This window comes from Nesterenkonia sp. YGD6 (genome assembly GCF_022565895.1).
GTDB lineage: Bacteria > Actinomycetota > Actinomycetes > Actinomycetales > Micrococcaceae > Nesterenkonia.
This window is the reverse complement of record NZ_JAJOYY010000002.1, coordinates 115344-172165: the sequence shown is the minus strand read 5'-3', so window position 1 is coordinate 172165 and position 56822 is coordinate 115344. Positions and strand designations below refer to the sequence as shown.

Below are 56822 nucleotides of genomic sequence, written 5' to 3'. Positions count from 1 at the left end.
AGGCCGAGACGGCGGTGCGGGCGCCGCCCTGGGCGCCGAGATCGAGGCTGATCGCCCCGGCGGCGCCATTGGGCATCAGCATCGGCACGGTCATCGGCATGACCCGGCGCGGTCCACGTTCACGCAGCGTGTCCCAGCTGTCGAGCAGCGTCCAGACTCCACCGATGCCGGTGGCGAAGGACACCGCGACCCGCTCGGGATCCAGGTCATAGCCCTCATCACCGGGGCGGCTGAGTCCGGCGTCGTCCCAGGCCTGCCGGGCGGCGACCATGCCCAGCTGGGTGGAGCGGTCCATTCGGCGGGTCTCCGGGCGGGCCAGCACCTCTGCAGGCTCGACCGAGACCTCGGCGGCGAAGGTCACCGGAAGCTCGTACTTCTCGACCCAGTCGTGCTCCAGGGTCTTGGCTCCCGGCGTGCCGGCCAGCGCGTTGGTCCAGAGCGTGTCCACGTCGCCGCCGATGGGGGTGGTGGCGCCGAGACCGGTGATGACAAGACGACGTGTCATGGATCTACCTCAATGAGAGTGGGACTGCAGGTGGGGGAGAGGAGGGGAGGGCCCGGCGCTGCGCCGCAGCCCTCCCGTCCGATGCGAGGCTGGATCAGCCCTGGGCGTTGGCGATGAAGTCCACGGCGTCACCGACGGTGGCCAGGTTCTTCACCTCTTCATCGGGGATCTTCACGTCGAACTTCTCTTCGGCGTTGACCACGATGGTCATCATCGAGATCGAGTCGATGTCCAGGTCTTCGGTGAAGGACTTGTCCGACTTGACCTCTTCGACCTCCAGGCCGGTCTCCTCGTTCACGATCTCTGCCAGGCCTGCGAGGATCTCGTTCTTGTCAGCCATATCGGCGACTCCTTTTCTTTGGGTGGTTCTTTCGGGTTCGTGGTGAATCTGTCCCGGGCCTGCGTGGCAGCCCCGGGCCCGGGGCTACGGCAGTCGGATGACCTGCGTGCCGTAGACCAGTCCGGCTCCGAATCCGATCTGCAGAGCGAGACCGCCGGAGAGTTCTGGGTTCTCCTTGAGCAGGCGATGCATGGCCAGCGGGATCGAGGCTGCGGAGGTGTTTCCCGCGTCCACGATGTCCCGTCCGACCATCACGTGCTCAGGAAGCTTCAACTGTTTGACCATCTCGTCGATGATGCGCATGTTCGCCTGATGCGGGACGAAGGCCACGAGGTCATCGGCGGTGATCCCGGCGGCGTCCAGCGCCTGCTGGGCCACCTTCGCCATCTCCCAGACGGCCCAGCGGAACACGGTGGGACCGTCCTGGCGCAGCGTGGGCCAGTACCGGTTCTCCGCATCGAGGAGCTCGGCGGCGTCCTGGGTCTCGCGAGCTCGGGCGAGGGCGTCGCGGAAGTTCAGCATCGTGCTGTCCATGGCCACTGCCTCCCACTTCTCGCCGTTGGAGCCGAGGATCGAAGGCGAGATGCCGGGCACCTCGGAGGGGCCGATGATCGCGGCTCCGGCACCGTCGCCGAGGAGGAAGGAGATGGTGCGCTCGTGGTTGTCGATGAAGTCGGAGAGCTTCTCGACCCCGACCACCAGGACGTAGGGCGAGAGCCCGGAGCGGACCATGGCGTCGGCCTGACCGATCCCATAGCAGTAGCCGGCACAGGCCGCCGAGATGTCGAAGGCCGCCGCCGGAGTCGCGCCGAGGCGGTGCGCCAGGTCCGCCGCGGCGGAGGGTGTGGCGAAGGGATGCGTGACGGTGGCGACGATGACCCCGCCGAGCTGGTCGCCTGAGATCCCGGCATGCTCCAGCGCCTCGCGGGCGGCGCCTTCGGCCATGTCGACCACAGAGACGTCGCGCGGGGCGCGGTGGCGGGTCTTGATGCCGGTGCGCTGCTGGATCCACTCATCGGAGGAGTCGATCCACTGGCAGATCTGCTCGTTGTCGATCACGAGCTCAGGACGGTAGGCACCCAGGCCCATGACACGGGTGCCCGCCAGGGCGGTGGGCTGGTTCAATGCGACAGTCACGTCAGGAACGTCCTTCGTGGATCATTGTGGGGTAGCTGTGCGGCAGTGCTGCCGGCACAGAAGATGTCTGAGGCCATCAACATCGGGCCTCTCGGCTCAACCCGCATGCTCGGCGATGAATTCCTGGGCGGCGTCGATGTCCGCGGGGGTCTTGATGGCCAGCGACTTCACGCCCTTGAGTCCGCGCTTGGCCAACCCGGTCAGCGTGCCGCCGGGCAGCAGCTCCAGCACGCCGGTGACCTCGGCCTGCGCCATGGTCTCCATGCAGAGGTCCCAGCGGACCGGACGGGTCACCTGGTCCACGAGGCGCGCCAGGACGTCAGCGCCGGTGGAGACGTAGGCGCCGTCGCGATTGGAGATCAGCCGGTGTCGCGGGTCGGCCACCTCGAAGCTGGCGGCGGCGGCGGCCAGGGCCTGCTTGGCCGAGTCCATGAACTCCGTGTGGAATGCTCCGGCGACCGTCAGCGGGATGACCCGGGCCCGGGTGGGAGGGCTGGCCTCCAGCGCGGCGAGCTTGTCCAGCTCCCCGGCCGCCACGATCTGGCCCGGCCCGTTGGCGTTTGCGGGGGTCAGTCCGGCGTCGGCGATCACCTGGCGGACCTCGTCCTCGACACCGCCGACGACGGCGGCCATCGAGGTGGGCACCGCTGCGGCTGCGGCGGCCATCGAGGTGGCCCGCACGCGGATGAACGCCAACGCCTGCTGCGGCGTGAGCACCCCGGCCAGGACGGCGGCGGGGATCTCGCCCACGGAGTGCCCGGCGTAGAGGACCCGCTCGGGATTCGCCCCGGTGAGATCCAGCGCTGAGGCGCTGAGCAGGGAGGCGGCCACGATGAGCGGCTGGGCGACCGCGGTGTCCCGGATCGTCTCGGCATCGGAGACCGTCCCGTGGGTGAGCAGGTCGGTGCCTGAGTGCTGGGAGTAGGCGTCGAGCGTGGCGCGGGAGGCGTCGTCGCTGATCCACTCCGAGAGGAAGCCTTGGGTCTGGGAGCCCTGTCCGGGGCAAACTATGGCAAGCACAAGTCCAACTTCCCATATCGCGGATGGTTTTCAGGGGTCATGCGCTCACCAAGCTCCACCGTGGCCTTTGTAGGTACCCTACAACGCAGTTTCGATGACGGTGCGAGGTCAGCCACGGGGCCCGGTCAGAGACGGCCGACTGCCAGCGCGGTCTGCAGAACGTACGCGTCGCGCGGGGAGACGGGGTCCCAGCCGGTGATGTCCGTGACGCGGCGCAGCCGATAGCGCACAGTGTTGGTGTGTACGAAGAGCTCGCGGGCCGTGGCCTCGAGCGAGTGACCGGCCTCGAGGTAGGCGGTGACGGTCTCGAGCAGCCCGTTGCCGGCGGCCCTGAGCACCTCGAAGATGCTGCTCCTGAGCACGGTCTTCGCGGTCTCGTCTCCACATAGTGCACGTTCCGGGAGCAGGTCCTCGGCGGCCACCGGGCGCGGCGCGGAGGTCCAGGCCCCGACCGCGGTGAATCCGGTGAAGGCCGACTGCGCGCTGCGGTGCGCCTGGCTGATCGAACCATCGAAGCTGGAGAAGACCACCTGGCCCGGACCGAAGCGGGGGAGGATCCGCTCGAGTCCTTCGGCGAGGCCGGTGACCCGGCCCAGCAGCAGGATCAGCCGGTCGCCATGGACCCCCACCACCGCATCGGAGGAGAAGCGGATGCATTGCCGTCGCAGCTGGGACATGAAGACCGCATCGGCCTGCTCCGGGGCCTCACCGACGACGACCACCACTCCCTCGTGGCTGCGCCACCCGACGGCCGCGGCGCGGGAGGCGATCTGTTCGGCGGGCTCTCCGCGCAGCACCGCATCCACGAGCAGAGCCTCCAGGCGTGAGTCCCACGCGCCGCGGGACTCCGCCGCGCGGGCGTAGACGTCAGCGATCGCGAAGGCGACCTCGCGGGAGTAGCGCAGCACTGCTTCAAGCATCAGCTGCTGGTCCTGCTGCGGCACCAGACCGGGCAGGCGCTGTTCCACCGCTTCGACGATGCTGCGGATCAGCTGCAGCGCGCGCTGCAGCGAGATCGTTCGCATCAGGTCGGTGGGGGCGTTGCCGAGCAGCTCGTTGACCAGCGGGAGTGAACGCGAGGTGGGGTTCTCCAGCCAGGTGATCAGGCCCCCGATGCCGCGCTGAGCGATCAGGCGCAGCGAGGCCCGCTCATCGGTGCTCAGGTGTCGGTACCAGGTGAGGGTCTCCTCCAGGTAGCAGTTGACCTCGTTGGTGAGGTTGCCCGCGTCGGAGCGGAGCACCTCCAGGGCCTCCCAGGAGACCGGTACGGGCCCAGGCGTCGTCGGAGCAGATGCAGTCATGCTCAGGAGCCTAGGCCGTGTGAGGTTCCCCCGCCAGTTGTGTGATCCCTACAAACCCCTCTGCCGCGGTCAACCCCGCCGCGTGCCAGCCGCTCCGCGGGCAATCCGATCGTTCCGCGGGCACCCCAGCTGTTCTGTCGCACAGCGATGCGACAGATGCGCAGGTGGGGACGCAGCGGGGCCCGGAGCTGATGCTCCGGGCCCCGCTGGGCGCTCTTCGTGCTGGCCCCTCAGGAGGGGCCAGCCGAGGAATCAGGCGTCGCCGCCCGCCTCGCCGGACGTGCCGGCCTTGACGTTGCCGAGATCGTATTTCTTCATCGCCTCGACCGGAGCCGAGGCGTCGACCGCGCCGTCGTCGGCGAGCATCTGCAGAGCGCGCACCACCATCGAGTGGGCGTCGATCTTGAAGTGCCGGCGAGCCGCCGCGCGGGTGTCCGAGAAGCCGAAGTTGTCAGCGCCCAGGGTCGCGAAGCGGTTCGGCAGGAACTGGCGGATCTGATCCGGAACCTGCGTGGCGAAGTCGGTGGTCGCGATGATCGGACCCTCGGCTCCTTCCATCTGCTGGGTCACGAAGGGAACCTCGGGCTCGCGCTCGGGGTCCAGCATCGCCGACTGCTCCACGTGCAGAGCCTGGCGGCGCAGCTCGTTCCAAGAGGTCACCGACCAGACATCGGCGGAGACGCCCCACTCGTCGGCGAGTATCTCCGCGGCCTCCTTGGCCCACGGCACACCGACGCCGGAGGCCAGGAGCTGGGCCTTGGGGCCGTCCTGCTCGGAGCTGGAGAGCTTGTAGATGCCACGCTTGACGCCTTCGATGTCCAGGCCCTCGGGCTCGGGAAGGTGCTGGACGGGCTCGTTGTACACCGTGAGGTAATACATCACGTTGTGGTCGCCGTCGTGATCGCCGTACATCTCGAAGAGGCCGTTCTCCATGATGTGGGCGATCTCGTAGCCGAAGGCCGGATCGAAGTGCTTCACCGCGGGGTTCGTCGCCGCGAGCAGCGGGGAGTGACCGTCGAGGTGCTGCAGGCCCTCACCGGCCAGCGTGGTGCGCCCGGCCGTGGCGCCGATGATGAAGCCGCGGGCCAGCTGGTCGGCGGCGGCCCAGAAGGAGTCGCCGGTGCGCTGGAAACCGAACATCGAATAGAAGATGTAGAACGGGATCATCGTCTCGCCGTGGGTGGCGTAGGAGGTGCCGGCGGCGGTGAAGGCCGCGGTCGCACCTGCCTCGTTGATGCCGGGGTGGATCATCTGGCCCTGTGGGGACTCCTTGTACGCGAGCATCAGCTCGCGGTCCACGGAGATGTAGTTCTGCCCCTTGGGGTTGTAGATCTTAGCGGTGGGGAAGAACGAGTCCATCCCGAAGGTGCGCGCCTCATCCGGGATGATCGGCACGATCCGGTGACCTATGTTCTTGTCCCGCATCAGGTCCTTGAGCAGCCGGACCAGCGCCATGGTCGTGGCGGCCTTCTGCTTGCCCGAGCCCTTCTTGGCCTGCGCGTAGGTCTTGGCCTCGGGCAGGATCAGCCCCTCACCGGCGACCCGACGCTCGGGCACGGACCCGCCGAGACGGGTACGGCGCTCAAGCGTGTACTTGACCTCCTCGGAGTCCTTGCCGGGGTGGTAGTACGGCACGTTGTACGGATCTTCTTCGATCTGCTCATCGCTGACCGGGATCCGCAGGGTGTCGCGGAAGCGTTTGAGGTCATCGACGGTGAGCTTCTTCATCTGGTGGGTCGCGTTGCGCCCCTCGAAGCTCGGCCCCAGGCCGTAGCCCTTGACCGTCTGGGCCAGGACCACCGTGGGCTTGCCGGTGGATTCAGCGGCGGCCTTGTACGCGGAGTAGACCTTCTTGTAGTCGTGTCCGCCGCGCTTGAGGTTCCAGATGTCGTCGTCGGACATGTCCGCGACGAGCTCCTTGGTCTTGGCGGAGCGGCCGAAGAAGTGCTCGCGGACGAAGGACCCGGACTCGGCCTTGTAGGTCTGGTAGTCACCGTCGAGGGTCTCGTTCATGACCCGGACGAGCTCGCCGTCGTCGTCCTTGTCCAGCAGCTCGTCCCATTCGCGGCCCCAGAGGACCTTGATGACGTTCCAGCCGGCGCCGCGGAAGAAGGCCTCCAGCTCCTGGACGATCTTGCCGTTGCCGCGCACCGGGCCGTCGAGGCGCTGCAGGTTGCAGTTGACCACGAAGTTCAGGTTGTCGAGCTTCTCGTTCGCCGCGAGCTGGAGCAGACCGCGGGACTCAGGCTCATCCATCTCGCCGTCGCCGAGGAAGGCCCAGACCTGCTGCTCCGAGGTGTCCTTGATGCCGCGGTTGTGCAGGTAGCGGTTGAACTGCGCCTGGTAGATGGCGTTCATCGGACCGATGCCCATGGACACGGTCGGGAACTGCCAGAACTCGGGCATCAGCCGCGGGTGCGGGTAGGAGCTCAGGCCGTCTGGGGCCTTGGAGTGCTCCTGGCGGAAACCGTCGAGCTGCGCCTCGGTGAGGCGACCCTCGAGGTAGGCGCGGGCGTAGTTGCCGGGGGAGGAGTGGCCCTGGAAGAAGATCTGGTCGCCGCCGCCCGGGTGGTCGGCACCGCGGAAGAAGTGGTTCAGGCCCACCTCGTAGAGGGTGGCCACGCCGGCGTAGGAAGAGATGTGCCCGCCCACGGAGATGTCGCCGCGCTGGGCGCGGTGCACCATGACCGCGGCGTTCCAGCGCAGGATGCGGCGCACGCGGCGCTCCATCTCCTCGTCGCCGGGAAAGTCAGGTTCCTGGTCCACCGGGATCGTGTTCACGTAGTCGGTGGTGGTGACCATCGGGACTTCGATGGACTTCGCGCCGGCTCGCTGCAGCAGGGAGCGGATGATGTATTCCGCGCGCTCGGTGCCGTGGAACTCCACGAGCTGGTCGAAAGACTCCAGCCATTCCTGGGTCTCTTCCGGATCGAGGTCCGGGAGTTGGTTCGTCAGTCCGCTGCGGATATGGGAGTTCTCTTCACCAGCGCTCACGGGTCACCTCTCAAGGGGTAAGGGTCTGGGTACGCGGTCCATGGACGGGGATGTTCCACGGGCGGGACCCACGAGGTCATCTGCCACCGGTTGTTCGGCGGCCGAATTTCAGCTCAACTCTACCCGCTCGGGTGGTGTCGCACTTCCCGAACCGACAGGGGTCCGCGTAACGTTGCTGGTGGCAGCCCCGTCCTCGGGTGGGAGCTGCGTTTCAGACGTTAATGAATGGGAAGGGAACCTCAGGTGAGTCAGGCTTCTGCAGCCGAGGGTCCGTCGAGCATCTCGACGGACCACAAGAACGACGCCGGAACCAATGTTGTCTCGCTCGGCGACCTGCTCCAGGAGCTCGGGCTCAAGCCCGATTCCCTGGTCCAGGAGATCGGTGTGGATGAGGACGTCGATGACGACTTCCGTGACCGTCTGGAGGCCCTTCTCGACGAGGAGCTGCTCGACGAGGACGTCCAGGAGGTCGTCGACGCCGTGCTGGTCTGGTTCAGAGACGGCGATGACGATCTCACGGATGCGCTCGTGGATGCCCTTGGCACTCTCGATGAGGGCGGCGTGCTGTGGCTGCTGACCCCGCGCTCCGGCCGTGACGGCTACGTCGCGCCGGTTGAGATCCAGGACGCGGCGCCCAACGCGGGTCTTCATGTGACCTCATCCGCCGGGGTGAGCACCCACTGGGCCGCGACCCGACTGATGGGGCGCAAGAAGCAGTGACCTCCTCGCCGCTCCCCGAGATCGGGGAGCAGGCACCCGGCTTCTCAGGTCGCAGCCACCATGGCGAAGTGATCGAGCTTCAGCGGCTTGCCGGTTCACCGGTGCTGCTGATGTTCTACCCCTTTGCATTCAGCCGGGTCTGCGACTCGGAGCTGCAGGCCCTGGTGGCGCGGAGGTGCCGGGTCCGCGAGCTGCGAGCCAGAGTCTTGGCGATCAGCTGCGACCCGATGCACAGCCTGCGCGCCTACGCGCAGATGCTCACCTCCGACGTCGCCGACGCCGAGTCCTCTGACGCCGAGTCTGCAAGTGCCGCGCCCGGGGAGCTGCCCTTCGATCTGGTCAGCGACTTCTGGCCGCACGGGGAGATTGCGCAGCGTTACGGGGCGTTCGATCTCGAAAAGGGTGCAGCTCGGCGCAGCAGCTTCCTGCTGGACTCGACCCTTCGGGTGGCGCATGTCCAATCCGTCCCAGCCTCACAGGCGCGTGACCTCGATGAGGCGCTCAGCCTGCTGGGGCGTCTGCGCTGAGCAGCTCGCTCAGGACTTCTGCGCCGGCTCCGTCTGTGGCCCAGCTGCAACAGCTACCGGGGTCAGGGAGCGGGTGAGTCCGCGGGTCACATACCGGGCGCGGTAGCTGTCGAACACGGCGGTCGCGGTGACCACCAGCAGCGCCGAGCCGAGCATGTGCAGCCCGACCAGGATGATCGGCAGGCCGGTGAAGTGCTGGACGTAGCCGATGATCCCCTGGGCGATGATCACGGCCATGAGCCACCAGGCCGAGCGCCGCTGGTTCGGAGCGGTGCTGATCCGGTACTGGCGCACCAGCAGCGCGATCGCCGCGAAGCACAGGACATAGACCGGGGCCACGTGCATCCTGGTCACCAGATCGGGATCGAAGAGGTGCCGAGGCGATCCGGGGTCACCGGCATGTGGGCCCGTTCCCGTGACCACGGTGCCCAGGAACACCGAGACCCAGGTCGCGGCAAGGATCACCGGGGCCATCGCGGAGGTGACCGCGTCGGAGGCGCCGTGGCTCATCCGGATTCCGGCCACACCGTCGCGCGGCCCCGACTCCTTGGCCGGATCCGCTGCTGGGTCCGCGGCTGAATCCTGCGCAGCGGCGACCTGCGCGCCGCGCAGCTCCAGACGGATCCGGTTCAGCAGCATGGTCGCGACCATCACGAGGCCTGCGGAGAGCAGGAAATGCAGCGCCACGATCCACGGGTTGAGGTTCGTCCACACGGTGATACCGCCGATGACCGCCTGCAGCGGGATCCCGGCGAGGATCACCAGGCTCATCCGGAACAGCGGACGGTGGCTGCGTCGCATCCGCAGCAGCGCGAAGAACATCAGCGCACAGATCAGCACCAGCACGTAGGTGAGCAGGCGGTTGCCGAATTCGATCGCCCCGTGCAGGCCCATCTCCTGGGTCGCGACCCAGGACTCGGGCGTGCAGCGCGGCCACTCCGGGCAGCCGAGCCCCGAGGCGGTCAGCCGGACCGCGCCACCGGTCAGGATGATGCCGATATTGCTGATCAGCGTCGCCCAGGCCAGCACCTTGGTGACCCGGGTGATCCGAGTGGGGAGGTTGGTGCGAAAGACTTCGATCGCATTCATCGGGAACTTCATCGCCAGTTGAACCACCTTCGTGCGGCCAGGACGGCCAGCGCGGCCCACCCGGCGAGAATCAGAGCTTCCAGGACAGGGAACGATCCATCGAGTGAGGCGGTGCGCAGTCCTTCACCCAGTGCCGCGGAGGGAAGCAGCAGCAGCAGCGCCCCGGCCCCGTCGTGGTTGAGCGGGAAGACCGAGCCGCCGGCGGCCCCGAGCAGCACCCAGATGACATTGGTCAGCGCCAGCGTCGCCTCGGCGCGCACGGTGCCCGCGAGCAGCAGTCCCAGCGCCGTGAACGCGGTGGCCCCCAGGACGACGACGACGCCCAGCCACAGCAGACCCACCGGGTCGGGGTTCCAGCCCAGGACCAGACCGGCGGTGCCGATCACCACCACCTGGACGGCGACCACCGCCAGCACGGCGATGGCCTTGCCCAGGATCAGGCCCGTGGCCCCCAGTGGTGTCGTCGCCAGGTATGCCAGCACCCCATACTGCCGTTCGAACCCGGTCGCGATGCCTTGACCGGTGAAGGCCGAGGCCATCACGGCCAGCGCCAGCACGCCCGGGGTGATGACGTCGATGCTCGGTGTGGCGGCGGAGGTGATGAGCTCCAGCCGGTGCGCGCCGACGAGGACCAGCAGCGGAAGGATCAGCGAGACGAGCAGCTGCTCGCCGTTGCGCAGCACGTTGCGGGTCTCATAGAGCCCGTGCGAGATGATCCGGCGCATCGCCGGGCGCGGTGCCGGGGCCAGAGGGGCGTGGCTCGTGGTCATGAGACGGAGACCTCCCAGAAGACGTCTTCCAGCGTGCGGGCTTCCATGCGGACCTCCACGGGCATCATGCCGATCAGTTCCCACCAGGCGGCCAGCTCGCGGAGCTGGGTCGGGCCGGTGAGGCTCGGGGTCATCCACGCGGCACCCGGTGCGTTGTCGATGCCGCCGTCGAGCTCGATGCTCACCGGGGCGCTGCCGATCTCAGCACGGGTCAGGGTTCGAGAGGCGGTGAACACCATCCGCCGTGCGGCACCGGTGGCGGTCTCCGAACCGGTCGCACCGGAACCGGTCAGCTCGGCGACGGATCCATGGCGGACCACTTCACCGTCCTTGAGGATGAAGACCGAGTCCGCGAGCTTCTGTGCCTCTTCGAGGAGATGGGTGGTCAGGATGATCCCCATCCCCATCTCGCGGAGCTCCCCGATGAGCTCGAAGACGGTCTGCCGGGACTGCGGATCCAGCCCGGCGGTGGGCTCGTCGAGGAACACCACCTCGGGACGGCCGAGCAGGCTCGCCGCCAGCGCCACCCGCTGCTTCTGTCCGCCGGAGAGGCGTCGGATCGAGGTGCGCAGAAAGTCGCCCATGTCCAGGCGGGAGACCAGGTCTTCCACCGGCCAGGGGTTCTGGTGCAGCGAGGCGACATGCTTCAGCAGCGCGCGGGGCTGAACCGATTGCGGCATGCCGCCGTCCTGGAGCATCACCCCGACCCGGGCGCGGAGCTCGGCGCCCGCGCGGAAGGGATCCTGGCCCAGCAGAGCGACGGTTCCCTGCGACGGATGCAGCAGCCCCTGGGCGCAGCTGAGCGTGGTCGTCTTTCCGGCACCGTTGGGTCCCAACAGGACCGTGACCTCTCCGGATCGCGCGGTGAGGTCCACGCCCCGCAGGATCTCCTTGAGTCCCTGGGGGCTGCGAGCGGAGCCGACGGCATAGCGCACATGGCGCAGGGTCAGACAGGGTGGATGCTGGGGCACTGCACCAGTCTACATTTCTACACCCCGTAGAAGAGCCCAGGGTCAGCAGAGGCGCGATCGGGCAGCTGAAGCGGGCAGCTGCAGCCGTGCAGTGGGGAAGGTCTCCGCCGACTTAGGTCCACCTTGCTGGCGGCTTTGTTCTGAATAGGTCAGAATAGGGTCATGTATTCCACCGCTTCCGAGTCTGCAGCCGCAGATGCTCAGTCACGCGATGTGGATGCGCCTGTCTCCGACGCTCCGGTGCCCGACGCTCCGGGTGAGACGATCCGCGACGCGGAGAGCACGACCCGCCAGCGGGTCTTGCAGCTGGTGGTCGAAGAAGGCCCGATCAGCGCCGCCGCGCTGGGCAGCGAGCTGCAGCTGACCGCTGCCGCGGTGCGTCGCCATCTCGATGCGATGACCGAACAGGGAATCCTCGAGGTCAAGAACATCACCACCCGTCGCCGCGGCGCGGGCCGCCCCTCTCGACGCTATGTCGTCTCTCAGCGCGGCCAGCGCACCATGGGTGACGACTACCTGGGCCTGGTCAAGACCGCGCTGTCGCTGCTGCAGGACACCAGCGCCGGATCCCTCGAGGCAGGCGCCGCCGCCGAGGACGCGTCGACCCAGGAGGCCGCCGCGGGCCTGGCGCGGGAGTACTTCGCCGGCTTCGAGCAGCGCTGGGAGCAGGAGCTCGCTGAGATCGTGGACCTCGACCAGCGCACCGACCGGCTCTCCCAACTCTTCAACGACGAAGGGTTCGCCGGGTTCACTCGCCTGGTGGGTCGGGACAATCCCCTTCTGGCCATGCAGTCCACGCAGCTGTGCCAGGGTCACTGCCCGATCCGGGAAATAGCCGCGGCCCATCCGGTGTTCTGTGAGGAGGAGACCGATATGATCTCCCGCCTGCTCGACGTCGATGTCAGGCGGCTCTCCACCCAGGCGGCCGGAGCCCACGTCTGCACCACTCATGTGCCGGTAGGTCGCGAGAAGCTCGCCGCTGAGCAGCGGGAACGCGCCGCAGCAAGCGCAGAGGCAGAACTACAGATCAGCGCCGCAGCCGGTGCGACACATCAGTCGCGCAAGGTCAGCGGCGGACGAAGACGAATCGTCATCTCCCCCCGTCAACAAGAGAGGTTGTCATGACCGAGCAGATCCAGCGCGAAAAGGACCAGGGGGTCACCTCCGACATCCTGGAGCGCAACCCCGAGCTCCACGGCATCGGTTCCTACGAATACGGCTGGTCGGACTCCGACACCGCCGGAGCCAACGCCAAGCGTGGCATCGATGAGTCGGTCGTGGAGGACATCTCCTCCAAGAAGAGCGAACCCGAGTGGATGCTCAAGCTGCGCAAGAAGGGCCTGAAGTACTTCGAGCGCAAGCCCATGCCGATGTGGGGCGCAGACCTCTCCGGCATCCACTTCGACAACATCAAGTACTTCGTGCGCTCCACCGAGAAGCAGGCGAAGACCTGGGAAGACCTCCCCGAGGACATCCGCAACACCTATGAGCGGCTCGGAATCCCCGAGGCCGAGCGTGAGCGTCTGGTCTCCGGCGTCGCAGCCCAGTACGAGTCGGAGGTCGTCTACCACCAGATCCGTGAGGATCTGGAGGAGCAGGGCGTCATCTTCATGGACACCGACACCGCGCTGAAGGAGCACCCCGAGTTCTTCGAGGAGTACTTCGGCTCGGTCATCCCGGTCGGCGACAACAAGTTCGCCGCACTGAACACCTCGGTCTGGTCCGGCGGATCATTCGTCTACGTCCCCAAGGGCGTGCACGTGGAGATCCCGCTCCAGGCCTACTTCCGGATCAACACCGAGAACATGGGTCAGTTCGAGCGCACGCTGATCATCGCCGACGAGGACTCCTACGTCCACTACATCGAAGGCTGCACCGCGCCGATCTATGACTCCGACTCCCTGCACTCAGCAGTGGTGGAGATCGTGGTGAAGAAGAACGCCCGGGTGCGTTACACCACCATCCAGAACTGGTCCACCAACGTCTACAACCTGGTGACCAAGCGCGCCGTGGTCGACGCCGGCGGCACCATGGAGTGGATCGATGGCAACATCGGCTCCAAGGTCACCATGAAGTACCCGGCCGTCTACCTCACCGGTGAGCACGCCAAGGGCGAGACGCTCTCGGTGGCCTTCGCCGGCGAGGGTCAGCACCAGGACACCGGTTCCAAGATGGTCCACATGGCGCCGAACACCTCCTCGACCATCGTGTCGAAGTCGGTGGCCCGCAACGGCGGCCGCGCCGCCTACCGCGGTCTGGTCCAGATCAACGCGGGAGCGAAGAACTCCGCGAACTCGGTGGTCTGTGACGCCCTGCTGGTGGACACGATCTCCCGGTCGGACACCTACCCCTACATCGATATCCGCGAGGACGATGTCACCCTGGGTCACGAGGCCACGGTCTCCAAGGTCTCCGAGGACCAGCTGTTCTACCTCATGGCCCGCGGGCTCGCCGAGGACGAGGCCATGGCCATGATCGTGCGCGGCTTCATCGAGCCGATCGCCCGTGAGCTGCCCATGGAATACGCCCTGGAGCTCAACCGTCTGATCGAGCTGCAGATGGAAGGCTCGGTGGGCTGACCACCCCCGTCGACGCAGTCCACCCAGCCGCTCGGGGTCACGTACACCGGGCGGCTGGGGCCTGCCGCCCACTGAGCAGCCTCAGTCGAACCGCGCATCAGAAACACGCGCATCAGAAACAAGGGAAGAGAAACACATGACGAATTCCGCGTCCGCCGATCAGGCGGAACAGGTCGCAGGAGTCGAGGTCGGGGAAGCCCGCATCACGATCCCAGGCATGAGCGAGGAGGGCGAGAACCTCGCCACCGCCCATGAAGAGACCGAACACACCCATGGCGGCCTCGGCGAGTCCACCGTCAAGGCCAAGACCGGCGGCTCACGAGCCGACCGCACCACCAGCCTGAACGTGGCTGACTTCGCCGTGCCCACCGGGCGCGAAGAGGAGTGGCGCTTCTCGCCGCTGAAGAAGCTCGGCCGCGTCCTCTCCGACGCCGCCACCCAGACCCCCGTGACGCTGAAGGTGCGCAACCTGGCTGACGGCGTCACCCGCGGTGAGCTCGCGAAGGCCCAGTCCCCGCGCGGCACCGTGTTCTCGGCGGCCGACCGCGCCGCCGTCGTCGGCTACAGCCAGACTGCGCAGGCCGACTACATCTCGGTCGCCGCCGACACCGAGCTCAGCGAGCCGGTGTTCCTCGACATCACCGGTGAGGCCGCCGGGCACCGCGCCAACGGCCACCTCGTGCTCGAGGCTGGAGCCCACTCCAAGGCGGTCTTCGTGATGGAGCACCGCGGCTCCGCCGACGCGAACCTCAACGTGGAGGTCATCGTGCGCGATGGCGCCGACGTCACCGTGGTCTCGCTGCAGCGCTGGGACGACGACGCCGTCCACGTGGGCCAGCAGGATGCTGAAGTCGGCCGCGACGCCAAGTACAAGCACGTCTCGGTCACCCTCGGCGGCGAGGTCGTCCGGATGAACTCCAACGTCCGCTACGCGGCCGAAGGTGCGGAAGCCTCGATGTACGGCCTCTACTTCGCCGACGCCGGGCAGCACCTGGAGCACCGCAGCTTCGTGGACCACAACTCCCCGCGGAACACCTCCAACGTGCTCTACAAGGGTGCGCTGCAGGGCCAGGACGCCCGCACCGTCTGGGTCGGCGATGTGCTGATCCGCAAGGCCGCCGAAGGCACCGACTCCTATGAGAAGAACCAGAACCTGATCCTCTCCGACGGCGCCCGCGCCGACTCGATCCCGAACCTGGAGATCGAGACCGGCCTGATCGAGGGAGCCGGCCACGCCTCCTCGACCGGGCGCTTCGATGAGAACCACCTCTTCTACCTGATGGCTCGCGGCATCCCGGAGAAGGAGGCCCGCCAGCTCGTGGTCCGCGGCTTCCTCAACGAGATCGTCCAGGCCATCGGCGTGGAGTCGATCGAGGAAACCGTCCAGCAGGACCTGGAGAACGAACTGAAGATCGCCGGCTTCTAGAGTCGCCCGGCTTCTAGACGCACCGGCCGCAGGGAATCCGCCGGCTGCCGCGGCTCGTTCGCTCCACCACCAGCACTTTCACGAACCAAGCAAAGGACACGCAAAGAATGTCTACTCTCGCGATCAAGGACCTGCACGTCTCCATCGAGACCGAGCAGGGCTCCAAAGAGATCCTCAAGGGCGTCACACTGACCATCAAGTCCGGTGAGATCCACGCCATCATGGGCCCCAACGGCTCCGGCAAGTCCACGCTGGCCGCCACCATCGCCGGCCACCCCCGCTACAAGGTGACCTCGGGCACCATCATGCTCGACGACGTCGACGTGCTGGAGATGTCCGTGGACGAGCGCGCCCGGGCCGGCCTGTTCCTGGCCATGCAGTACCCCGTCGAGGTCCCCGGTGTGACCATGACGAACTTCCTGCGCACCGCGAAGACCGCCATCGACGGCGAGGCTCCGAAGCTGCGCACCTGGGCCAAGGACGTCCGCGGCGCCATGGAGAAGCTCAAGATCGACGCCGACTTCGCCAACCGCAACGTCAACGAAGGCTTCTCCGGCGGTGAGAAGAAGCGCGTGGAGATCCTGCAGATGGAGCTGTTCAGGCCGAAGTTCGCGGTCCTCGACGAGACCGACTCGGGTCTGGACATCGACGCCCTGCGCGTGGTCTCCGACGGCGTGAACCGTGCGCACTCCGAGAACGACATGGGCACGCTGCTGATCACCCACTACACCCGGATCCTGAACTACATCACCCCGCAGTTCGTCCACGTCTTCGTCGACGGCCGAGTCGCCGAGCAGGGTGGACCCGAGCTGGCCGACGAGCTCGAGGCCAACGGCTACGATCGCTTCCTCGCCCCCGCCCAGGCCTGAGCGAATCATGCTGAATCCAGACACCATCAGGGCTGACTTCCCGCTGCTGACCCGCACGGTCCGCGGCGGGAAGCCGCTGGTGTACCTGGACTCCGGGGCCACCGCGCAGAAGCCGCAGCAGGTCATCGACGCCGAGTCTGCGTTCTACGCGCAGACCAACGCCGCGGTGCACCGCGGAGCACACCAGATCGCCGAGGAGGCCACCGAGGCCTACGAGGCCTCCCGCGCCGTGGTGGCGGAGTTCGTCGGCGCCGATGAGGATGAGATCGTCTGGACCAAGAACGCCACCGAGGCGCTGAACCTGGTGGCCTACGGGTTCCTCAACGCCAGTCTCGCCGGCGCAGCCGCTCCCGGCAGCCCGGCCGCCGAGGTGGTGGCATCCGAGGCGCGCCAACGCTATGCGCTCACCCCCGGCGACGAGATCGTGGTGACCGAGGCGGAGCACCATGCGAACCTGGTGCCCTGGCAGCAGCTGGCGCACAAGACCGGGGCCACCCTGCGCTGGATCGGCGTCACGGCCGAAGGACGCCTGGACCCGGAGACCTTCCCGGTGATCGGGGAGCGGACCCGGGTGCTGGCCATCACCCACGCCTCGAATGTGACCGGGGCGATCACCGATGTGGACGCCCTGGTGGCGCGCGCGCGAGCCGTCGGCGCCTATGTGGTGCTCGACGCCTGTCAGACCGCGGCGCACATGCCGGTGGACCTGCACGCGCTCGACGTCGACTTCGCCGCCTTCTCCGCGCACAAGATGGTGGGTCCCACCGGCGTCGGCGCCCTCTACGGCAAGCGCGAGCTGCTCAACGACCTGCCGCCCTTCCTCACCGGAGGCTCGATGGTCGAAGTCGTGACCATGGACTCCACCAGCTTCATGCCTCCGCCGCAGCGCTTCGAGGCCGGCACACAGATGGTGGCTCAGGTCGTCGGGTTCCGTGCCGCGGTCGATTACCTGCGCGAGCTGGGCATGGATCAGGTCGCAGAACATGAGAAACAGATGACCCGGCAGCTGCTTGACGGCATCGCCTCGGTGCCCGGGGTCCGGGTGCTGGGACCGCAGGACGCGACCGACCGGCTCGCCGTCGTGGCCTTCGAGGTGGACTCGGTGCACCCGCACGACGTCGGCCAGGTGCTCGACAACGCCGGGGTGGCCGTGCGTGTGGGTCACCACTGCGCGCAGCCGATCCACCGACGACTCGGCGTCCACGCCTCCGCTCGGGCCTCGGCAGGGGTCTACACCACCTCCGCGGACATCGAGGCATTCATCGACGGGCTGCACGAGGTCCGCAGGTTCTTCGCGACGCCCTCGGCCACGGGAAGCCTCGACTCCGCAGCGGGAGGTCACTGATGGCCGATGCGATGGAGCAGCTCTATCAACAGGTCATCCTCGACCACGCCCGGGTGCGGCAGGGTGAGGGTGAGCTCACCGAATACGGCGGGGAATCCTTCCAGATCAATCCCACCTGCGGAGATCAGGTCACCCTCCGGGTGCAGCTTGACCCGGCGGGGAAGACGATCCAGGCCCTCGGCTGGACCGGCCAGGGCTGCTCGATCTCCCAGGCCTCGCTCTCGGTCATGCACGAGCTCGTGATCTCGCAGCCGGTCACCCGTGCCGAGGAGCTCGGTGGATACTTCCGTGAGCTGATGGCAGCGCGCGGCAGGGAGCTGGATCCCACGCGCCTGGAGGCGCTGGAGGACGCCTCGGCCTTCACCGGTGTGGCACGCTATCCTGCACGGATCAAGTGTGCTCTGCTGGGATGGATGGCGCTGCGCGACGCACTGGTCCAGGCCCGCGGCAGGGCATAGACCCTTGACTTGCAACGTTGGAACCAGCAGATGATCGAACATAGACCACCGCACGTACGCGCAAGAACGTCGAAGGAAAGGAGAGCGCCATGAGTGACGCTGTCACCGCGGCCCAGACGCCGCTTGAAGATGTCGAGGAAGCCCTCAAGGACGTCATCGACCCCGAGCTCGGAATCAACATCGTGGACCTCGGTCTGCTCTACGGCCTGCACTACGCCGAGGACGGTGCACTGCTCATCGACATGACGTTGACCACCGCAGCCTGCCCGCTCACCGATGTTCTGGAGGAGCAGGTCGGACAGCACGTCGGCTCCCTGGTCGACGAATGGCGGCTCAACTGGGTCTGGATGCCGCCGTGGGGCCCCGAGAAGATCACCGACGATGGTCGCGAGCAGATGCGCGCCCTCGGTTTTAACATATAGATTTGAACTAAAGCCTTGCCAGGTCTTTTCCTGGGAAGAAGCGTGACATAGGCTGGACCGAAGCAGGTGGCATCCATGTCTGTACCCTGAAGCAGGCAGGATGCCGCCTGTGCAAGGGAGCTTATATGTCACGATTGAACAGGTTTCTGGGCCGGGAATCAGAGCTGGAACTCATCGCGGCGGCGGCGGAGGCCGTTCATTCCTCCTCCGACCCGCGATTCATTCTGATCGAAGGCCCTCCAGGTATAGGCAAGACGTCCTTGCTCAATGAGGCCGTGGCCCGACTCTCGGGTTGGTCGCGAGCGAATGTATACCTCGACGTCGCCGATCGGGCGACGCCGGGGTATGCCGCTGTGCGCCTGCTCCACAAGCCGCAGCGCTCCCGCGCGCCCACCGACGGCGAGGGACTCGCGGCGCTGGTCCAGGAGCAGACAGATGGGATCCGCGAACCCGTCGCGCTGGTCATCGAGGACCTGCAGTGGATGGACTCGCTCTCTGCGGCCGTCATCTACCAGACGATCCGTGAGGTCGAGGACGTCCCGATGCTCTCGCTGGTGACCAGCCGCCCCACCACGCGTCCCGACCTGCTGCCTCTGGAGCGCTACACCGCGACAGCCGGTGAGGCGCTGCGCATCGAGCTGGAGCCCTTCAGTCGAGCAGAGGTCCGTGAGCTGCTCCAGCGGGAGACGGGTCTCCCGATCAGCGCCAATGTTGCGGCGCGGGTCCATGACGCCACCGGCGGTTTTCCGTCGTTTGTGAGCTATGTCATCGACACGCTCACCGCCCCGGAGGAGGCGATCACCGCCGCGGCGCTGGACCGTGCGCTGGAGGGACTTGGCCGGGGCGCGGGTCCTGCGGAGTCTCAGCGGCTCCGCATCCGGCAGATCTTCGAGGAGGCTCCTGCCGATGTGCAGCAGGTGCTGGCGCTGCTGGCCCTGTCCCGCTATCCGCTCGCGGACCACGAGATTCGGGAACTGCTCGGTGTCGCATCCGTCGACGTCGAGGCGCTCCGCAATTCCAGCCTCGTCCAGGAGTCGGCGAAGTCCGGCCGATTCTGCCTGCAGCACAGAATCTTCCAGCAGTGCCTGGTCGTCGATCTTCCGCGCGAACAGCGCGTGGACCTGCACATGCGCCTTGCCCGCGTCCACGCGGGCACCTCTGCGTCCCGGCACCAGGCCGAAGCCGCGCTGCTGGATCCCTCGGTGGGAGATCGCCCCGCGATCGTCGCGGCCCTCACCGATGCCGCGCGCGCCGCCAGCCGCGCCGGCGACAATGCCGAGACTCTTGAGCTGAGCCGGCTCGCCTTCGAGGTGGACCGATCCGGCGCCACGCTGGAGGTGCTCTCCTTCGCCGCGATGCGCGCAGGCACCAGGGTCGACATCGACTCGACGATCAGCTGGGCGCACAGTCATGACAACGTCCACCCGGTGCTGCGACGCGGGATCCTCGCGCGCGAGAGCCTGATCCGTGGCGATCTGGAGAGCACACTGGGCTTCCTGGCCGGCGGCGAAGGGCTGGCCGAGGCATCTCCCCAGGCGCTCCTGTGCTATGCCGACACGGTCCTGACCGCGTCGCGCACCGCTGGCCTTCGCGGATCCTACTGGCACCTCTTCCAGGTGGCTGAGCGCACCGTCGAGGTGCTGCAGCTGCTCGAAGCGAAGCTGGAAGCCGACGATCCGGCCGTGCGCACCCGGATGGCGACGCCCGAACAGCTCCTGGCCGAGACCCGCGGGCTGAGGGTCAGTCTGCAGCTCTGGCGGCTGCTCGAAGACATGGACGCCGCCCAGCCCGAGTCGTTCTCCCGGGAGGTCGAGACGCTTCTCGATGAGGTCAGACGTGTTCCTGGCACGGAATCCGCGCAGATGGTGCTGCTGGTGGCGCGAGGCGCGCTGCTGCGCACCGCAGGTCGTCTCACTGAGGCGTATGCCGACCTGATCGCCGCGATCGAGAACTGGCCCGGCCGCAATCGTCGCGCGCTGGCTCAGGCCGAGATACACATCACCTACCTGCTCTTCGAGGCCGGGCTGTGGTCCGAGGCGCAGGACTTTGCGGAATCGGCCGCAGCCGAGGTGCTGGACATCAGTGAAGAAAATGTCGCACCGGTGGCCTTCAACGCTGCTCACCTCGTGCCGGCAGCGCGCGGGCAGCGCGCGGCGCAGAACTGGCCCTTCGACCTGCGCGCGCATGTCCGCCGAATGACCGACACCAGTCTCGGCCGCGCGGGACGAGGGTTCGTCGAGGCCTGGGGGGCCACATCGGCCCAGGACCACGAGCGAGTGGTCAGCAGCGTTCTCGGGCTGCAGGCGGAGCTCAACATCTGGTCCCGCGCACTCACTCCGGCGGTGCTGCTGGGAAGGTCACTGTTCCACAGCGGCAGGGCACAGGCGCTGCCGGCGCTGATCAGCACGATCCGTGCAGACGAGCACTCCTCCACAGCTCAGCGCGAGTATGTGCTGCGGCATCTGCGCGGACTGGCAGCCTTGGGGGCCGGCAAGCACGCGACAGCCTATGAACACCTCAGTGCCGCGATGTCCACGATCTCGGCGATTCCTGCGCTGAAATCGACTCATGTGCCCGGTGATGGCGGTGCGCTCAGCATCTACCGCGGTCTCCTCGCACTGGACCTCGGGCACTGTGTGGCGCTCGGCAGGGATTCTCTGCAGGAAAAGGTCGAGCAGACGTCGGAATGGGTGCTCTGGGCCGGTTCTATGTTCCAGGGATGCGGCGCGGATCAACTCTTCCATCAGGCCGATGAGGTCTTCCAGACGCTGCGCAAGCCGGCGGGAGTCGCGGGGACCACTGAGCGCGCCCGGATGATCGATCTGCCCGAGGGGCTCAGTTCCAAGGCCCGGTTTGCGCTGACCGGGCTGACAAACCGTGAACGGGAGATCGCCCTGATGGTGGGTCAAGGCCTGTCAAACAAGGACGTGGCCGAGGAGCTCGTCCTCTCGGTGCGCACCGTGGAGTACCACGTGGCGAACGCCCTGGGGAAGCTCGCGCTGGAATCTCGCCACGCCCTGCGTCGGATGCTCCAGGATGAGGCCGAAAGCGGCCTGCGCAGCGCCTGAGCCGGTTCGACGCCCCCCCCTGACCTGGTTGAAGATCTCACCACGGGGAATCACGGGGGTTCCCCCGTAGTCCCTGCGGGGGTTCGCCCATCACTGTGACGCAGGACCCACCTCCCGGCCTAGCGTGGTCAACGCACCGTACAGGCGCCCCTCCGTTCCAGGGGCGTCTGCACGGTGACCACTGACCTTGCACCGGGAAGTTGTCACTTATGGCCTTGCACAATTTTGTGCGCATCTGCCGCCGTCGTTGGGCGTCGATTCTGCTCACTCCGGTGATCGCCGTGCTCTTCGCGGCCGCCATCTACGTCTTGCAGCCGGTCACCTACGAGTCCACGACCAAGATCTATGTCTCTGCCGCGACCGGTGAGAGTCTCGAGGAGCTCCAGCGGGGCAGCACCGTTGTGGGACAACGGGTCAAGAGCTACGCAGACCTGGTCACGACCCCGGCGGTGCTGGATCCCGTGGTCGAGGATCTGCGACTGCCGATGTCGAGCTCACAGCTCGCCGAGAGCATCGACGCAGAGGTGCCCCGCGGCACCTCGCTGCTGGAGATCACCGCGACCGCAGACGAGGCTCAGGCAGCGGCAGACATCGCCAACTCCACGGTGACCAGCCTGCAGACCCTGGTGAACGAGATCGAAGGTCCAGGCGAGGATCCTGGCTCAGACGGTGCAGTCCTCGTCGAACTTTCAGTGGTGCAGGACGCCGTGGCGTCTGCCCATCCACAGGGACCGCGGCTGGAGCTCGTCCTGGGAACAGGCCTAGCGGTCGGGATCCTCCTCGGTCTCGGACTGGCCTTCCTGCGCGAAGCCCGCGACACGTCGGTGCGCACTCCCCGCGACCTCAAGGACCTCACAGCCGCGCCGCTGCTGGGCGTCACCAGGGGCGCGCCGACGGTGACGACTCAGGGGGATCGAACCGACCCGAGGTCCGTGGAGGCGGTGGCGTCCTTCCGGGAGATGCGCATGCGGCTGATGTTCGGCAAGTACCTCGACTCACCGAGCTCCTATGTGATCACCAGTTCGGTGGAGGGGGAGGGTCGCACCACCGTTGCGGTGAACCTGGCCCGATCCCTGGTGGAAGGTGGCCGCCGCACCCTGCTGATCGGAGCGGATTTCGCGAACCCCGACATCGTGCACTGGTTTCGCACCAGCACCTCGGGCGGGGGCCAGCTGACCGACCTCACCCCTGCTGGACTGAACGAGGTGCTGTCCGGGAGCGCCTATTTCGAAGATGTGATCATCACCGATGCGGAACCGGGTCTCGACATCCTGCCCGCCGGCCGGGGAGCGGACCACGGCCTGGAGGCCTGCGCCCTCGATGCCATGGCCACCCTGCTTGAAGGCTGCGCCGAGACCTACGACGTCACCATCATCGATACTCCTGCGCTGCTGAGCCAGTCCGCTGCCGCTCTGCTTGCCCAGATCACGACCGGCGTCATCGTGGTGGCCCGCTACGGAGAGGTCTCGCGGGCGCAGCTGAGCGCCGGGCTCGAACTGCTGACCCGAGCCCGCGCCCGACTCGTCGGAGTGGTGTTCACCGGTGTTCCCCCGCGTGGACCTGACAGCCTCCAGGACCGTCGACCCCCTGGGTCACGCCGGCGACGTCGCGGTGGCGGACGTGGACGTGACGGAGATCCCGGCGACTCCGGACAGGGCCTGAGCGCCCGGGCCTCCGGGCTCTCCTCGGCGCGGCGTCGTCGGCTCCCCGACGGCACGCTGGCGCTCTCCGAGGCTGCCCCGGGCAGTGCGCACATCTTCACCCTCCCGCAGGACAGGACGTGATCTGCGTTCATGGCTTCTCCGACCCCAGATCCCGCCACCGCCTTCCCGGCGGTGAGCCCTGCTCCTGCGCTCCAGACAGGTGATACAGCACCGCATCAGCGCACCGTCACATGCACCATCGATTCATCCACGAGGAGATCTCTGATGACTGTCATCCCGTCCCTGAATGTTCCGCTGCTCAACGTCGATGTCACTCCGCTGCGCAGAGAAGAACTTCTGGACCATATCCGCGACGCCGCCCGCGAACACCGTCGGATGCTCGTCGCCGGCCACAATCTTCACTCCGTCTATCTCTGGTACAGCCTGCCGGAGTTCCGCGACTTCTATGACCGGGCTGGGGCCGTCGTCGTCGACGGCATGCCGCTGCTGGCCCTGATGCGGCTCGGGCTCCGGGTGCCGCTTCGCACCGAGCACCGCATCGGATCCACCGACTGGGTGGAGGGCCTGGCGGACCTGGAGGGCATCCATCGCGTGTCTCTGCTCGGCGGCACGCCGGCCGCCAGCGACGCAGTGCTGAAGCATCTGAGCTCACTGGACGGCGAGGTGGACTGGCAGGCCATTCCCGGTGACCCGTGGCGAGCGGAGAACATCGAAGAGGTAGCCGCCAGCATTCGGGATCACGATCCGCAGGTTCTGCTGATCGGCATGGGCATGCCGCTGCAGGAGCGCATCGCCGATGAGCTGGCCTCGCGCGTGGACGTCCCGGTGATCGCCACGGTGGGAGGCGCACTGGACCAGCTGGGAGGCACCCAGTCGCTCGCCCCACGCCGGCTCGGAGCGATGGGCCTGGAGTGGGCGTGGCGACTGGCCACAGACCCGCGTCGACTCGCCGGACGCTATCTCCTGGAACCCATGAAGCTCGCCGCCCTGCTGATGTGGAGGGCGTGATGAGCATCGACACCCCCTCCCGGATCGACGCCGCGAGGCGCGGGCCGTTCACCGCTGAGCTCTACGAGTACACCGAACCTCAGCACGCCCGGTCCTTGACCGCGATCATCCCTACCGTAGGGCGCCGCTCGCTCAAGCGGGCCGTCCGGTCGGTGCTGCGCCAGACCTGGGACACCACAGTCCTGGTGGTCCTCGACCGGCCCGAGAACGCCGCCAGCGTCGAGAAGCTGCTCACCGGGCTGCCGCACATCATGGTCCTCACCCCAGGAGGGCTCGGGGGAGCCGGTGCCCGCAACCTCGGAGTGCGCAGCGCCAGCACGACGCATGTGGCCTTCCTCGACGACGACGACGAGTGGGTCTCTGAGAAGGCCGCCCTGCAGATGGCGGTGGTGGACGACAACACCGTGGTGAGCTCGCGCTCGCTGCTCGTGGGATCGTCGAGTCGAGTGGTCCCCGAGCGGCTCTACCAGGCAGAGGGCGAGGACGCGGAGGCGGTGGTGGACTACATCCTCGACCGCTCCACGCTGCGGCTGCGGCGAACCTTCATGCAGACCTCCTCGCTGCTGTGCAGCAGGTCCACCGCGCTGGAGGTCCCCTGGAACGACGAGCTGACCCGGCACCAGGACTGGGACTGGCTCGCAAGGCTCGAAGCGGCCGGCAAGACGCTGACGATGCTGCCCGAGGTGCTGGTGCGAGTGCACCAGGCCAGCGTCGGCTCCATCTCGCGCAGCGCGGACTGGCAGGCCAGCTCACGCTGGCTCGACTCGATAGGCACCGAGATCTCGGAACGCTCCCGCGCCGACTTCCAGGCCTCGGTGGTGGCGCGGGACGCCTTCGCCTCCGGAGCCTGGAACCAGGGTGTCCGACAGCTGGCGAAGTGCCTGCGGGCTCGCCCACATGCGGCGGCCGTCGTGGTCGCCATGTCCGGGATGCTGCAGGTCGGTGGGCATGACTGAAGAGACAGTACACGCCGCATCGGTGAACCCGGGGCCGCCGAGACCGGGGCCGCACCGAAGCTGGACCGCGATGTTTGCGCGGACCGCTGGTCTGCGCATCGCCGTGCTGCCGATCAGCGCGCTCTGTGCACTGACCACGGCGGGACTCACCGTGCACTATGCCGGGGTGCTTGCGTTCGGATTCATCACCCTGGTCGCCCAGCTGCAGCTTGCTCTCCCGTTCGCCGATCTCGGCATGGGAGCGGCCGTGGCTCGAGCGGTGGCCCGGGTTGATGGTTCGGCACGGGCCGCAGAGGAGGTCCGCACCCTCATCAGACGCACCGCCCTGCTGCTGCTCGCGGTGGGACTTCTCGGTGCCACGGCCGCGGCGCTGAGCGGGGTGTATGGATTCTGGTCCAGAGTCTTTGAAGTTCCTGAAACACTCGCCCCACAGGTCGACCTGGTCATGAGTCTGGTATTGGGGGTCTTCTTCCTGAGCCTTCCGCTGGGGATCGCGGAGCGAGTGCTGGTGGGTCGAGACCGTTCGGATGTTCTCGTCCTGCTCGGTCTGCTCCCCTCGGTCGGAAACGTGCTGGTCGTCTACGCCCTCGGACAGCTGGGAGTGCCCGTCGCCTGGCTGGCGCTCGGGCTGCCGCTGAGCACGCTCGGCTTCCTCGGCGTCTGCGGCTACCTCGCCTTCCTGCACCCGCGCATCGGCATCCGTACGATCCTCATACCGGAGCGATCCGCGAACGAGAACCCCGTGGACGGCTGCCCCGTGCCTGCTGGACACGACGAGCGCCGTGAGGAGATCGCCGAGGGGACGTCGATCAAACTCATCCTGCTTGGCGGGCTCCCAGTGCTGCTGGCCACCGCCGGGATGGTCCTCTCCGAGCAGCACGGCAGGCTGGTCCTGGCCAGTGCAGCCACAGCCCTGGACCTGAGCGAATACGCCATCGCCCTGCAGCTCTACATGCCGATCTACTCGGTCCTCTATATGGCCGCGACGGTGCTCTGGCCGCGCTTCGCCGTGGACCCGAGTCCACAGCTCTGGCGACGAGCGAATCTGTTGCTCACCGGGCTCGGCGCCTGCGCTGCTCTGGGCTTCATCATCTTCGCCCGGCCCGTGGCAGGTCTCGTCACCGGCGGCGCTCTCGTACCTTCCTGGGGCGTCGTCCTCGGTCTCGGAGCGGCCCTCGTCGCGCAGGCCGCACATCTGACCCAGACCAATCTCTTCACCGACCGCCGTGGATTCTGGCGCCAGGCGGCGATGTCACTGGTGCTGCTCATCCTGGTCGTGCCGGGCACCTTGTTCGGGATACAGCTGGGGCTGGGCCCCGCAGCTCCGGGAGTCTCGATGGCCCTGGGAGTGACTCTCGCCCAGGTCATCCCGGGACTTCTCATGGCCTCCAGGCTTGTCCGCCACCCGCGCACGGAAGCACCCGCTGCCCGACCAGCCACCGACCCTGCACCAGCACCGATGCCTGCCGTGCAGGCAGCTCCCCTAGAGAGGTAATGACCATGCACTCCTCCTTGCGCAGGCTGCTGACCCCCATCCCTGATCCCGTTCTGCGGCAGATCATGTACCGCCGCAGGTTCGGACGGTGGGGGAACTTCAAGAAACCTTCGCGGTTCACCGAGTTCCTGACCCAGCGGATGCTTAAGGACCGCAGTCCGGAGATCGCCTGGACCTGCGACAAGCGTGCGATGAAGGAGTACGCCGCCGAGCGAGCACCGTGGATCAACGTGCCAGAGACGCTGTGGCACGGCACTGATCTGAACGAGCTCGATCTCTCGACGCTGCCCGATCACTGGGTGATCAAGCCGAACCATCGAAGCAAAGCCGTCTATATGGGGGATCGCAGCACGACCCTGGCGGACCTGCGCCGGGTGACCAAGGGATGGCTGCGCCCGTATGACCGGATCGCGGTGGGGGAGTGGGCCTACGGACAGGCGCGGCGTGAGCTCATCATCGAGCCGAGGATCGGGGACGGAGCTCCGCTGAGGGAACTCAACATCTTCGTCTTCCACGGCCGCTTCCAGATCCTGCACACCGACTTGGGACGCTTCAGGAACAATTTCGCGGAGGTGTTCTACAACCGCGACTGGGAGCCCCTGGACATCACCAATGGCGGACCTCGGGGAGCTGTAGAGCCACGGCCGGAGAAGTTCGACGAGATGGTGCGTGCGGCGGAGACGCTCGGTGCTGGCTACGACTTCATGCGCGTGGATCTGTCCACCATCGACGGCGAAGTGTGGTTCGGGGAGCTGACCCCCTACCCCTCCGGCGGAATGGATCTCTTCACTCCGGAGTCGGTGGATCTGCAGCTGGGCGCCTGGTGGGCTGGATTCGACACCGTCAAGGAGTACCCGGAAGAGCTGCGAGGCCTGACCGAGGAGGCGCCATCTCTCCCATGATCACCCAGACCACCCCGGCAGGCATCTGCGTCAGATGAATCTGTCCACCACTCACCGACCCTGCACCAGCACCGATGCCTGCCGTGCAGGCCGCTCCCCAGAAAGGCAATCACCATGCACCCCTCAGTCCGGCGACTGCTGACCCCCATCCCTGATCCGTTACTGCGGCAGATCATGTATCGCCGCAAGTTCGGACGGTGGGGGAACTTCAAGAAACCTTCGCGGTTCACCGAGTTCCTGACCCAGCGGATGCTTAAGGACCGCAGTCCGGAGATCGCCTGGACCTGCGACAAGCGTGCGATGAAGGAGTACGCCGCCGAGCGAGCACCGTGGATCAACGTGCCAGAGACGCTGTGGCACGGCACTGATCTGAACGAGCTCGATCTCTCGACGCTGCCCGATCACTGGGTGATCAAGCCGAACCATCGAAGCAAAGCCGTCTATATGGGGGATCGCAGCACGACCCTGGCGGACCTGCGCCGGGTGACCAAGGGATGGCTGCTTCCCTATGACCGGATCGCGGTGGGGGAGTGGGCCTACGGACAGGCGCGGCGTGAGCTCATCATCGAGCCCAGGATCGGCGACGGCCTCCCGCTCACAGACTTCAAGATCTTCGTCTTTCATGGGCGAGCGCGGATCCTGCACACCGACCTGGACAGTTTCTCGGGTCCCTTCGAGGAGGTGTTCTACGACCGCGACTGGGAGCCCCTGGACATCACCTGTGAACTCCCACGAGGGGCGGTCGCTTCCCGCCCGAAGAACTTCGAGGACATGATGCGCGCGGCGGAGACGCTCGGTGCTGGCTACGACTTCATGCGCGTGGACCTCTACAACCTTGAAGGGGAGCTTTGGTTCGGGGAGCTGACCCCCTACCCCTCCGGCGGGATGGATCTCTTCACTCCGGAGTCGGTGGATCTGCAGCTGGGCGCCTGGTGGGCTGGATTCGACACCCTCAAGGAGTACCCGGAAGAGCTGCGAGGCCTGACCGAGGAGGCGCCATCTCTCTCATGATCACGCAGACCGCCCCGGCCGGCAGCCGCAGCCGAGAACGACCGGAACCGACGACAGCTGCGCCCATGGTCCTCACACGCTCCTCGATGCCTGCCTGACAGGCCGCTCCCCTTGAAAGGTAATCACCATGCACCCCTCAGTCCGGCGACTGCTGACCCCCGTCCCAGATCCGATACTGCGGCAGATCATGTATCGCCGCCGATTCGGACGCTGGGGAAACTTCAAGAAACCTTCGCGGTTCACCGAGTTCCTGACCCGGCGGATGCTTCAGGACCGCAGTCCGGAGATCGCATGGACCTGCGACAAGCGTTCGATGAAGGACTGCGCCGCCGAGCGAGCACCCTGGATCAACGTGCCAGAGACGCTGTGGCACGGCACCGATCTGAACGAGCTCGATCTCTCGACGCTGCCTGACCACTGGGTGATCAAGCCGAACCATCAATGCAAGGCCGTGTACTTCGGGGATCGCAGCACGACCCTGGCGGACCTGCGCCGGGTGACCAAGGGATGGCTGCGCCCGTATGACCGGATCGCGGTGGGGGAGTGGGCCTACGGACAGGCGCGGCGGGAGCTGATCATCGAACCGCGCATCGGTGACGGTGCGCCACTGATCGACTACAAGTTCTACGTCTTTCACGGGCAGCTGAAGATACTGCACACCGACGTCGGACGTTTCACCGACGACTTCACGGAGGTGTTCTACAACCGCGAGTGGGAACCGCTCGACATGACCAACGAGGCTCCAATCGGTGCGGCTGTTCCGCCACCGAAGAACTTCGGCGAGATGGTCCGCGCTGCGGAGACTCTCGGTGCTGGTTATGACTTCATGCGTGTGGACCTCTACAACCTTGATGGCGAAGTGTGGTTCGGCGAGCTCACTCCCTACCCCTCCGGCGGAATGGATCCCTTCAACCCGGACGCGGTGGATCTCCAGCTCGGCGCCTGGTGGGCTGGATTCGACACCGTCAAGGAGTACCCGGCAGAGCTGCCGCGCATCATCAACGCGGCCAATGCGGTCTCGTCAGCTGGCACGGTCGATCTGCACCACACCGTCATCTTCCACAGTGCCACCGATCCTGCCGACCTTGTCGTTCCCGGCCGCCTTCCCGTCCCGGCAGAGAAAGAGGGGGCTGTTCCATGACCAGCCAGCCCTCTTCTGCGGTGAACATCGCCAGCGCGGAGCCGAGACTCGATTGGATGGGCTCACCGGCGGGCCCCGCCTCGGCGCGCCGCTGGCAGCGAGGCTACGCCAGGCGGCTGGTGGTGACGGATCTCACGGTCATCGCCGGTGTCCTGACCGTGGTCCACCTGTTGGCGCTGCCCGAAGCGCCGGTGGTCACCACCGCTGTGCTCGGTGTGCTCTGGATCGCCGCGCTCAGCGTGAGCCGGTCCCGGGATTGGCGGCATATCGGGGCTGATGTCACGGAATACCGGAGAGTGCTGGTCGCCACGCTCACGAGCTTCGGTCTGTTGTTCACCGCGCTGGTCGCTCTCGACCTGGCCGTCGCCCGCGAACACCTCATCTGGTCGCTGCCGATCGGGACGATCGCCGTGCTGATGGCTCGTTGGCTATGGCGCCGGATGCTCCACGCCCAGTGGCGTCGAGGAAAGTGGACCCATCGTGCCGTGGTGGTGGGAAATCCTCGAAAGGTCCGTCATGTCGTCTCGGCAGTGCGGGGATCCAAGACGGTCACCGGCACCACCGTCACGGCGATCCACGAGGTCCAGGGCGATCACACCGTTGCTGACGTCGAGACCCGGGAGCGCGTCGTCGCGCAGATCGTGGACGTCGTCACCCGCAGCGCCGCTGATCTGGTGCTGCTGACGGAGACGGACCTGTTCTCCGCCCAGGGGGTACGGGAGCTGGGGTGGGCGCTGGACGCGCTGGATGTGAACCTCGTCGTGGTGCCCTCCATCACAGAGACTGCCGGCTCGCGGATCACTTCCAACATGGTCGCAGGAGTCCCCCTGCTGCACGTGGCCTACCCACGACTGACCGGGACGGCGCGGCTGACCAAGCGCACCTTCGACGTCGTCTTCTCCGCGCTGGCGCTGCTGATGCTTGCCCCGCTGCTGATCACCATCGCGCTCTGGGTCCGGCTGGACAGCCCAGGACCGGTGCTCTTCCGGCAGGAGCGCGTCGGGATCAATCACTCACGGTTCTCGATGCTCAAGTTCCGCTCCATGGTGGTCGACGCCGAAGAACATCTCTCGCTGCTGGAGGAGCGTTCGGAAGGCAACGGGGTGCTCTTCAAGATGCGCAGGGATCCTCGGGTCACCCGGATCGGTGCAGTGCTGCGCCGGCTGAGCCTGGATGAGCTGCCGCAGTTCTACAACGTGCTGCGCGGGGAGATGTCAGTGGTGGGGCCGCGCCCGCCGCTGCCCCGTGAGGTGGAGGCCTACGACGACCACACGCACCGGCGGCTGCTGGTCAAGCCCGGGATCACCGGGCTGTGGCAGGTGGCCGGTCGCTCGGACCTCTCCTGGGAGGAGAGCGTGAGGCTGGACCTCTACTACGTTGAGAACTGGACGCTGCTGGGAGACATTCAGATCGTGCTGCGCACCGCGCGGGCGGTCTTCGGCGGGGCCGGGGCCTACTGACTCAGAGTGCGCCGGCGATCTCGCGGTAGCGGGCGATCGCCGGGGCGGGCACGTCGTCGGCGATGAGCCGGCCCGCTTCGAAGACCAGCACCCGTTCGGCTCGCGCCGCGAGCTCGAGGTCATGGGTGGCCACGATCATCGGCGCGTCGAGACCCATCAGCAGCTCGGTGAACTCCACGGTGCTGCGCAGATCCAGCAGGGTGGTGGGCTCATCGGCCAGGACCAGCTCCGGCTCGGCAGCCAGGACTCCGGCGAGGGCGACCTTCTGCCGCTCTCCGGAGGAGAGGTCATAGATGCTCGAATCCTCACGGTCCCCGAGCCCCATGGTGTCCAAGATCTCACGACTGCGCTCACGCCGCCCTGCGGCCGATCTGATGCTGCGGCGCAGCGAGAACGCGATGTCCTCGCCGACCACCGGCATGATCAGCTGAGCCTGCGGGTTGGCGAAGATGAAGCCGGAGCGCACGCCAGCAGGCCTGAGCTGGAGGGATCCCTGCGAGGGCGCCACCAGACCGGCGATCAGACGCAGCAGCGTGGACTTGCCCGAGCCGTTGGCGCCGATCACGGCGATCCGGTGCTCGTGCAGAGTCAGGGTCAGTGGATGCAGGATCCGGCGTCTCCCGCCCTCGGCCGTATCGACGTCGAATGCGACGGCATCGAGCGTCGTCGTTACACTAGAGAGGTTGTCCACCAAACCCACCCATCTGAAATTGTCAGGCCGACGCACTCTGTTCGGCCCGAAGGGAAGCTGCACCGTTGATCAGCGTATCCAATCTTGAACTCCGCGCCGGCGCGCGCCTGCTGATGGACGAGGTCAACTTCCGGATCGACTCCGGTGACAAGGTCGGGCTCGTCGGTCGCAATGGCGCGGGCAAGACGACGATGACCAAGGTGCTGGCCGGGCTGACCCAGCCCGCCGCCGGCCATGTGGAGCGCCGCGGCAGCATCGGCTACCTGCCGCAGGACCCCAAGATCGACGATATGGAGCAGCTCTCCCGCGACCGGATCCTCTCCGCCCGCGAGCTCGACGTGATCACCACGAAGCTGCGCCAGGCCGAGCAGGACATGATGAGCACCGACGACGCCGTGCGGGACAAGGCCATGACCCAGTACGGGAAGGTCCAGACCCGGTTCGACGCCGCCGGCGGCTACTCCGCCGAGGCCGAGGCCGCCATGATCTGCAACAACCTGGACCTGCCTGAACGGATCCTCACCCAGCCGCTGAAGACCCTCTCCGGCGGTCAGCGCCGCCGCGTGGAGCTCGCCCGGATCCTCTTCTCCGACGCCGACACGCTGCTGCTGGATGAGCCCACCAACCACCTTGACGCCGACTCCATCGTCTGGCTGCGCGATCACCTGCAGAACTACGCAGGGGGAGTCCTGATGATCTCCCACGACGTGGACCTCATCGAGTCCACCGTGAACAAGGTCTTCTACCTCGACGGCAACCGCACCACGCTCGATGTCTACAACATGGGCTGGAAGAAGTACCTGGTCCAGCGCGAGCAGGATGCCGCTCGGCGTAAGCGGGAATACGCCAACGCGGAGAAGAAGGCCAGCACGCTGCGCTTCCAGGCCGAGAAGATGCGCGCCAAGGCCACCAAGGCCGTCGCCGCCCAGTCCATGCTCAAGCGCGCCGACCGGATGATGGCCGGACTTGAAGGGGAACGGGCCGCCGAGCGGGTGGCGAACATCCGCTTCCCCGCCCCGTCCTCCTGCGGCAAGACCCCGCTGATGGCCGAGGGACTCTCGAAGTCCTATGGCTCGCTGGAGATCTTCACCGGGCTCGACCTCGCGATCGACCGCGGGTCCCGCGTGGTGATCCTGGGCTACAACGGCGCGGGCAAGACCACGCTGCTGCGCCTGCTTGCCGGGGCCGCCGAGGCAGACTCCGGACGGGTCATCTCCGGCCACGGACTCAAGCTCGGCTACTTCGCCCAGGAGCACGACACCCTGGACACCGAGAGCTCGGTGCTGGAGAACATGAAGACCGCCGCCCCGTTCCTCAACGACACCGATCAGCGGAAGATCCTCGGGTCCTTCCTGTTCTCCGGCGACGACGTCAGCAAGCCCGCCTCGGTGCTCTCCGGCGGCGAGAAGACCCGCCTGGCGCTGGCCTCGCTGGTGGCCTCCAGCGCGAACGTGCTGCTGCTGGACGAGCCGACGAACAACCTGGACCCGGCCAGCCGCGAGGAGATCCTCGCCGCGCTGCGCACCTACGAGGGCGCCGTCGTCCTGGTCAGCCACGACCCGGGTGCTGTCGAGGCGCTGAGCCCCGACCGAGTTCTGCTGCTGCCCGATGGCGAGGAAGACCTCTACACCAAGGAATACGAAGACCTCATCACGCTCGCCTGAGCTTCGGCTTGCCTGGTCCGACCTGCCGCCTCGGACCGGGCACAGAACTCACCCGCTGGCAGCTCGACGACGAATCCGTGCAGCGGCGGCAGGCGGAGTCGGGCGAGGATGGGCACCCATCCGCGGGGAACATCCCCTCAGCGGTGCAGCCGCTGGTCCACCCAGGCGTCTTCGAGGTCCTCATCCGAGAGCCGGCCGGTCTTGATCCGCTGCCGGCGCTTGGCCTCACGGATCCGGTCCTGCGCCGGCGCTGAGGAGGCCGCGTGCACCGGAGCGCCAGGCCCCTCAGCGTGGTGCGGCTCTCCGGAGATCAGCGCCTCGGCCTGCTCGTAGTCACGGTTGCGGGCGTGGATCCGGGCGGCGTAGCCCCATCCGATGAAGCCGAGCAGCCCGAAGGTGATCCACTGCATCGAGTAGGACAGGTGCGGGCCCTCATCCTGGGAGGGTCGGATCAGCTGCCGCGGGGCGACCTCGGGTGCCGGTGATTCCTCCGCCATGAGTCCATAACCGCCGGTCAGCAGGTCATACCCCAGCTGGTCCTGGTACTCATCCAGGTCGATGGAGGCCAGCTGGCCCTCCGGTGCGTCCCGGTTGATCTCCGGCTCCGCGGGACGGATGCGAGCCACCAGGTCCACTTCGCCCTCCGGCGGATCGGGATTCAGCGCCGGCCGGGAGCCGTCGGTGCTGTCGGTGGGCAGCCAGCCGCGGTCGATGGCGACCACATCCTCGGTGCCCGCCACCGCGAAGGGGACCACCGATTCGTAGCCCACGGAGCCGCTGTGGCCGCGGTTGCGGACCAGCCTGGAATCCTGCGTGAGATACTCGCCGGTGAGCTCCACCACCGTCCATTCGTCCTGCTCATCGGCGGACTCGAAGAGCTCGCGGCCCTCGGTGTAGGGGATCGGGTCCTGGTCGTAGTTCTCCACGATCCGGTTGATCTCTTCCAGCGCGACCTCGCGCCGGTCGATCTGCCACTGGCCGAGGAACACGCAGGCCACGGCGAAGAGCACACAGATGCCCAGCCAGCCCAGCCAGGTGGGGGTCAGCAGAAAGCGGTAGCGCCTCACAGCTGCCTCCGATGCGGATCATCGTCTGGGGTGCTGGGAGCGCGGGTGGGGGCGGTGTCGCTGAAGGACTCGGGGGCGGTGCCGGCGTCGAGCGGTCGGGTGCTGCGCCAGAAGAGCCGCTGGGCGAGATAGTTCTCCAGCCAGGGACGGTGCTCGTCACACGCCAGCCAGATCTTGCGCCGCTCGGGCGCATGGACCTTCGGGTTGTTCCAGAGCACCTGCCAGGTCGCGTCGAACCGGCAGTCCTTGCGCGAGCATTGAGGACTCTGCGGTCCGGGCTGTGCGCCGTCGCCGCCCAGGGTGTTCAAGAGGTCCATCAGCGGTGCAAGTCCTGATCATCGAGGGGCTGGGTCGATCGGTCCTGGTGCGCGGGCTTCTCCGGATCCGGAGACCTGGTGTGATCCTCGGAACCCTCGCCCTGTTTCTCCTGGTCGTCGGGCTCCACCAGCTCGCCGGCGATCACCTCGGACTCGGAGAAACCGTTGGAGGCGCCGTTGTGAAGCGCGGGCTCGTCCTCTTCCCACCACTGCCGGTCAGCCTCGGGCTCACCGTCTTCATGGGTGGTGGCCAGCATCGCGGGGGAGTCCAGGTCCTCGGACTGCCGACGGCCCATGTACCGGTCGGCGCCGACATTGGCCGTGGTGACCGCGACATAGGGCAGCACCACTGCGGCAGCCAGCAAGACCCAGGTCATCCAGTTCTGCAGGATCACCGCAAGGATGAAACACACCATGCGGATGCCCATAGACACCGCATAGCGCACCATCCTTGAGTGCTGCTCGTCACTGTGCTTCTGGGGAGCATCAGTGATCGAGTGGACCTGGTCGCTCACCGGTCTATTCTAGTGGCCCAACCTGGTGTCCGACGGCGATGTGACGCGACGGTCACATACGGGCTGGCATAGGGTTGGGCCGAGAAGAGATTCAGAGCCGATGGCGCCGCTCAGCGCGTGCGTCGCATCGTGCCCATACCCGTAACAAGGAGACTCATGACCGCACGCAGCGTACTGATCACCGGCGGCAACCGTGGCATCGGCCGCGCCATCGCCGAGGCGTTCATCGCCAACGGGGACAAGGTTGCCGTCACCACCCGCAACGGAGACGCCCCAGAGGGTGCGCTCGGCGTGGCCGCGGACGTCACCGACGCCGCGTCCGTCGATGCAGCCTTCACCGAGGTCGAACAGGCTCACGGTCCGGTGGAGGTCCTGGTGGCCAATGCCGGCATCACCCGCGACACACTGCTGATGCGGATGAGCGAGGAGGACTTCACCGACGTGCTCGACACCAACCTCACCGGTGCCTTCCGGGTGCTCAAGCGCGCCTCCAAGGGCATGATCCGGATGAAGAAGGGCCGGGTCGTGCTGATCTCCTCGGTGGTCGGGCTCTACGGCTCTCCGGGCCAGATCAACTATGCCTCGTCCAAAGCTGGGCTGATCGGCATGGCCCGCTCGCTGACCCGAGAGCTCGGCAGCCGCGGCATCACCGCAAACGTCGTCTCCCCGGGCTTCGTGCGATCCGACATGACCGACGAGCTGGACGACGCGACGCAGGCCAAGTACCTGCAGAACATCCCCGCAGGACGCTTCGCCGAGCCCACCGAGGTGGCCTCGGCGGTCCGCTGGCTAGCCTCCGCGGAGGCCGGCTACATCTCCGGCGCCGTCATCCCGGTCGACGGCGGCCTGGGCATGGGCCACTGAGCCCTCCCCGCCGGCCCGCATTCCCCAGCACCCGCACCCCCAGCACGCGCACTCCCGTACGCATCAGGCACAAGCAGAACTGAGGACACCGTCATGACAGAGCAGGATCTCGCCGGAACCGGCGCCATCATCACCGGATCGTCGCGCGGCATCGGCGCCGCCACCGCGGCCCTGATCGGGGCCCGCGGCGCCGGCGTCGTCGTGAACTACCGGCAGAAGGCGCCCCGGGCCAAGAAAGTGGTGGCCGGCATCGAGGCCTCCGGTGGACGCGCGGTGGCCGTGGGTGCGGACCTCACCGAGGCCGCCGGCGCCCAGGCGCTGGTCGACGCCGCCGTGGAGAACTTCGGTGCGCTGAACCTGCTGGTGCTCAACGCCTCCGGAGGGATGGAGTCCGGCCGCGGCGAGGACTACGCGCTGAAGCTCAACCGGGACGCCCAGGTCCAGATGGCGCGCACCGCGCTCGAGGTGATGCCCGCAGGGTCACAGATCGTGTTCGTGACCAGCCACCAGGCGCACTTCATCAAGCAGACGGCCACCATGGACGCCTACGAGCCGGTGGCACGCTCCAAGCGGGCCGGCGAGGACGCGCTGCTCGAACTCGTCCCAGAGCTCGACGCCAAGGGCATCACGCTGACCATCGTCTCCGGGGACATGATCGAGGGAACCATCACCGCGACGCTGCTCGAGCGCGCGGAGCCGGGCGCCCTCGAGACCCGCCGCGAGGCCGCCGGGAAGCTCTACAGCGTCGAGGAGTTCGCCGCCGAGATCGCAGCGCTCATCGGGCGCAAGGATCTTCCGCAGGGGCACACCGAGCTCGTCGGGGGCGCCGAGGACTTCCTGGCCGCCAACGGCTGAGCCGCTCCGCGCGGAGAGGGGTCAGGGGCCCAGCAGCAGGGCGGCGGTGGGGACCAGGATCAAGGCCGCCACGATCGCCACGATCCCGGCCAGGGCTGGCCCGCCCAGCGGCTCGGGCGGGATCAGCAGCCTGCTCAGCCGGGCAGTGGTGATCAGGGCCGACTGCTCCTGGACCTCGGCCCCACCGGTGAACGCCTCCGTCGCGGACCCGTCCCGCCGAACATCGCGGTGCTCCAGCCCGGCGGAGCTCAGCGCCAGGGCGCGCACCAGATCCTCGCGCGCGTGGGCGCGCAGGGCGCCGTCGTCGGCCAGCATCTCGGTGAGCTCGGTGACCGCGGCGCGACCGTGCCGGGTGGTGGGCAGCCAGGGCAGCGCCCGGTACCAGGCCTCGAAGGCCATGGTCAGGAAATGGTGTCGCTGCTGGAGGTGCGTCTTCTCATGCGCGACGACGGCGGCGAGCTCCCCCTCGGAGAGCTGATCCAGCAGTCCCCGGGAGAGCACAGTGACCGAACCAGAGTTCGTGCGACCGGGCAGACAATAGGCCAGCGGCGCCTCATGCTCGAGCACGTGGGCGTGAAGCAGGTCGGGGGAGAGGTTCAGATGCCGCCCCAGGGTCGCGGCCTGATCGCCCTGGACCGGCGTCGAGAGCAGACGCACCACATCGCGGTGGCGTCGGCGCTGGCCCAGCACTCGCACGTAGGTGAGCAGCAGCGTCGCCAGCAGGTGACAGCCCAGAAGCACGCCCAGACACAGTGCGAAGATGTGGCCGGGATGGACCGGAAGCTCGGCCAGCGCGGCGAAGTCGGCCGCCGCTGAGAGTCGAAGCACGTGCACCGCGGCGCCCGGCACCGTGTCTCCGAAGGGGCCGAGCCCGTACACGATCGGGGCGCCGACCATGGAGAGTCCCCCGGCCAGCGCGATCGCCTGCCAGAGCAGCATCGCCGCCCAGGGGGAGCGTGCGCGGAACTTCGCCCGGCTCAGCACCCGCGGCACAGGGATGGCCAGGGCAAGGGCCAGTGCGGCGAGGCAGACGGCGAGGATGGTCACCGGATCAGTTTAGTCTCCGAGGAGCTCGGTCTCCGCACGGTGGGTCTGGTCACGCCCGCGCGAGCGTCCGTGACTGGGCGGCTATTTCTGCAGCAGCCGGCGCAGGGCCGCGGCCTCGGAGTCCGGAATGCCCCCGATGAACCGGGCGAGCACCGCTTCACGGTCTCCGGCGGTGCCGAGCACCTCGTTGAGCATCTCTACGGTGTGCTCCTCGCGGGAGGCGACAGCGGTGTAGCGGTGCGGGCGGGTGGAGCGTTCGCGTCGAACCATGTCTTTGCGCTCCAGCCGGGACAGCACGGTCAGCACGGTGGTCACGGCGAGATCCTCACCGAGGCGGTCACGCACCTCGTTGGCGCTGAGCGATTCGGCGCCGTCCCAGAGCAGGCTCATGACCGAGCGCTCGAGTCCTCCGAGAGTGGCCATCTTGGGGTGCTCCTTCTTGCGGCGAGACATCAACAGTGCTGGTGGGGTGGCCGCTGAGAGCGGCTGCGCAGCCAGATAATGTCAAAGGATACCCCTGCTGGCCCGTGATTTCTACACGATGTAGTAATCACGTGTCATGTTGCCGCGACCGCTGCGGCTGCCAGCGCCTCCGGACTCGGAGCGACGGCGTCGACGCCACGTTCCAGCGGTATTCCGGAACCGTCTCGGCGCACCATCTCCGAGGGCAGGATCCGCGCGACGCCGTTCTTCGCAGCGCCGAGCGCGGGTCCTATGCCGGCCCAGCCCAGCTTCAGGTGGTCCTCCCCGCGCATGAAGCGATGAGCCCGCACCCCGGCGGTGCCGCGACCCTTGGCCGGGAACTCCGAGAAGTCGGTGAGCTTGATGCTGCCCGCTTCGAAGCCTTCCAGCGGGGTGTCGCCGGCGGCGAGGGTCACCACCAGGGCCGCGGAGCTTGCCTCGTGGCCCTGTGCGGGGTCCTGCGTCTGGTCCTTGCCTGACGCGGCGGGCACCACGGAGAAGGCGATGACGGTGTCCTCGGGGCTGAGCTTGATCCCCAGCATCCCGGCCGCGGTGCGTCCCTGGGCGCGGACCAGCGCGGCCTCGAAGCGCAGCAGCTGCGCGCCGGCGGTGATGAAGCAGAGCTGGTCGGCGTCGTCGGCCGCCACAGCGGCTCCGACGACCCGGTCCTGGGCACGTCCCTCGCCCTTGAGCGAGATGACCTCCCAGTCGTCGCGGTTCAGCGGGTAGTCCGGATTCACCCGTTTGACCCGACCCTGCGCGGTGCCCAGGGCGATGACAGCATCGAGCGGGACGAAGGCGAGCAGCTCCTCGTTCTTCTCCAGGTGCAGGAACTCCTTGGCCTTCACCCCCTGGTTGAGGTTGACGCCGCCGGAGGACATCTCCACGGCGGGCATGTCCACCACCGGCACGCGGATCATCCGACCGGCGGTGGTGACCGCCCCGATCTCGCCGCGGGCGGTGGTCGGCACCGCCGAGGTCAGCGCATCGTGGCGGGCGCGCCGGGTGGGGTGCACCAGCGTGGACCGGTTGGTGGTGCGGGCCAGCTGGCCGGAGCTCGAGAGCACCGCCCAACAGTCGGCGTCGGGGATCTGCAGACTGGATCCGCCGCCGGCGGGGGCCGCGGGGTCCGGCTGCGCGGAGAGGGCCGGGGCGACCTCGGCGTCGAGCAGCTCGGTGCGCCGGTCATCGCCGTATTTGGCGGCCACCTCGTCGAGCTCATCGGCGACCAGGCCGCGCAGCCGCTCCTCAGAGCCGAGGATCGCTTCGAGCTCGGCGATCTCTGCCTCGAGGCGCTCCTTCTCCTGCTCCAGCTCCAGCGCGGAGTACCGGGTCAGCTGGCGCAGGCGCAGCTCCAGGATGTGATCGGCCTGCGCCTGGCTCAGATCGAAGATGCTCATCAGCCGGGTCCGGGCCGCCGCGGTGTCCTCTGCGGCGCGGATGATCTGGATGACCTCGTCGATGTCGAGGATCGCGACGAGAAGCCCCTCGACCAGGTGCAGCCTGGCCTGGCGCTTGCGCAGCCGATAGGCGCTGCGCCGGCGGACCACGTTCAGCCGGTGGTCCACGTAGACCTGCAGCATCTCCAGCAGCCCCAGCGTGCGCGGCTGGCCGTTGACCAGCGCGACGTTGTTGATCCCGAAGGAGTCCTCCAGCGGGGTGTGCCGGTAGAGCTGGGCGAGCACTGCCTGCGGGTTGAAGCCCGCCTTGAGCTCGATGATCATCCGCAGCCCGTGCTTGCGGTCGGTCAGGTCCAAGACGTCGGAGATGCCGGTGAGCTTCTTCGCCTGCACCGCGTCCTTGATCTTCTCGATGACCTTCTCCGGCCCGACCATGTAGGGCAGCTGGGTCACCACGATGCCGGTCTTGCGGGCCGAGACCTGCTCGATCGAGACCTTGGCCCGGGTCTTGAACGAGCCGCGACCGGTGCGGTAGGCGTCGCGGATCCCGTCGAGTCCCACGATCCGACCGCCGGAGGGGAGGTCGGGGCCGGGGATGTGGCGGATGAGGTCCTCGAGGGTGGACTCCGGGTGCAGGATCAGATGCTTGGCGCCGTTGATGACCTCGCGCATGTTGTGCGGGGGCATGTTCGTGGCCATGCCCACCGCGATCCCGGAGGCCCCGTTGACCAACAGGTTGGGGAAGGCGCTGGGCAGCACGCCGGGCTGGGTGAGCTGGTTGTCGTAGTTGGGCTCGAAGTCCACGACGTCCTCGTCGAGGTCAGCCGTCATCGACAGTGCCGCGGCGGTCATCCGCGCCTCGGTGTAGCGCGGGGCGGCGGGCCCGTCGTCGAGCGAGCCGAAGTTGCCATGCCCGTCCACCAGCGGCAGCCGCAGGGCGAAGGACTGAGCCATTCGGACCAGTGCGTCATAGATCGCGGCGTCGCCGTGCGGGTGCAGCTTGCCCATCACCTCGCCGACCACTCGGGCCGACTTCACATGGCCCTTCTCCGGGCGCAGGCCCATGTCCGCCATCATGTACAGGATCCGGCGCTGCACCGGCTTGAGACCGTCGCGGGCGTCGGGCAGGGCGCGCGAGTAGATCACCGAATACGCGTACTCCAGGAAGGAGGTCTCCATCTCCGCAGAGACGTCGATGTCGATGATGTTCTCCTCCGGGGTGACCGGGGGACTGTCGGCGCTCTTGGAACGGCGGGCCATAGCGAGTGTGCTGGTCCTGTATCTCTCGGAGGGCAGGTGCAGGTGTCAGCCGCGGGGGTCTCACAATAGCTGGAGGTGCGGTGATCTGGTGCAGCTCGGAGGGTGGGTATCTATCTCGGGGCGGGGTTGGTTAGTCTGATCCTATGGGTGAGACACCCCGAACCGGCGGATATCCGGCGCACTGGGAAGCAGATGTCGTGCTGCGCGATGGGGCTGCGGCCCAACTGCGCCCGATCAACCCGGAGGACGCGGAGCGGCTGCAGCGCCTGCATTCCTCCCAGTCCGAGTCCTCGATCTACCTGCGCTACTTCACCTTCAAGTCGGCGCTGACCGAGAAGGAGCTCGCCCGGTTCACCCGGGTGGACCACGTCGACCGGGTCGCGATGGTGATCCTGCTCGACGAGGAGATCATCGGCGTGGGCGGTTATGACCGCATCGAAGGCACCCGGGAGGCAGAGGTCTCGTTCAACATCTCTGACCAGCACCAGGGCCGCGGACTTGGATCGATTCTTCTGGAGCACCTGGCAGCGGCCGGTCGCGAGCGAGGACTTGAGCGGTTCTCCGCCGAGGTGCTGCCGGAGAACCGCAAGATGCTGGGGGTCTTCTCCGAGGCCGGCTATGAGACCCAGCGCAGCTTCGAGGACGGTGTGGTCATGGTGGAGTTCCCCATCGACCCCACCGAGCGCTCCCGGGCGGTGATGGAGGCCCGCGAGCATCGCGCCGAGTCGCGCAGCATCGCCGAGCTGCTCGCCCCGGAACAGGTCGCGGTCATCGGAGCGTCCCGCGAGTATGGCTCGGTGGGCTATCACCTGGTGCAGAACCTCATCGAAGGCCATTTCACCGGGGGCGTTCATTCGGTGAACCCGGAGGCCTTCGAGGTCGGCGGGGTGGAGGCCTATGCCTCCCTGGCGCACATCAAGCAGGAGGTGGACCTCGCCGTCGTCGCAGTTCCGGCCGAGCACCTGACCGAGGTGGTGGCCGACTGCGGACGCAACGGGGTCAAGGGGATCCTGATCATCACCGCCCCCGACCTTGGCCGCGACGCCGAGGAGGAGGACCATCAGCGGCTGGATCAGCGCGAGCTGGTCCGCCTGGCCCGGCGCTGGGGGATGCGCGTGATCGGTCCGGCCTCGGTCGGGCTGCTGAACACCGACCCGGACGTCTCGCTGAACGCCTCGCTCTCGCCGACCATGCCGCTGCGCGGGGGCGTGGGCCTGTTCAGCCAGTCCGCCTCGATCGGGGTCTCGCTCTTCGCCCAGGCCAACCGGCGCGAGCTGGGACTGTCCTCGGTGATCTCCGCGGGCAACCGCGCGGATCTCTCCGGCAATGACGCGATGCAGTACTTCGAGGACGACGACTCCACCCGCGCCGTCGGGGTCTATCTGGAGAGCTTCGGCAATCCGCGCAAGTTCTCCCGCATCGCGCGCAGGCTCTCGCGCACCAAGCCGGTCGTCGTGGCGAAGTCCGACGTCATGGGGCGCAGCCTGCCCCCGGGCCACGAGGTCCGCACCACCAGGGCGCCGATGGGCGCGGTGGACTCGATGCTGGAGCATTCAGGGGTGATCCAGGTGGGCAACCATGATTCGCTCATGGATGTGCTCCAGGTGCTCGCCACCCAGCCGCTGCCCGGCGGCGGGCGCGTCGGGATCCTCTCGAACTCACCCTCGATGAGCCGGATCCTGGCCGACACCGCCGGCACCCTGGACCTGACCGCGACCCACGTCGTCGGGGACCTGGACCTTGATCTTCCTCGCGCCGAGGCCGACGCCGCGCTGGCCGGAGCGCTGCAGGAGCTGTTCACCGCCGAGGACGTGGACGCGGTGGCGCTGTGCCTGGAGCCGGCGGTCACCGGGGAGCACTATGACCACAGCCGACTGATCTCGCAGACAGCGCGCCAGCACACCAAACCGATGGTGGCCTCCTGGATCGGGGTGCTGGACACCAGCGTGCCGCTGAACCACATCGGCAACGCGGCGCCGGTGATCGAGAAGGGGTCGCTGCAGCAGGGCTTCCCGGTGTTCTCCTCCCCGGAACGCTCGCTGACCGCGCTGGCGAAGATCGTGCGCTATCAGCGTTGGCGCTCCGAGGGGATCGGGGAGCCCTATGTGCCGGCCGGGCTGGAGGGCACCACGGTGTCCCGGCGCGGCGACGAGCTGCTCGACGGCTGGCTCGACGGGGTCGAGGGCGCGACGCTGCGTCAGCTCGAGCCGGAGCGCTGCGCCGAGCTGCTGGAGGCCTACGGGCTGTCCATGCTGCGCTCGGTGGTGTTCTCCACTGAGGAGGAGGCCCTGGCCGCGGCGGAGACGCTGGGCTATCCGGTGGCGGTGAAGTCCACCAACACCTACCTGCGCCACCGCCTGGACCTCGGCGGGGTCCAGCTGAACATCGAGGACCCCGAGGCGCTGCGCCGGACGATCGCTGAGATGCGCCGGGTCCTGGCCGACTACGGGGCCGGGGGCCTGGAGCTGCAGTCCATGGCGCCGGCCGGACAGGGCTGCGTGATCCGCGCGATCGAGGACCCGCTGATGGGCCCGGTGGTCTCCTTCGGACTCTCCGGCGACGCGGTGGAGCTGCTCGACGACTGGGCGCATGCGGTGCCGCCGCTGACCGACCAGGACGTGCGCGGGCTGGTCCGCCGCCCGCGCGCGGCGAAGCGGCTCTTCGGCTATAAGGGCGTCCCGGCGGTGGACATCGTCGCACTGGAGGACACGCTGCAGCGGGTCGCCACGCTCAAGGACAACCACCCCCAGGTGGCATCGCTGGAGCTGACCCCGGTGCTGGCCTCGCCGGAGGGCGTACAGGTGCTGCACGCCGCGATCGAGATCGCGAACCCGGAGCAGCGCACCGACTCAGCCCGCCGCGCGATCAGCCGCTACTGACCCACCTCTCCTGGGTGGTTGAGTTATCCGGTCCTGACGTTTCGGCCGGAAGATTCAACCACGGGGGAGAGGTGCCGGGCATCACCACCGTGGTAGGTAGGGATTCGGGCCGGACCCGGGGCACCCCGGCCTGGCCGAGCTTCGCCGCGAGCACCTCCGGGTGGGAGAGGTCGGTCCAGTCCCAGCGCACCATGCCGCGTCCGGTGCGGCGGATCGCGTCCTCACGGAGCTTCTCGGCGTAGTGCACCTCCTTGGCGGGGCGGCCCCGCAGCAGCGCCTCGTCGAAGTACTTCCCGCGCCCGTCGAACTCGCCGACGATCCGTTGCACCGCGGGTGACGTCAGGGAGGAGCCCTGCACGGTCCATTCGAAGTCCACGCGCTGATCCCCGACATCCGTGGCGATCCACACCTGCAGCGTCGGGGCGGCGAAGCCCAGCTGGTGGATCAGCGCTCGGGAGACCGATTCGCCGGGGGACTCGGCATGGGCATCGGCGAAGCTCAGCGCAGCCTTCCAGCGCCCGGTGAGCCGGTGCGAGAGGAACGCCTCGCCCCAGGTCGCGGGATCAGGAGCGGGGTCAGGCGGCGCCGCGAGGTTCCCCCGAGCCTGATGAGCCAGGAACGCGTCCAGGACCGCCACTGCGTCGGGGAAGGGCATGCGTGAGACGGCGTCGGGCAGGACCAGTTCCAGTGGCTCCACCAGGTACCCCGGCTCGGGCCCGGCCACCGCGGGCAGGGCCCACGCGGGGAGCCGCACCTGCGCTTGTGGGCCTGTGCCGCGCCGCTGGGCCTCCCGGGCGGCGCCGCGGGTCATCCCGCGCGGCAGCACCGTCTCGAAGCGGCGGGTCGGGACGTTCAGCAGAGCCGCCGTCGTCGTGTGGTCATCGTGGAGTCTGGTCCGGTAGGCGGCGAGTCAGTTCTCGGCAATCGTGGTCCCGGTCATCGGTTCGCGGCGGCCGATACCGACCAGGCTGGCGTCGTTCGTGCGCAGGGTGACGTGCGGAGGCGTCGTCGTCAGCGGGAGCCCGTGGAGCAGCAGGGCCGATTCGCGGCAGAACAGCGAGTTCGGCCGGCGGTGCGCCATGGCGGCGACCGCGATCTGCGCGCGGATCCACGGCGGGGACGTGATCCACGCGGCCGCGTCGACATAGACCCCGCGGCGCACCCGCAGCAGCGCCGCCGAGGCGACCAGCGCCGAGAGTCGGGTGGCGCTGTGCAGGTCATCGGTCTGCCAGGCCGAGCGGATCAGCCGGATCGGACCGGGAGCGGCGGGAGTCTCGAAAGTCATGGCTACACCGTGCCGGAGCACTCACCCGCCCACCACGTCCGATGCGCAACTGTGGAGAGCGCCACCTATCCTGGGGACGCCCATCACGGGCACGCCTATCCAAGGCAGTTGAGTTCTCCGGTGGATACGTACCGACCGGAGAACTCAACCACCCAGGAGGGGGAGGGTCAGAGGACCTTGCCGGTGGTCTGGATGTGCTCGCGCAGCAGCGCCAGGCCCTGGTCCAGGCTGACCTTGGGGGTCCAGTCGAGGGCGTGCTGGGTGGCGCGCTGGTCGAACCAGTGGGCCGTGGAGAGCTGCTCGGCGAGGAACTTCGTCATCGGCGGCTCGTCGGCGCGCGGGCCGGCGAGCTTCTCGCTGAGCGCCCAGAGACGTTCCACGACGGCGCCCAGCCCTTTGGCGAGCCCGGGCGCCAGGCGCAGCCGCGGAGCGGGGGCCCCGCCGGCGGCGGCGATGCCGGTGATCAGCTCGCCGATCGGGCGCGGCTCACCGTTGGTGAGCACCAGCCGCTGCCCGGCGATCTGCGGCAGCCGGCGCAGCCCGGCGACGAAGGCGTCCACGGCGTTGTCGATGTAGAGGGTGTCCACCAGGGCGGCTCCGGAGCCGAGGATCGGCATCCGCCCGGAGCGGGCCCGGTCGATGATCCGGCTGGTCAGCTGTCCGTCGCCGGGGCCCCAGACCAGATGCGGGCGCAGGATCAGCACGTTGATGTCCGCGGCGCCGCGAGTCTGCGCGATCAGCTCGGCCTCGGCCTTGGTCTTGGCATAGCTGCCCACGGCGTGCTGCGGATCCGCCGGCCCGGCGACGGCGCCGATGAGCGAAGCCCCGGCGTGGGCCACCGAGGGGGAGGACACATGCAGGAAATCGGTCACCCCGGCGGCCACCGCGGCGTCGAGCAGCCGCTGGGTGCCGCGCACGTTGACCTCCACGAAGTCCTCATGCCGACCTGAGACCGAGACCTTCGCGGCCATGTGGATCACCGCGTCCTGGCCCTGAACGGCGCGCGCGACGGCGGTCGGATCACTGAGCGAGCCGCGCACCTCGTGCACGCCGTCCAGCCCGGAGGCGCCGCGCTGGAGCACCGTGACCTGATAGCCCTGGTCCACCAGCCGCTGCGCCACGCTGCGGCCCAGCAGCCCGGAGGCGCCGGTGACCAGCACCCGGGCGCCGGGTTCGATGAGTCGGCTCATGGGGCCCCGACCTTCTCGCCGGCGAGGACCTTCTCGGCCCAGCCGGCCAGTCGGGTGCGATCGATCTTGGAGTTGTGTCGAACATCGGTGGGCAGCTCGTCGAGCACCAGCACGGCGGCGACCGTAACCTCGCCGGCGGCCTCGCGGACCCGGGCGGCGAAGCTGATCTCGGCCACCGGGGACCGGCCGGTGCGCAGGCTGCGGTCCGGCGCCGGTTCCACGATCACGACGACGGCCTGGGTGCCTCGCGGTCCCACCGGCACCGCGGCGCTGCGGGCCACCTCTTCGAGCGCGTCCACCGGGGTCTCCACGGTGCCCGGACCAAGCGGCCCGGCGGGCGTGGTCAGCACGTGCTGCAGCCGGCCCTCGATCCAGAGCCGGTCCTCGGCGTCGAAGTGTCCGATGTCATTGGTGCGGTGCCAGATCAGCCCGTCCAAGGTGTCCCGGCGGGAGGCCCGCTCGGTCTGCCAGAGCCTGTCGTAGCCGGCCTTCAGATGCGCCGCGGAGACCACGATCTCGCCGAGCACGCCGACGGCCTCGGCGGGGTCCAGCAGCTCCTCGGCGGGTCGTCCCAGGCCGTCCAGCGGGGCCAGCGCGAAGCGCACGCCCGCGACCGGTGTGCCCACGCAGACCCCGGACTGGCCGGTGGCGGCCGCCTCGAGCACCTGGCGGCGTTCGATGTCGGCCTGGAGCAGGCCCTCGGTCATCCCGTAGGGGGTGTGGATCTCGGCCGCGGGGAAGATCTCCTGGACGGCGTTCAGCAGGTCCGGGTGCACCGGGGCTCCGGCGGAGAGCACCAGCGTGATCTCGGAGAGTCCCCGGCGCTGCAGCGCGGTGAGCTGGCCCGCGGTGGCGACCACGTTGCGCAGCGCTGCGGGGGAGCCGAAGAACATGGTCGCGCTCCCGGCAAGGGCCGCATCCGCGACTGCCTGGGCGGTGAGCGTGGCGGGTCGGGTCACCGACATGTCCGGGGTCACCGAGGTGGCGCCGATGGCGGGGCCCAGCAGGGCGAACGGTGCGAAGCCGGCGATCAGCGAGGCTCCAGGGCGGATGTCGAACTGCTCCACCAGCAGCGCGACCAGCGCGCCGAGCCGGCCGTGGGTATACATGACGCCCTTTGCCGGTCCGGTGGAGCCGGAGGTGAACAGGATCGCCACCGGGTCATCTGCGGCGGGGGCCGCCAGCTGATCGGGGGTGGCGCCCTCGTGGCGGCTCAGCAGCGACTCCACCGAGGCCACGGTGCCCAGCAGGCGGGCGCGGCGGGGGGAGAGCGCCTGGGCGCTGATCAGCTTTCCGGGCCAGCCGAGGCTTCGCGCCAGGGTGAGTCCGGGCAGCGCCCCGATGACCCAGTCTGGCCGGGCGGCGCGGACGGCGCGGGTCATCCCGCGCACCCCCAGGCCGGCGTCGGCGACCACGGCCACGGCGCCGAGGCGCATGCAGGCGTAGAGGATCACGGTCAGCGAGGCGCCCGGCTGGACCAGCAGCGAGACCCGGTCCCCGCGGCGCACCCCGGTATACGACAGGCCCACGGCCAGTGCGTCCACCTGGGCGGAGAGCTCCGCCCAGCTCAGTGCGCGGTCACCGGTGGCGGCATCCTCGGCGCTGCTCCAGGCCTCGGGCTCGGCGGTCATGTCGACGACGGCGGGGCTGGTCCGCCGTTCGGAGCCGGCCAGTTCGGCCAGCTGCTCGTGGAGTCCGAGCACCCGGCCCGCAGGAGCCGGGGATTCCAGCGCGGCGCGGGCTGTGCCGGCGCCGAAGTGGTCATCGAGCCAGGTGAAGATCGGGGTGCTGATGTCCCGGTCCTCGGCGAGCATGTGGCCGGCGCCTTCGAAGCGGTGCAGGTCGGCGTGGGGCACCCTGGACTGCAGGTCTGCCAGATACCGGTCCTGGAAGACCGGGTCCTTGGGTCCCCAGAGCAGCAGCGTGGGCTTGTCCCAGTCGCGCAGCCCGGAGGAGATCGCGGTCAGCGCCGCGCGGGAGACATGCGAGGTCTCCGCAGGGATGTCGGCGACGAAGCCGCCGATGCCTCCGCGTCCGCGCCGAGAGGTGTACGGGGCCCGGTAGGCCTCGCGGACCTCCTCGGGGAGCGGGTCCTCGGTGAGTCCGAGGGTCACCTTCAGGAAGCCCTCACTGGCGATCGTGGCGGCGGGAAGCACCGCCGGGGCCATCGCGGCGCGCAGCGCGGCAGGCACCTGATCTGTTTCCGGATGGTGCACCGCGGTGTTGAGCGTGATCGCGGCGTCCACCTGCCCGGCCTGGCGCACGGCCCAGCCCAGCGAGATGATCCCGCCCCAGTCGTGCCCCAGGGTGACCAGCCGGGAGCTGGTGTCCACGTCCAGGGCGTCCATGAGGGCGTCCAGATCACCCAGGCGCGCCGGGAGCCGGCGGTAGCTGGGAGCGTCGGCGGCGGGCGGCACCGGGTGCGAGAGCCTGTCGGAGAAGCCCATGTCCAGCTGGTCCGGGGCGATCACCCGCCAGGCCGCGCCGCTGCGGGCGCGCTCCAGAGACCCGGAGAGCACGTGCCGCCACAGGTACGACCAGGTGGGGTTTCCGTGCACGGCGAGGATCGTGCCGGTCGGGGTGATCCCGCGGGCGGCGAGCTCCGGGCCGGTGTCCAGCACGTGGAAGGTCCGGGCGCCGTCGTCGGTCTTGGCGGTGACCAGCCGGGACCAGGCGGGATCCAGCCCGGGGAAGACCTTGCCGGGGGCGTGGTCGAGGGGCAGCCGCGCGGGGGCGGCGGGGATCGGCGCGAAGCGGCCGGTCAGGTCATTGATGCTCACCATTGGATCTCCAACATCGCGGTGTTTATTCCGGAGCCGACGCCCATGCACAGCACCCGGTCTCCGGGCTGCAGCCGGTCGGATTCCCTCGCCAGGGTGATCGGCAGCGAGGCCGGCCCGACATTGCCCAGCTCTGGATAGGTGACCGGGACGCGCTTCTTGTCCAGCTTCGCGGCCTTCACGATCGAGGAGGTGTGCAGCTGGGACACCTGGTGGGTGATGTAGGAGTCCATCGAGTCCCAGTCGAAGTGCTCGCGGGCATCGTTGAAGGCGTCCATCACCAGCTCCAGGCCGCCTTCGAGCAGACCGCGGGCGTCGGTGAACATGCCGTTGTGGTCGCCCACACAGAGCCCGTGGTGCTGGGACGCGGCCCGGGTGACGCCGCCGATGATCCGGTGACCCTCCGGGTGCTGATCCGCCGGCCCGATCACTGCCGCGGCGGCCCCGCAGCCCAGGGTGAGCGAGGCGAACTCCGCCATGAAGTCATCCCTGGAGGCCATCTTCTCGAGCGAGTTGATCCGCTTGATCGTGGCGTCCTGGACCTTCCTGGTGTCCTCACCGTTGACGATCAGCACGTATCTGGCCTGACCGGCGTCGATCATGGAGCTTGCGAGCGTGATGGCGTTGACGAAGCCCAGGCAGGCATTGGTGATGTCGAAGTTCATCGCCGAGGTGGGCAGCCCGAGGTCATGGTGGATCCCCACCGCCACCGAGGGTTCCAGGTGTTCGCGGGAGACCGACGTGTTGATCAACATCGAGACGTCCTCCGGCGCGATGCCAGCGGCGGCGAGCGCCCTGCGCCCGGCCTCCGCGGTTCCGGCACGGACGTCACCTGGTCCAGACCAGTGTCGCCGCGCCTTCACCCCGGCGACTCGTTGGAGCAGCCCGGTGGGCAGCCTGAGACGTTTGAGCGCATCCGCCAGACGCCGGTCAAGGTCCTTTGACGTAAGGACCTCCGGGGCCTGCACCTCCGTCACGGAGAGGAGGGCGGCGTTGCGGTGGTGAAAAGTCGCGTTTCCTGGCACCGGACCAGTATCCCGTATGTGGGGCGCACCGGCGAATCCCAGTACCGGATAGCATGAGTTCCATGACGTTAAGCCAGCACGGGTCCGGTGAGCACCGCCGCGGCGCCGCCTCCACCTACAGCCTCAAGGAAGCGGTCGAGCGCGGAGGCTTCTACCCCTCCCTGGTGCTGCACACGCTCAGCGAGGCGCTCGATGAGCGCGAGGCCAGCCATCAGATCGTGCACGTGGACACCCACTTCGACATGGAGGAGGTCCACCGGCACATCACGGTGCTGGCGCTGGCCGAGGACGTGATCGTCGTCGCTCACCTCGATGACCACGATCTCGAGGACGACGACGGCCCCGCCTTCGGCCACGGTGATTCCCCGCATCCGCGCCGAGCCGACACCGTGGCGCGGATCTCCACCGAGGTCGTCCCGGTCAGCAGGATCCGCTCGCTGATCCTCTCCGAGGTCCACCGCAGCCCCGAGAACTTCACCCCAGACCGGTCACTGGCCGAGGTCTCCCTGAACCTGACCTGGACCGGGGGTGCACGTTTCGACACCTACCCGGCGGAGTGCGGGAACCCGGAGTGCGTGGCCGACCACGGCGACACCGGAAACTGGGTGCCCGAGGACATCGCGCTGCGGATCGCGGCCACCGCCGAGGGTGACACCGCCGTGGACGAGGCCCGCGGATTCGTCCGCGCGCTGCGCCGAGCCAGCATCAAGCACGCCCGCTGAGCCGTTCCCCGAGATGACCCGCTGAGATGACCCGCTGAGATGACTCGCTGAGATGACCCCGAATACCCGCCCGCTGCCGGTCGCCCCCGACTACGACGGCGCACACCTGCGCCATGTGCTGACCTCCGCCGCGGCGTCGCTCGGCCTGGAGGGCTTCGAGAATCGGCTGGGCCTGCCCGAGGCCGCCACCACGGTGGTGCTGATGGTCGACGGGCTCGGCGATGCGCTGCTCGCCCGCTACTCAGGCCACGCCCGCTTCCTCGCGTCCGCCTGGCGCAGCTCCAGCGCGGAGATCCTCGACGTCGGGGTGCCGACGACGACGGCGGCCTCCCTGGCCTCGCTGGGCACCGGCACCACACCGGGGGAGCACGGACTCGTCGGCTACGACATCCTGGCGCCCGAGCTGGACCGGATGGTCAACATGCTCGGCGGCTGGGACGACGAGGTCGATCCGGCGCAGTGGCAGCGGCACCCCTCGGTGCTGCACCGCGCCGCGGAGGCCGGCGCCGGTGTGCTCACCGCCTCCCGGCCGAAGTTCATCGACTCCGGGCTCACCCGGGCGGTGCTGCGCGGCGGCGAGTTCCGGGGCGCCGCCCGGATGGACGCCCGGTTCCGCCTCACCGCGGACTGGATCCAGCAGCAGCGCCCCGCCAGCGGCGCCGTGCGGCAGGGGCCCGCCCCACGCCAGCTGGTCTACCTCTACGTCGATGAGCTGGACAAGACGGGTCATCGCTACGGCGTGGACTCCCCGCAGTGGCTGCAGATGCTGGAGATGCTCGACGCCGAGGCCGACCGCTTCACCACCGATCTGCGCCGCCGCTACGGCCAGCAGGTCTCTGTGCTGCTCACCGCGGACCACGGGATGATCGACGTCGCGCCGCAGAACCGGCTGGACTTCTCGGCGCAGGCGCACCTGCTCGACGGGGTGCGGCATACCGGAGGCGAGCCGCGGCTGGTGCAGCTCTATGCCGAACCGGGCGCCGACCCCGAGACCATCGCCGCAGCCTGGGAGCAGGAGTACGGTGACCGGGCCTGGATCCTGACCCGCGAGCAGGCCCGCGCGGCGGGCTGGTTCGGGCCGGTGGAGGATCGGGTCGCCGGGCGCATCGGTGACGTGCTGGTGGCCACGCACAGCGACATCGCGCTCTACCACTGTGACCGGGTGGGCCAGGCCCCGATGGACATGGTGGGCCAGCACGGCTCCCTCACCGAGGCTGAACGTCGGGTGCCGCTGCTGCGCCTGGGCGCCTAGCAGCTCCCGCCCCTCGTTCAGTCGTTCTTGGATCCGAAGAGGATGTCATCCCATTTCGGCATGCTCGCCCGACGCGCGGGCGCTCGCTTCCGCGGCTTCTCTGCCGCGGCATCAGGCTCGGTCGGCTCAGCGTCCTCCGCCGGGGGTGCCGGCGCCTGACCTGCCGCGCCGCCGCGCTCCTCAGACTCGCCCTCGTAGGCGAAGCCCCAGGCGTCGAGCCGGCCATCGTTCGGTGCCGCGCCGGAGCCTGTCGCGCCGGTTCCCTCTCCGTCGGATCCGGCCGCGTCGGCGGACCGGTCACCGGTCGCCCGCTCGGTCGCATCCGCTGTGCCCGCCGAGCTCTCGGCCGCCGTGGCGCCGCGCACCTCGGGCGCAGGAGCATCGACGCCTTCGTCCTGCGCGGCGTCGTCGGAGGCTGGTGCGTTCTGGACCGGTCGCAGCCGTGGGATCGGAACGGTGGAATGTTCCTCGTCATCCTGGCCCGCCGGAGCGGGGGGCCGGTCCGAGGAGGCGGCGGAGCTGTCGCGATCCTGCGGATCCTGCCGATTGAGCATCAGGGCGAGGCGGTCGTCGGCCTCGGCGTCCGCGCCCAGGCGCTGGCCGCGACGGGCCCGCAGGACGTCGAGCAGGTCCTCGTGCTCGTGTCCTTCACCACGGGATGCCGCGTCGCCGCGAGTCGGGGTCTGCGGCCGGGGCGCGGAGTCCCGCGAGCCGCGGGTGCTGGATTCCGGCTGCCGGCGCCCCGCGGCTCCGCTGTCGGCTGCAGAAGTCGCTCCGAGCCCGCGCGGGTCGTTGGAGTCTTCCACATTGAAGACGGAGTCGACGGCGCTCAGTCGCCTCCCGGGGCCCGCGGCGGGGGTCTGCGGGTCAGTCTCGGATCTCCCCGGCGTCGGCACCGACGTGGAGAGCGCGCTGAGCGCCTCGGCCCAGCGGTTCATCGCCCGCAGGTGGCGAGTCTCCGGTTGAAAGGTCCACTCGGCAGGAGGCCTGAGCCCGATGCCCGCACCGTGGGTGGCCGAGGAGTCGACGTCGAACACGCAGGTGACCTGCCAGAGGCCGTCCTCCCGGCGCCAGGAGTCCCAGCGCAGTGAGCTGAGGTCCACCTCCATCGCGCGCAGCCGGACCTTCACCATGGCCTCGAGGTTGGCGGGTTCATCGCCGAAGGCCCTCCGGTGCGCCTCGGCGGCCGACGCGGGTGCGACCTGGGTGCCCCGAGCCTGCCGGGCCATGTACTCCCGCTCCGCGTGCACCGGGCCGGCGTAGCGGTCCACGTGAGCGGTGGTCAGCCCCGAGGCCGCGACCACCTGGTCCACCGTGGCCCCGGCGCGCAGCCGTGCCTGGATCTCGCGCGGAGTCAGCGGACTTCTGCCGGGGCTGGCCTTGGCCGGACGGACGGGGGGTCGGGTCGCGGCGTGGCGCAGCGCTTCATCCATCGGCAGCGCGAACTCCTGCCCTGATTCGTCGGAGAGGATGAGCTGCGGCACGTTCTCCTCGTCATTGACCCCGACGATGCGCAGGTGCTGCATTGGTGCTTCCTCCGAAGAACGAGCTGGTGGTTATTCCGGACACTGTATCGCGGGGAGGTGTAAAAACTACCGAGGTGCTCAACCACTCCTGGAAGGATTGCTCAATCGGGCCGCCCGTGACATTCTTTGGTCCTCATCCCCACCTACCAGCTGTGTCCCGAGCCCCTCCGTGTCAGCCCAGGGCTCAACGATTGATCAGGATTTGGTCCTGCGATCCGGATGGGACACAATCTGTCCGACCAGAATTTCCCACGTGTTCTGCGGACCGGGCAACAGCCCGGACCGGCAGGGGGCCACGCCACAGGGAAATCGCGCTCAATCAGCTTCATCCCGAAGCCGGTCAACGAGCGCTTCGATCTCAAGAATTCGGAGTGTGGAGCACCTCTTATGGCAACCGATTACGACGCCCCGCGGAAGAACGACGACGAAACCAGCGAAGATTCCATCGAGGAGCTGAAGAACCGGAACACCTCGCGACAGTCCTCTGTGGTGGACGAGGACGAGACCGAGGCCGCTGAAGGATTCGAGCTCCCCGGAGCGGATCTCTCCGACGAGGAGCTGCAGGTCCGCGTGCTGCCCGCCCAGTCGGATGAGTTCACGTGCTCATCCTGCTTCCTGGTGCGTCATCGCTCCCAGGTGGCTCGCGAGGAGAACGGCATGTTCTTCTGCAAGGACTGCGAGGGCTGATCGCTCCGCAGTGAACAGACCTGGAGACCCTCAGCCACTGGCGGCCCGAGGGGATCCACGTCATTCGAAACTGACGCCGTGCTCCTGCACGGGCTCCGCGGAGCCCAATGCGGAGAGCACGGCGTTTGGCTTTCTGGTGGAGAAGATCCAATACGGGGTGGCGTCCTTGGGATCGATGATCTGCGCGGTGATGACCGGATCGATCCAGCCACGGATGCACTGGTAGGAGCTTGCGTCGAAACCCGGTCCCAGCTGTTCGCGGGCGGCATCCCCGCGGTGCGCCACGACCCGGCCCAGATGCACCGTCTGGATGCGGGCCCGGCCCACACGCAGCCACCCCGGAGTGACCTCCAGCGTCGGGGTGGTGATGACCAGGCCGAAGATGACCAGGCCGATGCCGATGAACACGGTCAGCACCCCGAAGGTGATGCTGATCGGGAAGAAGATCAGTGAGATCGACGCCCCCAGCATGACCCCGGCGACCCACAGCCACCAGGCCGGCCAGAGCTTCTCGGTGTAGATCGGGGCGGTCTCGCTGTCCACGCTCGGGGAGGAAGCTTCGCCATTCTTGGCACTCTCGTCACTCATGGCACTATCGTCGCATGTCCGGCTGAGGACTCGACTCGACCGCGACGGTACACTCGGGGCTGTGAATCGCATCTCAGTACCTCTCAAGCAGCTGGACCCGGGCTTAGACGTCCCGCGCTATTCCCATCCCGGTGATGCCGGGGCTGATCTGCTGACCGCCGAGGAGTTCACGCTCGAACCGGGGGAGCGCCGGCTGGTCCCCACCGGAGTCGCGCTGGCGCTGCCGCAGGGCTGGGTCGGCCTGGTCCATCCGCGCAGCGGACTCGCCGTGCGCCACGGGATCACCGTGGTCAATGCCCCAGGGACCGTGGACGCTGGGTATCGTGGGGAGATCAAGGTGTGCCTGCTCAACACGGATCGCCACGAGGCGGTCCACTTCGCCCGTGGGGACCGGATAGCTCAGCTGCTTCTGCAGAAGGTGGAGCAGGCTGATTTCACCCTGGTGGACGATCTCGAGACCAGTGATCGCGGCGCAGGCGGCTTCGGGTCCACCGGGCGATAGAACAGCGCAGAACCGACCAGGAGGACAGGCATGCTCTTCGGCAAGAAGAAGACCCCAGCGACGCAGGCACCGGAGACAGACGCGGCCCCGGCAGAGTCAGCACAGACAGAATCACCACAGGCAGAGTCGCCACAGAGCCCGCCGACTGACGTCGCGCCCCCAGACGTCTCGGCCACCGACGCGGCGGCCGCTGACGCTGCAGCCACGGCGACGGCCGCCGACGCCCCGTCGTCACCGGTCACCTCCGTGGCGCAGCCGGTCACCGAGTCCACTCCGCTGGCGGTGCCGCGCGACTCCCGTGAGCTGGAGTCCAAGAAGGGCTATCTGGACTTCGGGGCGCTGCTGGTCCCCGCGGCGAAGAACCAGCAGGTGCGTCTGGACATCGATCAGAAGACCAAGCGCGTGGTCGCGCTGACCGTCATGGTCGACCAGGCGAGCATCCAGGTCCAGCCCTTCTCGGCCCCGAAGTCCGGCGGCACCTGGGGTGAGGTGCTCGACCAGATCGAAGAGTCGGTGCTCAAGCAGGACGGCAAGGTCAAGCGAGTCGACGGTCGTTTCGGCATGGAGCTGGCGGCACGCGTGCCGACCGTCCTGAAAGACGGACGCAAAGGCTGGCGGGTGGCCCGCTTCATCGGCTTCGAGGGCCCGCGCTGGTTCCTGCGCGGGGTGGTCGGCGGCCGCGGCGCCATCGACGCCTCCGCAGCCCGTGCGGTCGAAGACCTGTTCGCCAAGATCGTGGTCGTCCGGGGCGACGACCCGCTGCCCCCGCGCGAGCTGCTGCGCCTGCAGCCTCCGGAAGGGGCGAAGCGGGTGGTGGTCCCGCGCAACCGGGCCCAGCGTCGCGATGATTCCCCCAGTCCCAATCCTGCTGCGGCACCGGTGAGCGATGACCGCTGACCCAGGCCAGCCACGCTCCGAGCCGGACTCCCACCCGGACTCCGCCCGTGATCCCGCGGCGCAGTTCTCGACTGCCGCCGCCTCCCGGGTGCGCACCGGTGATGACGGCTCCATCGACGTGCTGGCCTCGGTGGGCGGGGTGCGCGGACTCGTCGAGTCCTCGCTGCCC

Annotated in this window: 51 protein-coding genes (2 of these 51 cut by a window edge); 28 read left to right on the top strand and 23 right to left on the bottom strand. The window is 68.2% G+C overall.

Features of this window, described 5'->3' with window-relative positions; all coding sequences use genetic code 11:
- The 6 genes from fabF to aceE form a co-directional block, all read right to left on the bottom strand.
- Positions 1 to 505: the 5' end (the start) of a beta-ketoacyl-ACP synthase II gene (gene fabF / locus LTI14_RS04290; RefSeq protein WP_241464915.1), read on the bottom strand. It extends 755 nt beyond the left edge of the window; the window shows 505 of its 1260 coding nt (coding positions 1-505); its start codon is at positions 503 to 505; the stop codon falls past the left edge of the window.
- Between the two features lie 94 nt (positions 506 to 599).
- Positions 600 to 845 (bottom strand): acyl carrier protein, encoded by a 246-nt coding sequence (locus LTI14_RS04285; RefSeq protein WP_241464914.1) that lies wholly within the window; start codon positions 843 to 845, stop codon positions 600 to 602.
- An 84-nt stretch (positions 846 to 929) separates the two neighbouring features.
- Positions 930 to 1934 (bottom strand): beta-ketoacyl-ACP synthase III, encoded by a 1005-nt coding sequence (locus tag LTI14_RS04280; protein ID WP_241465100.1) that lies wholly within the window; start codon positions 1932 to 1934, stop codon positions 930 to 932.
- A gap of 144 nt (positions 1935 to 2078) precedes the next feature.
- The gene (locus LTI14_RS04275) at positions 2079 to 3002 is read right to left on the bottom strand and encodes an ACP S-malonyltransferase (protein WP_241464913.1); all 924 of its coding nucleotides are present in this window, start codon (positions 3000 to 3002) and stop codon (positions 2079 to 2081) included.
- 125 nt (positions 3003 to 3127) lie between these two features.
- Positions 3128 to 4303 carry a PucR family transcriptional regulator gene (locus LTI14_RS04270; protein WP_241471002.1) on the bottom strand — a complete coding sequence of 392 codons (1176 nt, stop codon included), beginning with the start codon at positions 4301 to 4303 and terminating at the stop codon, positions 3128 to 3130.
- 252 nt (positions 4304 to 4555) lie between these two features.
- Positions 4556 to 7297, bottom strand: coding sequence for a pyruvate dehydrogenase (acetyl-transferring), homodimeric type (gene aceE / locus LTI14_RS04265; protein WP_241471003.1), 2742 nt, complete (start codon positions 7295 to 7297; stop codon positions 4556 to 4558).
- A 243-nt stretch (positions 7298 to 7540) separates the two neighbouring features.
- Here aceE and LTI14_RS04260 point away from each other — a divergent pair, with 243 nt between their 5' ends.
- Together LTI14_RS04260 and LTI14_RS04255 are read left to right on the top strand one after the other, a co-directional pair.
- Positions 7541 to 8017 carry a DUF3052 domain-containing protein gene (locus LTI14_RS04260; RefSeq protein WP_241464910.1) on the top strand — a complete coding sequence of 159 codons (477 nt, stop codon included), beginning with the start codon at positions 7541 to 7543 and terminating at the stop codon, positions 8015 to 8017.
- The gene (locus tag LTI14_RS04255) at positions 8014 to 8544 is read left to right on the top strand and encodes a redoxin domain-containing protein (protein WP_241464909.1); all 531 of its coding nucleotides are present in this window, start codon (positions 8014 to 8016) and stop codon (positions 8542 to 8544) included. The genes LTI14_RS04260 and LTI14_RS04255 overlap by 4 nt, the downstream gene beginning before the upstream one ends.
- 9 nt (positions 8545 to 8553) lie before the next feature.
- Here the strand turns inward: LTI14_RS04255 and LTI14_RS04250 are convergent, their stop codons facing one another.
- Genes LTI14_RS04250 through LTI14_RS04240 form a run of 3 tightly spaced genes read right to left on the bottom strand, consistent with a single transcriptional unit; the run spans position 8554 to position 11374 of the window.
- Positions 8554 to 9633, bottom strand: a complete 1080-nt coding sequence (locus LTI14_RS04250) for a COX15/CtaA family protein (protein WP_241475900.1) — start codon at positions 9631 to 9633, stop codon at positions 8554 to 8556.
- A gap of 8 nt (positions 9634 to 9641) precedes the next feature.
- Positions 9642 to 10403, bottom strand: a complete 762-nt coding sequence (locus LTI14_RS04245) for an ABC transporter permease (RefSeq protein ID WP_241464907.1) — start codon at positions 10401 to 10403, stop codon at positions 9642 to 9644.
- The gene (locus LTI14_RS04240; RefSeq protein WP_241464906.1) at positions 10400 to 11374 is read right to left on the bottom strand and encodes an ABC transporter ATP-binding protein; all 975 of its coding nucleotides are present in this window, start codon (positions 11372 to 11374) and stop codon (positions 10400 to 10402) included. The genes LTI14_RS04245 and LTI14_RS04240 overlap by 4 nt, the downstream gene beginning before the upstream one ends.
- A 162-nt stretch (positions 11375 to 11536) precedes the next feature.
- Here LTI14_RS04240 and LTI14_RS04235 point away from each other — a divergent pair, with 162 nt between their 5' ends.
- From LTI14_RS04235 to LTI14_RS04160, 16 genes are all read left to right on the top strand, one after another.
- On the top strand, positions 11537 to 12499 hold the full coding sequence (locus LTI14_RS04235; RefSeq protein WP_241464905.1) for a helix-turn-helix transcriptional regulator: 963 nt from the start codon (positions 11537 to 11539) through the stop codon (positions 12497 to 12499).
- The gene (sufB, locus tag LTI14_RS04230; protein WP_241471004.1) at positions 12496 to 13953 is read left to right on the top strand and encodes a Fe-S cluster assembly protein SufB; all 1458 of its coding nucleotides are present in this window, start codon (positions 12496 to 12498) and stop codon (positions 13951 to 13953) included. Before LTI14_RS04235 ends, sufB begins: the two co-directional genes overlap by 4 nt.
- A 136-nt stretch (positions 13954 to 14089) precedes the next feature.
- A complete protein-coding gene (sufD, locus tag LTI14_RS04225) occupies positions 14090 to 15379 on the top strand; it encodes a Fe-S cluster assembly protein SufD (protein WP_241464903.1) in 1290 nt (429 codons plus the stop codon).
- A 107-nt stretch (positions 15380 to 15486) separates the two neighbouring features.
- A complete protein-coding gene (gene sufC / locus LTI14_RS04220) occupies positions 15487 to 16248 on the top strand; it encodes a Fe-S cluster assembly ATPase SufC (RefSeq protein WP_241464902.1) in 762 nt (253 codons plus the stop codon).
- A 7-nt stretch (positions 16249 to 16255) separates the two neighbouring features.
- A complete protein-coding gene (locus LTI14_RS04215) occupies positions 16256 to 17593 on the top strand; it encodes a SufS family cysteine desulfurase (protein ID WP_241475899.1) in 1338 nt (445 codons plus the stop codon).
- Positions 17593 to 18051, top strand: coding sequence for a Fe-S cluster assembly sulfur transfer protein SufU (gene sufU, locus LTI14_RS04210; protein ID WP_241475898.1), 459 nt, complete (start codon positions 17593 to 17595; stop codon positions 18049 to 18051). The genes LTI14_RS04215 and sufU overlap by 1 nt, the downstream gene beginning before the upstream one ends.
- A gap of 89 nt (positions 18052 to 18140) precedes the next feature.
- A complete protein-coding gene (locus LTI14_RS04205; protein WP_036476317.1) occupies positions 18141 to 18473 on the top strand; it encodes a metal-sulfur cluster assembly factor in 333 nt (110 codons plus the stop codon).
- 125 nt (positions 18474 to 18598) lie between these two features.
- Positions 18599 to 21541 (top strand): helix-turn-helix transcriptional regulator, encoded by a 2943-nt coding sequence (locus LTI14_RS04200; RefSeq protein WP_241475897.1) that lies wholly within the window; start codon positions 18599 to 18601, stop codon positions 21539 to 21541.
- A 209-nt stretch (positions 21542 to 21750) separates the two neighbouring features.
- A complete protein-coding gene (locus tag LTI14_RS04195; protein WP_241464898.1) occupies positions 21751 to 23325 on the top strand; it encodes a polysaccharide biosynthesis tyrosine autokinase in 1575 nt (524 codons plus the stop codon).
- 144 nt (positions 23326 to 23469) lie between these two features.
- On the top strand, positions 23470 to 24213 hold the full coding sequence (locus tag LTI14_RS04190; RefSeq protein ID WP_241464897.1) for a WecB/TagA/CpsF family glycosyltransferase: 744 nt from the start codon (positions 23470 to 23472) through the stop codon (positions 24211 to 24213).
- Positions 24213 to 25169: a glycosyltransferase family A protein gene (locus LTI14_RS04185; protein ID WP_241475896.1), complete on the top strand. Its 957-nt coding sequence runs from the start codon at positions 24213 to 24215 to the stop codon at positions 25167 to 25169. The genes LTI14_RS04190 and LTI14_RS04185 overlap by 1 nt, the downstream gene beginning before the upstream one ends.
- Positions 25162 to 26664, top strand: coding sequence for a hypothetical protein (locus tag LTI14_RS04180; RefSeq protein ID WP_241475895.1), 1503 nt, complete (start codon positions 25162 to 25164; stop codon positions 26662 to 26664). The genes LTI14_RS04185 and LTI14_RS04180 overlap by 8 nt, the downstream gene beginning before the upstream one ends.
- 5 nt (positions 26665 to 26669) lie before the next feature.
- Entirely contained in the window at positions 26670 to 27566 is an 897-nt protein-coding gene (locus tag LTI14_RS04175) for an ATP-grasp fold amidoligase family protein (protein WP_241475894.1), read from the top strand.
- A 114-nt stretch (positions 27567 to 27680) separates the two neighbouring features.
- On the top strand, positions 27681 to 28577 hold the full coding sequence (locus LTI14_RS04170; protein ID WP_241475893.1) for an ATP-grasp fold amidoligase family protein: 897 nt from the start codon (positions 27681 to 27683) through the stop codon (positions 28575 to 28577).
- Between the two features lie 127 nt (positions 28578 to 28704).
- Positions 28705 to 29718, top strand: coding sequence for an ATP-grasp fold amidoligase family protein (locus LTI14_RS04165; protein ID WP_241475892.1), 1014 nt, complete (start codon positions 28705 to 28707; stop codon positions 29716 to 29718).
- Positions 29715 to 31178 carry a sugar transferase gene (locus LTI14_RS04160; RefSeq protein ID WP_241475891.1) on the top strand — a complete coding sequence of 488 codons (1464 nt, stop codon included), beginning with the start codon at positions 29715 to 29717 and terminating at the stop codon, positions 31176 to 31178. The genes LTI14_RS04165 and LTI14_RS04160 overlap by 4 nt, the downstream gene beginning before the upstream one ends.
- 1 nt (position 31179) lies before the next feature.
- On the opposite strand, the gene LTI14_RS04155 is transcribed toward LTI14_RS04160, so the two are convergent.
- Complete coding sequence (locus tag LTI14_RS04155) at positions 31180 to 31869, bottom strand: energy-coupling factor ABC transporter ATP-binding protein (RefSeq protein WP_241475890.1); 690 nt, start codon at positions 31867 to 31869, stop codon at positions 31180 to 31182.
- 65 nt (positions 31870 to 31934) lie between these two features.
- On the opposite strand from LTI14_RS04155, the gene LTI14_RS04150 reads away from it, so the two are divergent.
- Entirely contained in the window at positions 31935 to 33533 is a 1599-nt protein-coding gene (locus LTI14_RS04150) for an ABC-F family ATP-binding cassette domain-containing protein (protein WP_241464889.1), read from the top strand.
- A 137-nt stretch (positions 33534 to 33670) separates the two neighbouring features.
- On the opposite strand, the gene LTI14_RS04145 is transcribed toward LTI14_RS04150, so the two are convergent.
- Genes LTI14_RS04145 through LTI14_RS04135 form a run of 3 tightly spaced genes read right to left on the bottom strand, consistent with a single transcriptional unit; the run spans position 33671 to position 35432 of the window.
- Positions 33671 to 34600 carry an SURF1 family cytochrome oxidase biogenesis protein gene (locus LTI14_RS04145; RefSeq protein WP_241475889.1) on the bottom strand — a complete coding sequence of 310 codons (930 nt, stop codon included), beginning with the start codon at positions 34598 to 34600 and terminating at the stop codon, positions 33671 to 33673.
- Positions 34597 to 34917 (bottom strand): acetone carboxylase, encoded by a 321-nt coding sequence (locus tag LTI14_RS04140; protein ID WP_342357717.1) that lies wholly within the window; start codon positions 34915 to 34917, stop codon positions 34597 to 34599. The genes LTI14_RS04145 and LTI14_RS04140 overlap by 4 nt, the downstream gene beginning before the upstream one ends.
- A complete protein-coding gene (locus tag LTI14_RS04135) occupies positions 34917 to 35432 on the bottom strand; it encodes a DUF3099 domain-containing protein (protein ID WP_241475888.1) in 516 nt (171 codons plus the stop codon). Before LTI14_RS04135 ends, LTI14_RS04140 begins: the two co-directional genes overlap by 1 nt.
- Before the next feature lie 156 nt (positions 35433 to 35588).
- On the opposite strand from LTI14_RS04135, the gene LTI14_RS04130 reads away from it, so the two are divergent.
- Together LTI14_RS04130 and LTI14_RS04125 are read left to right on the top strand one after the other, a co-directional pair.
- A complete protein-coding gene (locus LTI14_RS04130; protein ID WP_241464885.1) occupies positions 35589 to 36296 on the top strand; it encodes a beta-ketoacyl-ACP reductase in 708 nt (235 codons plus the stop codon).
- A 93-nt stretch (positions 36297 to 36389) separates the two neighbouring features.
- Positions 36390 to 37151 carry an SDR family oxidoreductase gene (locus tag LTI14_RS04125; protein ID WP_241475887.1) on the top strand — a complete coding sequence of 254 codons (762 nt, stop codon included), beginning with the start codon at positions 36390 to 36392 and terminating at the stop codon, positions 37149 to 37151.
- Between the two features lie 21 nt (positions 37152 to 37172).
- Here the strand turns inward: LTI14_RS04125 and LTI14_RS04120 are convergent, their stop codons facing one another.
- The 3 genes from LTI14_RS04120 to LTI14_RS04110 all read right to left on the bottom strand — a co-directional run bounded on the left by LTI14_RS04120 (position 37173) and on the right by LTI14_RS04110 (position 41320).
- On the bottom strand, positions 37173 to 38198 hold the full coding sequence (locus LTI14_RS04120) for a M56 family metallopeptidase (RefSeq protein WP_241464883.1): 1026 nt from the start codon (positions 38196 to 38198) through the stop codon (positions 37173 to 37175).
- Positions 38199 to 38279: 81 nt separating this feature from the next.
- Positions 38280 to 38621, bottom strand: a complete 342-nt coding sequence (locus LTI14_RS04115; RefSeq protein WP_241464882.1) for a BlaI/MecI/CopY family transcriptional regulator — start codon at positions 38619 to 38621, stop codon at positions 38280 to 38282.
- Between the two features lie 134 nt (positions 38622 to 38755).
- On the bottom strand, positions 38756 to 41320 hold the full coding sequence (locus LTI14_RS04110) for a DNA gyrase/topoisomerase IV subunit A (protein ID WP_241475886.1): 2565 nt from the start codon (positions 41318 to 41320) through the stop codon (positions 38756 to 38758).
- Positions 41321 to 41463: 143 nt separating this feature from the next.
- Between LTI14_RS04110 and LTI14_RS04105 the strand changes: the two genes are divergently transcribed.
- The gene (locus LTI14_RS04105) at positions 41464 to 44199 is read left to right on the top strand and encodes a bifunctional GNAT family N-acetyltransferase/acetate--CoA ligase family protein (RefSeq protein WP_241475885.1); all 2736 of its coding nucleotides are present in this window, start codon (positions 41464 to 41466) and stop codon (positions 44197 to 44199) included.
- On the opposite strand, the gene LTI14_RS04100 is transcribed toward LTI14_RS04105, so the two are convergent.
- The 5 genes from LTI14_RS04100 to LTI14_RS04080 form a co-directional block, all read right to left on the bottom strand.
- Positions 44186 to 45010, bottom strand: coding sequence for a hypothetical protein (locus tag LTI14_RS04100; RefSeq protein WP_241475884.1), 825 nt, complete (start codon positions 45008 to 45010; stop codon positions 44186 to 44188). The genes LTI14_RS04105 and LTI14_RS04100 overlap by 14 nt on opposite strands.
- 99 nt (positions 45011 to 45109) lie before the next feature.
- The gene (locus tag LTI14_RS04095) at positions 45110 to 45484 is read right to left on the bottom strand and encodes a hypothetical protein (RefSeq protein WP_241475883.1); all 375 of its coding nucleotides are present in this window, start codon (positions 45482 to 45484) and stop codon (positions 45110 to 45112) included.
- Between the two features lie 167 nt (positions 45485 to 45651).
- A complete protein-coding gene (locus tag LTI14_RS04090; RefSeq protein WP_241475882.1) occupies positions 45652 to 46674 on the bottom strand; it encodes an NAD-dependent epimerase/dehydratase family protein in 1023 nt (340 codons plus the stop codon).
- Positions 46671 to 49457 carry an alpha/beta fold hydrolase gene (locus LTI14_RS04085; RefSeq protein ID WP_241475881.1) on the bottom strand — a complete coding sequence of 929 codons (2787 nt, stop codon included), beginning with the start codon at positions 49455 to 49457 and terminating at the stop codon, positions 46671 to 46673. Before LTI14_RS04085 ends, LTI14_RS04090 begins: the two co-directional genes overlap by 4 nt.
- Positions 49451 to 50479 carry a 3-oxoacyl-ACP synthase III gene (locus LTI14_RS04080; protein ID WP_241464876.1) on the bottom strand — a complete coding sequence of 343 codons (1029 nt, stop codon included), beginning with the start codon at positions 50477 to 50479 and terminating at the stop codon, positions 49451 to 49453. The genes LTI14_RS04085 and LTI14_RS04080 overlap by 7 nt, the downstream gene beginning before the upstream one ends.
- Before the next feature lie 62 nt (positions 50480 to 50541).
- Here LTI14_RS04080 and LTI14_RS04075 point away from each other — a divergent pair, with 62 nt between their 5' ends.
- Entirely contained in the window at positions 50542 to 51201 is a 660-nt protein-coding gene (locus LTI14_RS04075; RefSeq protein WP_241464875.1) for a DUF5998 family protein, read from the top strand.
- 52 nt (positions 51202 to 51253) lie between these two features.
- Positions 51254 to 52453, top strand: coding sequence for an alkaline phosphatase family protein (locus LTI14_RS04070; RefSeq protein WP_241475880.1), 1200 nt, complete (start codon positions 51254 to 51256; stop codon positions 52451 to 52453).
- A 17-nt stretch (positions 52454 to 52470) separates the two neighbouring features.
- On the opposite strand, the gene sepH is transcribed toward LTI14_RS04070, so the two are convergent.
- Positions 52471 to 53979, bottom strand: coding sequence for a septation protein SepH (gene sepH / locus LTI14_RS04065; protein ID WP_241475879.1), 1509 nt, complete (start codon positions 53977 to 53979; stop codon positions 52471 to 52473).
- 387 nt (positions 53980 to 54366) lie between these two features.
- On the opposite strand from sepH, the gene LTI14_RS04060 reads away from it, so the two are divergent.
- The gene (locus tag LTI14_RS04060) at positions 54367 to 54666 is read left to right on the top strand and encodes a DUF4193 domain-containing protein (RefSeq protein WP_036475539.1); all 300 of its coding nucleotides are present in this window, start codon (positions 54367 to 54369) and stop codon (positions 54664 to 54666) included.
- 60 nt (positions 54667 to 54726) lie between these two features.
- Here the strand turns inward: LTI14_RS04060 and LTI14_RS04055 are convergent, their stop codons facing one another.
- Positions 54727 to 55254 carry a DUF3093 domain-containing protein gene (locus tag LTI14_RS04055; protein ID WP_241475878.1) on the bottom strand — a complete coding sequence of 176 codons (528 nt, stop codon included), beginning with the start codon at positions 55252 to 55254 and terminating at the stop codon, positions 54727 to 54729.
- A 61-nt stretch (positions 55255 to 55315) separates the two neighbouring features.
- On the opposite strand from LTI14_RS04055, the gene dut reads away from it, so the two are divergent.
- The 3 genes in view from dut to LTI14_RS04040 are tightly spaced (at most 30 nt apart) and all read left to right on the top strand, a layout consistent with a single transcriptional unit that may run on beyond the window.
- Entirely contained in the window at positions 55316 to 55756 is a 441-nt protein-coding gene (dut, locus tag LTI14_RS04050) for a dUTP diphosphatase (protein ID WP_241464871.1), read from the top strand.
- A gap of 30 nt (positions 55757 to 55786) precedes the next feature.
- Positions 55787 to 56653: a DUF3710 domain-containing protein gene (locus tag LTI14_RS04045; protein WP_241475877.1), complete on the top strand. Its 867-nt coding sequence runs from the start codon at positions 55787 to 55789 to the stop codon at positions 56651 to 56653.
- Positions 56643 to 56822: the start of a DUF3159 domain-containing protein gene (locus LTI14_RS04040; RefSeq protein ID WP_241475876.1), read on the top strand. The gene runs 591 nt beyond the window's last position; the window shows 180 of its 771 coding nt (coding positions 1-180); the start codon lies at positions 56643 to 56645; its stop codon lies off the right edge, out of view. The genes LTI14_RS04045 and LTI14_RS04040 overlap by 11 nt, the downstream gene beginning before the upstream one ends.

What these genes read in the sequence shown, in the direction of transcription:
- LTI14_RS04285 (WP_241464914.1), bottom strand. Translation starts at nt 845, where the DNA reads ATGGCTGACAAGAACGAGATCCTCGCAGGCCTGGCAGAGATCGTGAAC.
- LTI14_RS04280 (WP_241465100.1), bottom strand. Translation starts at nt 1,934, where the DNA reads ATGGGCCTGGGTGCCTACCGTCCTGAGCTCGTGATCGACAACGAGCAG.
- LTI14_RS04270 (WP_241471002.1), bottom strand. Translation starts at nt 4,303, where the DNA reads ATGACTGCATCTGCTCCGACGACGCCTGGGCCCGTACCGGTCTCCTGG.
- LTI14_RS04250 (WP_241475900.1), bottom strand. Translation starts at nt 9,633, where the DNA reads ATGAATGCGATCGAAGTCTTTCGCACCAACCTCCCCACTCGGATCACC.
- LTI14_RS04245 (WP_241464907.1), bottom strand. Translation starts at nt 10,403, where the DNA reads ATGACCACGAGCCACGCCCCTCTGGCCCCGGCACCGCGCCCGGCGATG.
- LTI14_RS04235 (WP_241464905.1), top strand. Translation starts at nt 11,537, where the DNA reads ATGTATTCCACCGCTTCCGAGTCTGCAGCCGCAGATGCTCAGTCACGC.
- sufB (WP_241471004.1), top strand. Translation starts at nt 12,496, where the DNA reads ATGACCGAGCAGATCCAGCGCGAAAAGGACCAGGGGGTCACCTCCGAC.
- sufD (WP_241464903.1), top strand. Translation starts at nt 14,090, where the DNA reads ATGACGAATTCCGCGTCCGCCGATCAGGCGGAACAGGTCGCAGGAGTC.
- sufC (WP_241464902.1), top strand. Translation starts at nt 15,487, where the DNA reads ATGTCTACTCTCGCGATCAAGGACCTGCACGTCTCCATCGAGACCGAG.
- LTI14_RS04215 (WP_241475899.1), top strand. Translation starts at nt 16,256, where the DNA reads ATGCTGAATCCAGACACCATCAGGGCTGACTTCCCGCTGCTGACCCGC.
- sufU (WP_241475898.1), top strand. Translation starts at nt 17,593, where the DNA reads ATGGCCGATGCGATGGAGCAGCTCTATCAACAGGTCATCCTCGACCAC.
- LTI14_RS04205 (WP_036476317.1), top strand. Translation starts at nt 18,141, where the DNA reads ATGAGTGACGCTGTCACCGCGGCCCAGACGCCGCTTGAAGATGTCGAG.
- LTI14_RS04200 (WP_241475897.1), top strand. Translation starts at nt 18,599, where the DNA reads ATGTCACGATTGAACAGGTTTCTGGGCCGGGAATCAGAGCTGGAACTC.
- LTI14_RS04195 (WP_241464898.1), top strand. Translation starts at nt 21,751, where the DNA reads ATGGCCTTGCACAATTTTGTGCGCATCTGCCGCCGTCGTTGGGCGTCG.
- LTI14_RS04190 (WP_241464897.1), top strand. Translation starts at nt 23,470, where the DNA reads ATGACTGTCATCCCGTCCCTGAATGTTCCGCTGCTCAACGTCGATGTC.
- LTI14_RS04185 (WP_241475896.1), top strand. Translation starts at nt 24,213, where the DNA reads ATGAGCATCGACACCCCCTCCCGGATCGACGCCGCGAGGCGCGGGCCG.
- LTI14_RS04180 (WP_241475895.1), top strand. Translation starts at nt 25,162, where the DNA reads ATGACTGAAGAGACAGTACACGCCGCATCGGTGAACCCGGGGCCGCCG.
- LTI14_RS04175 (WP_241475894.1), top strand. Translation starts at nt 26,670, where the DNA reads ATGCACTCCTCCTTGCGCAGGCTGCTGACCCCCATCCCTGATCCCGTT.
- LTI14_RS04170 (WP_241475893.1), top strand. Translation starts at nt 27,681, where the DNA reads ATGCACCCCTCAGTCCGGCGACTGCTGACCCCCATCCCTGATCCGTTA.
- LTI14_RS04165 (WP_241475892.1), top strand. Translation starts at nt 28,705, where the DNA reads ATGCACCCCTCAGTCCGGCGACTGCTGACCCCCGTCCCAGATCCGATA.
- LTI14_RS04160 (WP_241475891.1), top strand. Translation starts at nt 29,715, where the DNA reads ATGACCAGCCAGCCCTCTTCTGCGGTGAACATCGCCAGCGCGGAGCCG.
- LTI14_RS04140 (WP_342357717.1), bottom strand. Translation starts at nt 34,917, where the DNA reads ATGGACCTCTTGAACACCCTGGGCGGCGACGGCGCACAGCCCGGACCG.
- LTI14_RS04130 (WP_241464885.1), top strand. Translation starts at nt 35,589, where the DNA reads ATGACCGCACGCAGCGTACTGATCACCGGCGGCAACCGTGGCATCGGC.
- LTI14_RS04125 (WP_241475887.1), top strand. Translation starts at nt 36,390, where the DNA reads ATGACAGAGCAGGATCTCGCCGGAACCGGCGCCATCATCACCGGATCG.
- LTI14_RS04115 (WP_241464882.1), bottom strand. Translation starts at nt 38,621, where the DNA reads ATGGCCACTCTCGGAGGACTCGAGCGCTCGGTCATGAGCCTGCTCTGG.
- LTI14_RS04110 (WP_241475886.1), bottom strand. Translation starts at nt 41,320, where the DNA reads ATGGCCCGCCGTTCCAAGAGCGCCGACAGTCCCCCGGTCACCCCGGAG.
- LTI14_RS04105 (WP_241475885.1), top strand. Translation starts at nt 41,464, where the DNA reads ATGGGTGAGACACCCCGAACCGGCGGATATCCGGCGCACTGGGAAGCA.
- LTI14_RS04100 (WP_241475884.1), bottom strand. Translation starts at nt 45,010, where the DNA reads ATGACCCGCGGCGCCGCCCGGGAGGCCCAGCGGCGCGGCACAGGCCCA.
- LTI14_RS04095 (WP_241475883.1), bottom strand. Translation starts at nt 45,484, where the DNA reads ATGACTTTCGAGACTCCCGCCGCTCCCGGTCCGATCCGGCTGATCCGC.
- LTI14_RS04090 (WP_241475882.1), bottom strand. Translation starts at nt 46,674, where the DNA reads ATGAGCCGACTCATCGAACCCGGCGCCCGGGTGCTGGTCACCGGCGCC.
- LTI14_RS04085 (WP_241475881.1), bottom strand. Translation starts at nt 49,457, where the DNA reads ATGGTGAGCATCAATGACCTGACCGGCCGCTTCGCGCCGATCCCCGCC.
- LTI14_RS04075 (WP_241464875.1), top strand. Translation starts at nt 50,542, where the DNA reads ATGACGTTAAGCCAGCACGGGTCCGGTGAGCACCGCCGCGGCGCCGCC.
- LTI14_RS04070 (WP_241475880.1), top strand. Translation starts at nt 51,254, where the DNA reads ATGACCCCGAATACCCGCCCGCTGCCGGTCGCCCCCGACTACGACGGC.
- sepH (WP_241475879.1), bottom strand. Translation starts at nt 53,979, where the DNA reads ATGCAGCACCTGCGCATCGTCGGGGTCAATGACGAGGAGAACGTGCCG.
- LTI14_RS04060 (WP_036475539.1), top strand. Translation starts at nt 54,367, where the DNA reads ATGGCAACCGATTACGACGCCCCGCGGAAGAACGACGACGAAACCAGC.
- LTI14_RS04055 (WP_241475878.1), bottom strand. Translation starts at nt 55,254, where the DNA reads ATGAGTGACGAGAGTGCCAAGAATGGCGAAGCTTCCTCCCCGAGCGTG.
- LTI14_RS04045 (WP_241475877.1), top strand. Translation starts at nt 55,787, where the DNA reads ATGCTCTTCGGCAAGAAGAAGACCCCAGCGACGCAGGCACCGGAGACA.